General features: G+C 72.2%; 47 protein-coding genes and 2 pseudogenes (2 of these 49 only partly in view). 35 read left to right on the top strand and 14 right to left on the bottom strand.

What is annotated here, in order from left to right; translation table 11 throughout:
- Position 1 carries a 1-nt sliver of a hypothetical protein gene (locus tag AC07DU_RS14040; RefSeq protein WP_479111612.1) on the top strand. Its footprint begins 179 nt before the window's first position, so just 1 of its 180 coding nucleotides falls inside the window; the start codon falls outside the window, past its left edge; its stop codon straddles the left edge of the window (only 1 of its three bases is visible, at position 1).
- 19 nt (positions 2–20) lie between these two features.
- Here AC07DU_RS14040 and AC07DU_RS14045 read toward each other — a convergent pair whose 3' ends face one another.
- Positions 21–965 (bottom strand): DMT family transporter, encoded by a 945-nt coding sequence (locus tag AC07DU_RS14045; RefSeq protein WP_479111496.1) that lies wholly within the window; start codon positions 963–965, stop codon positions 21–23.
- A gap of 29 nt (positions 966–994) precedes the next feature.
- Here AC07DU_RS14045 and pdxR point away from each other — a divergent pair, with 29 nt between their 5' ends.
- From pdxR to AC07DU_RS14070, 5 genes are all read left to right on the top strand, one after another.
- Positions 995–2512, top strand: a complete 1518-nt coding sequence (gene pdxR, locus AC07DU_RS14050) for a MocR-like pyridoxine biosynthesis transcription factor PdxR (RefSeq protein WP_479037306.1) — start codon at positions 995–997, stop codon at positions 2510–2512.
- 43 nt (positions 2513–2555) lie between these two features.
- Positions 2556–3011, top strand: coding sequence for an LPXTG cell wall anchor domain-containing protein (locus tag AC07DU_RS14055; RefSeq protein WP_479111498.1), 456 nt, complete (start codon positions 2556–2558; stop codon positions 3009–3011).
- Between the two features lie 8 nt (positions 3012–3019).
- Positions 3020–3706, top strand: a complete 687-nt coding sequence (locus tag AC07DU_RS14060; protein WP_479111500.1) for an RNA polymerase sigma factor — start codon at positions 3020–3022, stop codon at positions 3704–3706.
- On the top strand, positions 3703–4236 hold the full coding sequence (locus AC07DU_RS14065) for a hypothetical protein (protein WP_479111502.1): 534 nt from the start codon (positions 3703–3705) through the stop codon (positions 4234–4236). The genes AC07DU_RS14060 and AC07DU_RS14065 overlap by 4 nt, the downstream gene beginning before the upstream one ends.
- A 136-nt stretch (positions 4237–4372) precedes the next feature.
- Positions 4373–6028: a beta-N-acetylhexosaminidase gene (locus tag AC07DU_RS14070; protein WP_479111504.1), complete on the top strand. Its 1656-nt coding sequence runs from the start codon at positions 4373–4375 to the stop codon at positions 6026–6028.
- 85 nt (positions 6029–6113) lie between these two features.
- Here AC07DU_RS14070 and AC07DU_RS14075 read toward each other — a convergent pair whose 3' ends face one another.
- Positions 6114–6944, bottom strand: a complete 831-nt coding sequence (locus AC07DU_RS14075; protein ID WP_360904009.1) for an endonuclease I family protein — start codon at positions 6942–6944, stop codon at positions 6114–6116.
- A 363-nt stretch (positions 6945–7307) separates the two neighbouring features.
- Positions 7308–8120, bottom strand: coding sequence for a glutamate ABC transporter substrate-binding protein (locus AC07DU_RS14080; RefSeq protein ID WP_479037289.1), 813 nt, complete (start codon positions 8118–8120; stop codon positions 7308–7310).
- A 217-nt stretch (positions 8121–8337) separates the two neighbouring features.
- Here AC07DU_RS14080 and AC07DU_RS14085 point away from each other — a divergent pair, with 217 nt between their 5' ends.
- Positions 8338–9444 (top strand): hypothetical protein, encoded by a 1107-nt coding sequence (locus AC07DU_RS14085; protein ID WP_479111506.1) that lies wholly within the window; start codon positions 8338–8340, stop codon positions 9442–9444.
- Between the two features lie 145 nt (positions 9445–9589).
- Positions 9590–10150: a TerD family protein gene (locus AC07DU_RS14090; RefSeq protein WP_479111508.1), complete on the top strand. Its 561-nt coding sequence runs from the start codon at positions 9590–9592 to the stop codon at positions 10148–10150.
- Positions 10151–10341: 191 nt separating this feature from the next.
- Here AC07DU_RS14090 and AC07DU_RS14095 read toward each other — a convergent pair whose 3' ends face one another.
- The gene (locus AC07DU_RS14095) at positions 10342–10977 is read right to left on the bottom strand and encodes a TetR/AcrR family transcriptional regulator (RefSeq protein ID WP_360904021.1); all 636 of its coding nucleotides are present in this window, start codon (positions 10975–10977) and stop codon (positions 10342–10344) included.
- Positions 10978–11129: 152 nt separating this feature from the next.
- Here AC07DU_RS14095 and AC07DU_RS14100 point away from each other — a divergent pair, with 152 nt between their 5' ends.
- The 5 genes from AC07DU_RS14100 to AC07DU_RS14120 all read left to right on the top strand — a co-directional run bounded on the left by AC07DU_RS14100 (position 11130) and on the right by AC07DU_RS14120 (position 17596).
- Positions 11130–11993, top strand: a complete 864-nt coding sequence (locus AC07DU_RS14100) for a phosphatase PAP2 family protein (RefSeq protein WP_479111511.1) — start codon at positions 11130–11132, stop codon at positions 11991–11993.
- Positions 11990–12919, top strand: coding sequence for a hypothetical protein (locus AC07DU_RS14105; RefSeq protein WP_479111513.1), 930 nt, complete (start codon positions 11990–11992; stop codon positions 12917–12919). Before AC07DU_RS14100 ends, AC07DU_RS14105 begins: the two co-directional genes overlap by 4 nt.
- A 313-nt stretch (positions 12920–13232) precedes the next feature.
- Positions 13233–14858 (top strand): peptide-N4-asparagine amidase, encoded by a 1626-nt coding sequence (locus AC07DU_RS14110; RefSeq protein ID WP_479111515.1) that lies wholly within the window; start codon positions 13233–13235, stop codon positions 14856–14858.
- A 27-nt stretch (positions 14859–14885) separates the two neighbouring features.
- Positions 14886–16574, top strand: coding sequence for a serine/threonine-protein kinase (locus tag AC07DU_RS14115; protein WP_479111517.1), 1689 nt, complete (start codon positions 14886–14888; stop codon positions 16572–16574).
- A gap of 53 nt (positions 16575–16627) precedes the next feature.
- A complete protein-coding gene (locus AC07DU_RS14120; protein WP_479111519.1) occupies positions 16628–17596 on the top strand; it encodes a phytoene/squalene synthase family protein in 969 nt (322 codons plus the stop codon).
- Positions 17597–17876: 280 nt separating this feature from the next.
- Here the strand turns inward: AC07DU_RS14120 and AC07DU_RS14125 are convergent, their stop codons facing one another.
- Complete coding sequence (locus AC07DU_RS14125) at positions 17877–19193, bottom strand: ice-binding family protein (protein WP_479111521.1); 1317 nt, start codon at positions 19191–19193, stop codon at positions 17877–17879.
- Between the two features lie 673 nt (positions 19194–19866).
- On the opposite strand from AC07DU_RS14125, the gene AC07DU_RS14130 reads away from it, so the two are divergent.
- From AC07DU_RS14130 to AC07DU_RS14160, 7 genes and pseudogenes are all read left to right on the top strand, one after another.
- Positions 19867–20610, top strand: a complete 744-nt coding sequence (locus tag AC07DU_RS14130) for an IPT/TIG domain-containing protein (RefSeq protein WP_479111523.1) — start codon at positions 19867–19869, stop codon at positions 20608–20610.
- A 219-nt stretch (positions 20611–20829) separates the two neighbouring features.
- Complete coding sequence (locus tag AC07DU_RS14135; protein WP_479111525.1) at positions 20830–21885, top strand: IPT/TIG domain-containing protein; 1056 nt, start codon at positions 20830–20832, stop codon at positions 21883–21885.
- Between the two features lie 329 nt (positions 21886–22214).
- Positions 22215–22685 (top strand): Ig-like domain repeat protein, encoded by a 471-nt coding sequence (locus AC07DU_RS14140; protein ID WP_479111527.1) that lies wholly within the window; start codon positions 22215–22217, stop codon positions 22683–22685.
- Positions 22686–22942: 257 nt separating this feature from the next.
- Positions 22943–24325, top strand: a pseudogene (locus tag AC07DU_RS14145) (IS1380 family transposase).
- A gap of 558 nt (positions 24326–24883) precedes the next feature.
- Positions 24884–28249: a PLL family lectin gene (locus AC07DU_RS14150; protein ID WP_479111529.1), complete on the top strand. Its 3366-nt coding sequence runs from the start codon at positions 24884–24886 to the stop codon at positions 28247–28249.
- Positions 28250–28347: 98 nt separating this feature from the next.
- Entirely contained in the window at positions 28348–30513 is a 2166-nt protein-coding gene (locus AC07DU_RS14155) for a hypothetical protein (protein ID WP_479111531.1), read from the top strand.
- A gap of 182 nt (positions 30514–30695) precedes the next feature.
- A pseudogene (locus AC07DU_RS14160) lies at positions 30696–32069 on the top strand (IS1380 family transposase).
- Between the two features lie 160 nt (positions 32070–32229).
- Here the strand turns inward: AC07DU_RS14160 and AC07DU_RS14165 are convergent.
- Together AC07DU_RS14165 and AC07DU_RS14170 are read right to left on the bottom strand one after the other, a co-directional pair.
- Positions 32230–32943 (bottom strand): LysM peptidoglycan-binding domain-containing protein, encoded by a 714-nt coding sequence (locus AC07DU_RS14165; RefSeq protein WP_479037267.1) that lies wholly within the window; start codon positions 32941–32943, stop codon positions 32230–32232.
- A 375-nt stretch (positions 32944–33318) separates the two neighbouring features.
- Positions 33319–34254, bottom strand: coding sequence for a dihydrodipicolinate synthase family protein (locus tag AC07DU_RS14170; RefSeq protein ID WP_479111533.1), 936 nt, complete (start codon positions 34252–34254; stop codon positions 33319–33321).
- A 70-nt stretch (positions 34255–34324) separates the two neighbouring features.
- Between AC07DU_RS14170 and AC07DU_RS14175 the strand changes: the two genes are divergently transcribed.
- From AC07DU_RS14175 to AC07DU_RS14195, 5 genes are all read left to right on the top strand, one after another.
- Positions 34325–35374, top strand: coding sequence for a LysR family transcriptional regulator (locus tag AC07DU_RS14175; RefSeq protein WP_479111535.1), 1050 nt, complete (start codon positions 34325–34327; stop codon positions 35372–35374).
- A 73-nt stretch (positions 35375–35447) separates the two neighbouring features.
- Positions 35448–36533 carry an S-(hydroxymethyl)mycothiol dehydrogenase gene (locus tag AC07DU_RS14180; protein WP_479037259.1) on the top strand — a complete coding sequence of 362 codons (1086 nt, stop codon included), beginning with the start codon at positions 35448–35450 and terminating at the stop codon, positions 36531–36533.
- A gap of 123 nt (positions 36534–36656) precedes the next feature.
- Positions 36657–37967, top strand: coding sequence for an alpha/beta fold hydrolase (locus AC07DU_RS14185; RefSeq protein WP_479037256.1), 1311 nt, complete (start codon positions 36657–36659; stop codon positions 37965–37967).
- Between the two features lie 116 nt (positions 37968–38083).
- Positions 38084–39883: a DNRLRE domain-containing protein gene (locus AC07DU_RS14190; protein ID WP_479111537.1), complete on the top strand. Its 1800-nt coding sequence runs from the start codon at positions 38084–38086 to the stop codon at positions 39881–39883.
- A 200-nt stretch (positions 39884–40083) separates the two neighbouring features.
- A complete protein-coding gene (locus AC07DU_RS14195; RefSeq protein WP_479111539.1) occupies positions 40084–40863 on the top strand; it encodes a hypothetical protein in 780 nt (259 codons plus the stop codon).
- Positions 40864–41059: 196 nt separating this feature from the next.
- On the opposite strand, the gene AC07DU_RS14200 is transcribed toward AC07DU_RS14195, so the two are convergent.
- Positions 41060–42568, bottom strand: coding sequence for a non-reducing end alpha-L-arabinofuranosidase family hydrolase (locus AC07DU_RS14200; RefSeq protein WP_479111541.1), 1509 nt, complete (start codon positions 42566–42568; stop codon positions 41060–41062).
- A 500-nt stretch (positions 42569–43068) separates the two neighbouring features.
- Here AC07DU_RS14200 and AC07DU_RS14205 point away from each other — a divergent pair, with 500 nt between their 5' ends.
- Positions 43069–43833, top strand: a complete 765-nt coding sequence (locus tag AC07DU_RS14205; protein ID WP_479111543.1) for a PIG-L deacetylase family protein — start codon at positions 43069–43071, stop codon at positions 43831–43833.
- A 55-nt stretch (positions 43834–43888) separates the two neighbouring features.
- Entirely contained in the window at positions 43889–44722 is an 834-nt protein-coding gene (locus AC07DU_RS14210) for an enoyl-CoA hydratase/isomerase family protein (RefSeq protein ID WP_479111545.1), read from the top strand.
- A 25-nt stretch (positions 44723–44747) separates the two neighbouring features.
- Here the strand turns inward: AC07DU_RS14210 and AC07DU_RS14215 are convergent, their stop codons facing one another.
- Positions 44748–45644, bottom strand: coding sequence for an SDR family oxidoreductase (locus AC07DU_RS14215; RefSeq protein ID WP_479111547.1), 897 nt, complete (start codon positions 45642–45644; stop codon positions 44748–44750).
- Positions 45645–45694: 50 nt separating this feature from the next.
- Positions 45695–46846, bottom strand: a complete 1152-nt coding sequence (locus AC07DU_RS14220; RefSeq protein WP_479111549.1) for a hypothetical protein — start codon at positions 46844–46846, stop codon at positions 45695–45697.
- 359 nt (positions 46847–47205) lie between these two features.
- On the opposite strand from AC07DU_RS14220, the gene AC07DU_RS14225 reads away from it, so the two are divergent.
- The 6 genes from AC07DU_RS14225 to AC07DU_RS14250 all read left to right on the top strand — a co-directional run bounded on the left by AC07DU_RS14225 (position 47206) and on the right by AC07DU_RS14250 (position 52487).
- The gene (locus tag AC07DU_RS14225; RefSeq protein WP_479111551.1) at positions 47206–48180 is read left to right on the top strand and encodes an NADPH:quinone oxidoreductase family protein; all 975 of its coding nucleotides are present in this window, start codon (positions 47206–47208) and stop codon (positions 48178–48180) included.
- The gene (locus tag AC07DU_RS14230) at positions 48177–49385 is read left to right on the top strand and encodes an acyl-CoA dehydrogenase family protein (protein WP_479111553.1); all 1209 of its coding nucleotides are present in this window, start codon (positions 48177–48179) and stop codon (positions 49383–49385) included. The genes AC07DU_RS14225 and AC07DU_RS14230 overlap by 4 nt, the downstream gene beginning before the upstream one ends.
- Positions 49382–50497: an acyl-CoA dehydrogenase family protein gene (locus tag AC07DU_RS14235; RefSeq protein WP_479111555.1), complete on the top strand. Its 1116-nt coding sequence runs from the start codon at positions 49382–49384 to the stop codon at positions 50495–50497. The genes AC07DU_RS14230 and AC07DU_RS14235 overlap by 4 nt, the downstream gene beginning before the upstream one ends.
- A gap of 131 nt (positions 50498–50628) precedes the next feature.
- Complete coding sequence (locus AC07DU_RS14240) at positions 50629–51162, top strand: GNAT family N-acetyltransferase (RefSeq protein ID WP_479111557.1); 534 nt, start codon at positions 50629–50631, stop codon at positions 51160–51162.
- 59 nt (positions 51163–51221) lie between these two features.
- Positions 51222–51593 (top strand): tyrosinase family oxidase copper chaperone, encoded by a 372-nt coding sequence (locus tag AC07DU_RS14245; RefSeq protein WP_479111558.1) that lies wholly within the window; start codon positions 51222–51224, stop codon positions 51591–51593.
- Positions 51594–51623: 30 nt separating this feature from the next.
- A complete protein-coding gene (locus AC07DU_RS14250) occupies positions 51624–52487 on the top strand; it encodes a tyrosinase family protein (protein WP_453370921.1) in 864 nt (287 codons plus the stop codon).
- A 124-nt stretch (positions 52488–52611) separates the two neighbouring features.
- Here the strand turns inward: AC07DU_RS14250 and AC07DU_RS14255 are convergent, their stop codons facing one another.
- Together AC07DU_RS14255 and AC07DU_RS14260 are read right to left on the bottom strand one after the other, a co-directional pair.
- On the bottom strand, positions 52612–52902 hold the full coding sequence (locus AC07DU_RS14255) for a chaplin (RefSeq protein WP_360905256.1): 291 nt from the start codon (positions 52900–52902) through the stop codon (positions 52612–52614).
- A 95-nt stretch (positions 52903–52997) separates the two neighbouring features.
- On the bottom strand, positions 52998–53321 hold the full coding sequence (locus AC07DU_RS14260; RefSeq protein WP_479111560.1) for a hypothetical protein: 324 nt from the start codon (positions 53319–53321) through the stop codon (positions 52998–53000).
- A 96-nt stretch (positions 53322–53417) separates the two neighbouring features.
- Between AC07DU_RS14260 and AC07DU_RS14265 the strand changes: the two genes are divergently transcribed.
- On the top strand, positions 53418–54902 hold the full coding sequence (locus AC07DU_RS14265) for a carboxylesterase/lipase family protein (RefSeq protein WP_479111562.1): 1485 nt from the start codon (positions 53418–53420) through the stop codon (positions 54900–54902).
- Here the strand turns inward: AC07DU_RS14265 and AC07DU_RS14270 are convergent.
- Positions 54880–56172, bottom strand: coding sequence for an alpha/beta hydrolase (locus tag AC07DU_RS14270; protein ID WP_479111564.1), 1293 nt, complete (start codon positions 56170–56172; stop codon positions 54880–54882). The two genes, AC07DU_RS14265 and AC07DU_RS14270, sit on opposite strands and share 23 nt — an antisense overlap.
- Before the next feature lie 283 nt (positions 56173–56455).
- Here AC07DU_RS14270 and AC07DU_RS14275 point away from each other — a divergent pair, with 283 nt between their 5' ends.
- Complete coding sequence (locus AC07DU_RS14275; RefSeq protein ID WP_479111566.1) at positions 56456–57496, top strand: TolB family protein; 1041 nt, start codon at positions 56456–56458, stop codon at positions 57494–57496.
- A gap of 40 nt (positions 57497–57536) precedes the next feature.
- Here the strand turns inward: AC07DU_RS14275 and AC07DU_RS14280 are convergent, their stop codons facing one another.
- On the bottom strand, positions 57537–57671 hold the final stretch of the coding sequence (locus AC07DU_RS14280; protein WP_360905025.1) for a GNAT family N-acetyltransferase. Its footprint extends 552 nt past the window's final position; the window shows 135 of its 687 coding nt (coding positions 553–687); its start codon lies off the right edge, out of view — the gene reads right to left on this strand; the stop codon is at positions 57537–57539.

The raw sequence follows: 57671 nt of genomic DNA on the forward strand, positions 1-57671 counted from the left end.
ATCCGAGAGGCCGGGCGGGCTCACGAGGCGGCCGCCCGGCGGTCGGTACGGGGCGCGGGGCCGGGCGCCGGCCGCGGTGCTGCGGTTGCGGACTCCCGCCCCGGACGCAGCCCCAGCGCCAGCCCCGCGATGACCACCGCCAGGCCCAGCCACACCGCCGGCCCCGGCACCCCGCCGCCCGTGAGGACCCCCGCGGCGGCCGCGGCCAGCGGCGCGACGCCCGTCAGCAGTCCCGCCCGGCCCGAGCCCACCTTCGCCACCGTGCGGTACCAGAGGAGGAAGGCCACGGCCGTCACCATGACGGCGAGGTACCCGGCCGCCGCCCACTGGGTGCCGTCGAGCGACCCCAGCTCGGCGGGACGCTCGAAGACGGCCGTGAGCCCCGCGAGCATCAGCGCCCCCAGCCATACCGCGTGCACGGACACCCCCCACGCGCCGTGCCGCCGCAGCACCGGCACGGCCAGGAGCGTGAACGCGGCCTCGCAGCCCAGCGCGAGCACCGCCCATCCCACGCCCGCCGCGTCCGTCCGGCCCGTCCCCTCGACCAGCACCGCCCCGGCCACCACGACCGGAGCCGCCAGCATGACCTGACGGCTGGGCCGGCGCCCCTCCAGGAACGGGCCGATCAGCCCCAGCAGGATCGGTACGGAGGCCACCGCGACCGCGATCACGGCCGGTTCGGCATGCGCGACCCCGCGGACGACGGCCACGTTGAACAGAACCAGCCCGGTCGCCGCGATCCCGGCCAGCCACAGCCACTCCCGTCCGCGCGGCCGCAGCACCGGGACCCGTGCGGCCCGGGCCAGGGCGAGCAGGAGCAGCGCCGCGGCCGCGTACCGGACGGCCTGCACGGCGAACAGGGGGGCGTCGACGAGGGACCGGGACACGGTGACGCTGCTGCCGACCAGTGCCATCCCGGCGATACCGGGCGCCAGGTCCCGCAAGGCGGTGGGGGTTGTCTTCATACCGATCAGCCTGGGACCACAATGGTCCCATGAGCAGGTCCAAAGAAGACGGCATCGAGGAGTCCAAAAGCCCGGGGGGCTCGGACTTCCTCCAGCTCGACATCGGCGCGGCCCCGGCCGGCGGCCGCACCGACTGGCTGGCCGCGCGGCTGCGCGACGCGATCACCGACGGCCGGCTTCCCGTCGGCAGCCGGCTTCCGGCCAGCCGCGTCCTCGCCGCCGAACTGCGCGTCTCCCGGGGGCTCGTCACCGAGGCCTACCAGCGGCTGGCGGAGACCGGCCAGGTCTGCGGCCGGGGCCGCGGCGGCACCGTCGTCGTCGCCGCGCCGCCCCCGACGGCCGCGCCCACGCCCGCCCCCGCGCGCGGAGGACTCGTGGACGCGCTGCGCGCCGAGCCCTGCCGGATCGACCTCTCGCCCGGGGTGCCCGACCTCACCGCCTTCCCGCGCACCGCCTGGCTGCAGGCCGAACGCCGGGTCCTCGCCGCACTCACCCCGGCGGACTTCGGCTACGGCAACCCGCAGGGCGCGCCCGCGCTGCGGGAGGCGGTCGTCGGCTGGCTGGCCCGCAACCGGGGCATCCGCGCCGACCCCGACGAGGTGGTGATCGTCGCGGGCGTGGCCCAGGCCCTGGGGCTGCTGGCGCAGGTCCTGCGCGAGGAGGGCGTCCACCGGGTGGCGGTGGAGGACCCCGGCTCGCTCGGGGCCCGGCAGCAGCTGGAGTACGGGCGGCTGGAGACCGTTCCCGTACGGGTGGACGGGGCCGGGCTGGACGTGGCCGAGCTGCGGGCGAGCGGGGCCGGCGCCGTGCTGCTCACGCCGGCGCACCAGTTCCCCACCGGGGTCGTGCTCGACGGTGAGCGCCGCCGTGACCTGCTCGGCTGGGCGGACGCCGGGGGACTGGTCATCGAGGACGACTACGACGCCGAGCACCGCTACGACCGGGCCCCCGTGCCCGCCCTGCGCGCCCTGCTGCCCGAGGGGGTCTGCTACGCCGGGAGCGTGTCCAAGCTCCTCGCCCCCGCCCTGCGGCTGGGCTGGCTGCTGGTCCCGCCGCGGCTGCGCGACCGCGTGATCACCGCCAAGCGCTACGCCGACCTCGGCAATCCGGTCCTCGCCCAGCTGGTCCTCGCCCGGCTGATGGACTCCGGAGAACTGGAGCGTCACCTGCGCTTCGTCCGCCGACGCCACCGGCGCCGCCGCGACGCCATGCTCCGGGCCGTCGCGGACCGGCTGCCGGGAGCGCGGGTGCACGGGGCGGCCGCCGGACTGCACCTGATGGTCACCTTCGACGGCGCCGGCTTCGACGACACGGCCCTGGCCTCGGCCGCCCTGGCCCTGGGGGTCAAGACCCATCCGCTGTCCTGGCACCGCCTGCGGCCGGGCCCTCCCGGCCTGATCCTCGGCTACGCGGCGGGCTCGGCCGGTGAGATCGAAGAGGGCGTCGCCGCCCTCGGCACGGCCCTGAACGGGCTGCCCGCCACCGGACGGAAAGTTTTTCGCGAACGGCGGCAACCTCCCGGGGGGTCGCGCGTCGTGCGGGGGTGAAGGGCGTGGTACCGCGCCCTCGACCCGACCGTGGAGAACCACCGTGAAGAACCTCAAGCGTGTCCCCCTGGCCGTTCGCCGCGCGGCCGTCACCGCTGCCGCCGCGGGAGCGGCCCTGGCCGTCGCCGGCCCGGCCTGGGCCGCGGGCGGCAGCCCGGCCGCGCCCTCCCCCTCGGTCAGCGTCCCCGCGAGCGCCCCCGCGTCCCCGTCGGCCAGCGCCCCGGGGGGCTCCGCGCCCTCTCCGTCCGTGAGCCTCCCCCCTCAGGCCGCCGCTCCCAGCGTGTCCCCGGCCCCGGGAACCGGCACCCAGCCGGCCGCGGCACCCTCCCCCGTCACCTCCGCGACTCCCTCCACCGCCCCCTCCACCCCCGGCGAAGCGCCCGAGCTCGCGCATACTGGCTCCTCCGCGACCACCATGGCCCTGGGAGCGGGGGCCACCGGCCTGGTCCTCGCCGGCGCCGCAGCCCTGTACACCGTGCGGCGCCGCACCAACAGCTGAGGAACCCAGTGCTCCACCTCGCACCACCCATCGGCCCCCTCACGCCCGGCTTCGGCCGGGCGTGGCGGGGCCTGCGGTCGTTGCTGCGCCGGGACCGGTCCGCCCCGCCGGGCCCCCCGCCGCTCCTCCCGCGGCCGCACGGCTCCTCGTACCGGACGCCGTACGGGTCCCCGTACGCCTACGATCCCGCCGGGCAGGGCGAGCCGCCGCCGCCCACCGTCACCGAGCTCTACCACGCGCACCGGCTGCGGATGGTCCGGCTGGCGGTGCTGCTCGTCGACGACCTCGCCACGGCCGAGGACGTGGTCCAGGACGCCTTCACCGCCCTGTACCGCCGCCACGGGGAGCACATCACCGAGGTCGACAACGCCCTCGGCTACCTGCGCACGGCGGTCGTCAACACCTCGCGCTCCGTGCTGCGCCGCAGGCGCACCGTACGGGCCTGGACCCCGCCGGCGCAGGCCGACGTACCGTCCGCGGAGGACCACGTCGTCCTGGACGAGGCGCACCGCGAGGTGCTCGTCGCGCTCGGCCGGCTGACGCCGCGCAGGCGGCAGGTCCTGGTGCTGCGGTACTGGGCCGACCTCAGCGAGGCGGAGATAGCGACCACCCTGGGGATCAGCCGGGGAGCCGTGAAGTCCAACGCGAGCCGCGCCCTGGACGCGCTGGAACGGATTCTGGAGGGACGGATATGACGCGTGACGGCGAACGCCTCGCCGGGCGCACGGCCGAGCGCCCCGTCGAGCGCCGGCTGCGGCAGGCCCTCGACGCGCGCGCGGACGGCATCGACATCCGTCAGCTGCGCCCCGCGGATCCGCCGCGGCCGCCCGTGCGGCGGCTGCCCGTGACGAGGCTCCGGCGGGTCGCGCTGCCGCTGGCGGCCCTGGCGGCGGCTGCCGCCGCCGGCGTCGGCTACCTGCTGCTCGCCCCGGCCCCGCAGACCGGGCCCGTACCGCCGGCCACTCCGCCGAGGATCACGGCTCCCGCCGCCTCTCCGGACGCCACGCCCTCAACCGCTCCACCGCGGCCCACGCCGGGCGCGGACACCCCGGGGACCCCGGAAGTGTCCTCGCCCCCCTCCAGGTCGGCGCCCCCGTCCCCGACGGCCTCGCCGAAGCCGTCGCGGCCGGTGACGCCTTCGGCGTCCGTGCCACCGTCGGCGGGTCCGCCCGGTGGGCCGGGGGGCGCCACGACCTCCTCACCGTCGGCGTCGACGCCGCACTAGGCCGTCTCTTTCGGATCTTGTCGGCCCGGCAAGATCCGGAAGAGACGGCCTAGGCACCTGGGTCCTCGCGAGGAACACCGGTCCCGGGTCGCGCGTCCGTGCCCCCCGTGCCACGTTGGTACGGGGGAAAGGGTGCATGATGCGACGCGATCCCAGGCAGCACAGGAGAGTCCACGTCATCGCGACGACCACGGTCGCCGCGCTGGTCACCCTCGCCGTCCCCGCCTGCACGGCCGCCTCCGACCAGGCCCGCGGCCCCGAATCCCCCGGCACCTCCACCTCAAACCCCGCCCGTAGCGCCGTGACGGGGACCGACCCGGCCGGGGCCGCCCCTTCGCCCACCCCCGCCCCCACGCCGTCCTATCCGCTGTCCACCGCTCCGCGCACCATCCCCGCCGTACGGGAACACGTGCCGGCGCGCGGGCCCGGCTGGAAGCCGGCCCCCGGCGCCCGGGTGGTCGTCGCGCAGGGCGACGCGGCCGCGCTGTCCGACGAGGCCCGGCTGCTCGCCGGCGAACTGGCCATCGGATACGGCGAGTCGGCCGCCCCGCGCCCCGGCGACGTCGAACTGTCCCTGGGCGCCGCGGGCTCCGGTCCGCCAGAGTCGTACACCCTCACGGTCAAGGACGGCCGGGTACGGATAGACGGCCCCGACCAGGCCGGGGTCTTCTACGGCACCCGCACGCTCAAACAGGCTGTGCGCAGCGGCGGTTCTGCCCCCGAGGGCACCGTGCGCGACGGGCCGGCCAAGCCGCAGCGGGGCCTCAACCTCGACATCGCGCGCAAGCACTTCACCCCCGACTGGATCGAGGACCGGCTGCGCGAGATGGCGGACATGAAACTGAACCAGCTCGGCCTGCACTTCTCCGACGACCAGGCCTTCCGGATCCAGTCCGACAGCCATCCGGAGATCGTCTCCACCCCGCACCTCACCAAGGCGCAGGTGCGCGCCATCACCACGCTCGCCGCCCGGCTGCACATCACCGTGGTCCCGGAGATCGACTCGCCCGGACACCTCGGAGCGGTGCTGCGCGCTCACCCCGACCTGCAACTGCGCGACGTACAGGGCCGGGCCGTGCAGGGCGCGGTGGACATATCGAACCCGGCGTCCGCCAAGCTCATCGACGAACTGCTGCGCGAGTACCTGCCGTTGTTCCCCGGCGGGGCCTGGCACCTGGGGGCCGACGAGTACCAGGCCCTGGTGGTCCGCGACCCGCAGGCCTCCTTCCCGCAGCTCGCGCGGGCGGCGCAGCAGCGGTACGGGCCCGCGGGACGCGTCCAGGACCTGGCGACCGGCTGGCTCGACGACCGCGCCGGCGTGATCCGTCCGTCGGGCAAGGCGCTCAAGGCGTGGAACGACGGTTTCTTCACCGGCGGGGTGGCGAGCGCGGCCAAGGACCTCCAGGTGGAGTACTGGACCGGCAAGGAGATCGGTGCCCGTCCGCCGCTGGAGTACCTGCGCGAGGGCCGCAAGCTCGTGAACCTCAACGACGAGTACCTGTACTACGTGCTCGGCGAGCCGAACCAGTTCACCTATCCGACGGGCCGGCGGATCTACGAGCAGTGGACGCCTCTGGTCCTGCGCGGCACCACGCCCGTCCCGGCGGCGTACGGGAAGCAGATCCTCGGCGCGCGCCTCGCCGTCTGGTGCGACCTGTCCGGCGCCCAGACCCAGGCGCAGGTGGCGCAGGGCATCCGGCTGCCGCTGGCAGCGCTGTCGCAGAAGGTGTGGGACTCCCGTCCGCCCGCGCTGCCCTGGTCCGGCTTCCAGGCCCTCGCCGGCCGGCTCTGACGGGGCCCCCTTCCTGTCCCCAGCGGTCCGCCTCCCGTAGCGGCCGCCTCCCACAGGGGCGTCCAACCACGGGAGGCAGGCGCGTCTACCAGATGGAGTTGACCCACTCCGGGTGGTCGATGAACGGGTTGCGGTTGTGCTGGTAGGTGTCGAATATGACCTGGTTGCGGCGCTGCTCGAAGGCGTCCGGCGGGTCCATCTGGTTCCACTGCTTCAGCAGGCTGATCCGGCCGAAGAGCGGCGCGGAGCCGTTGTTGACTCGGTCGTTCATCTCCAGGTCCGCGAAGCCGTCGTCGCCCTCGTAGCGGACGGCCATGTAGAGCAGCATCCGCGCCACGTCGCCCTTCACCGCGTCGCGCGGCTCGAAGGAGTCGGCGTCGGTCAGGCTGCCGGGGGCCTCGCTGACGGGGCTGCCGCCCAGGTCGAAGTCCTTGTTGCCCCGGGTGCTGTTGACGGTGACGTCCTCGGGGCGCAGGTGGTGCAGGTCGGTGCCCGGGCCGGTGGAGGTGCCGAAGTCCCCGTGGCTCTTGGCCCAGACGTGCTCGCGGTTCCAGTCGTTGGGGTCGCCGCCGTTGCTGGACTTGGACTGGGAGCGGCCGGAGTAGACCAGGATGACGTTGTTGGGGTTCGCCGGGTCCTGGTCGGTCACCTTGAGGGCGTTCCACACGCCGTCGTAGGACACCTTGGACTGGGTCTTGATGATGTTGTGGAGCGCGGTCTTGAGCTCGGCCCCGGTCTTGCCCTCGGCGGCGGCGTAGTACGAGTCCACCGTGGAGGCGGTCGTGACGGCGGTGGCAGCCGCGGCGGCCCCCGAGGCCGCCGCCGTCTGCTGGCCGGCGGAGGCGGCCGCCGGTACGGCGAACAGGGCGACGGCGGCGAGGCCGGCTGCCCAAGGAGTCAGGCGCGAGATTCTCATCAGGGTGGGGGTACCTCTCCATACGCACCGTCCCCACCTGGGGAATTGGCGGGGTGTCAGTGGAGCGAGGCTCACATTGTCATGTGCCGGACAGGTAAAATCCATGTGTCGGGGAGCACACCTCGCGGCGGAGTGATGCGAAGAGGAAGGCCGCCATCCCCTTGGGGACTCCCAGATCCGGGGGAGGGGCGCGACGCATGGAACGGGCCGACGGGTGATGCGCAACTGACGCTGTACGCAAGGTACTTGAAAGAGCGCACGCCGACGAGCCGACGCCCGCGACGGTGTGCGGGGGCCGGCTCTACGTCGTCAGCGCACGCCTCGGCTCCGGCCGGTCGGGACCGGCCGGAGCCGAGGCGGTCGTCAGCTGCCCGTGGTGACCTGTGGGGCCGGCTCGTTCTTGTAGTGCGACCCGAAGTTCTTCTTCACGGCCGCTTCCCAGGAGCCGTCCGCGACCATCTTCTTCAGGGCTTCGTTGATCTTGCCCTGGAGTTCCTTGTCGCCCTTCTTGAGGCCGATGCCGTAGTTCTCGTTGCTCAGGTTCTGGCCCAGCAGCTTGAACTTGCCCTCGTTGCCCTTGCGGGCGGCGTACCCGGCCAGGATGGCGTTGTCCGTGGTCATGGCGTCGACCAGGTTGTCCTGGAGGGCGACGATGCACTCCGAGTACCCGCCGAGCTCCAGCGTGGCCGCCTTGGGGGCGAGGTTCTTCTTGAGGTTCTCCGCCGAGGTGGACCCGGTCACCGAGCACAGCTGCTTCGAGTTGAGGTCCTCGGGCTTGTTGATGGAGCTGTCGCCGGCGCGGGTCAGCACGTCCTGGTGCGCGAGGAAGTACGGACCGGCGAAGTCGACCTTCTCCTTGCGCTTCTCGTTGATCGAGTAGCTCGCGACGACGAACTTGACCTCGTTGTACTGGAGCAGCAGCTCGCGGTCGTTGCTGAAGACCTGCTTGAACTCGATCCGGTCCGGCTTGTAGCCGAGCTCCTTGGCCACGTACGTGGCGACGTCCACGTCGAAGCCGGTGAAGGTGCCGTCGCTCTCCCGCATCCCGATGCCGGGCTGGTCGAACTTGATGCCGATGGAAAGGGTCCCCTTGTCCTCGTCGTCACCAACGCACCCGGAGGCCGTCAGGGCGAGGGCGATCACTACGGCGACCGCACCGGCCTGGGGAACCTTCATTCTGCAACTCTTTCCTGGGGGGACGCGGGCCGCGTACCGGGATCGCCGGGGCGTGTGGAACCGCGGAAACACGGGGGACGTCGAGACATGTGTACGAGGAAGCTAGGAAGAGGGTGGGCGCAGCGTCACTAGATTTGAGCAAAACTTGAGCATAACGATCTGGGTCGGCCGTAGATTCTGTGGCGGATCAAGGGTGGGGCAGAGAAAAGGGGCGGGCGTGGGGACAGGTTCGGTACGGGTGGACGGGAATGCGCTGCTACTGGGTGAAGGGGTGCAGATCCGGTTCATCCGGACACTCCGGTTGCCCGAGTCGGGTACGCACGCGCTGCCGCCGAGGCTCGGGGAGTTCCCGCTGAGGCGGGTGGAGGACTATCCGGACACCGTGCCGCCGGAGTGGCTGGCGAAGGGCGGCGTGATGCTGCCCGTGTACCTGCGCGAGGCGATGTGGCTGAGCTTCGGCGGGACCCGGGAGCCGGCCGCGCTCCAGGTCGGCGTCGGAAAGGTGTGCGCCGTCTCCGGCAAGCGCTGGACGGGCGGCCTGGGCCGCGGTCCGCAGAACTACGTGGTGCTGCCCCGGCAGCCGTGGCTGGACGGAATCAACTCGGGGGACGGCACGGTGCGCCAGTTCGTCGCCGTCCCGCTGGGGCTCGGAGCCACCGTCGAGGGTCAGGTCACCGGCGAGGAGACCACCGGCGGCGTGCAGCTCCAGGCGTTTCCGCTGGGGGCGCTGGCGCTGGCGCAGTGGCGGCGGGAGCAGCAGGCCCGACCCACGCCGCCCAGGGCCCCCGGCGGCGGCGCCGTGTACGGGGCCGCGCCCGCCCCCGGAGGCTTCGGCGGCGCGGTTCCCCCGCCGATGATGGCCGCGCCGAGTGCGCCCGCCGCGCCCTCGGGCGTCACGCGGGGCGCGGCGGGCCCCCAGTCGGCCCCGCCCGCGACCGCGGCGATGGGGCTGGGCGTCGGCGGCGCGATGCACCAGGAGGTGTACCGGGACGACCGCCCGCTGTCCGACTGGGCCGCGGAACCGGCCGCACGGGTCTTCGTCCACCTGGTGCCGCCGCCCGCGTGGCGCCGTATCACCGGGGAGGAAGCCCCGCCCTCGCCGATCGACCGGGCCGCCTACACCCGGGCCGGGCTGCCCTGGTTCGACTACTACGACGAGTCGGCGGCCGATCTCGCACCGGCCGACGCCCTGGGCCGGGTGAAACCGGTGGGGGAGTGGCTCGGCGACGACCACACTCCGTGGGTGGAGCCGGCCCCCGGGCAGGTCAAGCCGCTCGGGAACGCCCCGAGGCCGGGCAAACCCGTACAGGACGGCGACTGGTAGCCCGGGCCGGCGGCCCGCGGTATGCCCCCTTCCTCCCGTGGCGCTCCGGCGCCGGACTGGCTGGGAACGTACGGTCGTCCAGGGCGGGGCGGGGGCCGCGTGGGATCATGAACGGTCAATTGCTGGCGCGCGAAGGGGGAGTTCGGTGACTGGTGTACGAAAGGGCCTGGCGAAAGTGGAGGTCGCGCTGCGCTGGGACCCCAGTCGGGCCGGTACGCCCGCGAACGACCTCGATGTCGTCGCGGCGGTGTACGGCGCCGCGGACCCGCACGGGACCCCCCTCCAGCTGGTTCACTTCGGCAGCCGGTCACCCGACGGAACCATCACCCTGAACCGGGACAGCCACACCGGTCAGGGCTTCGGCTTCGACGAGGTGATGACCCTCGAACTGGACCGGATGGGACCGCAGTCGTGCCGCGTGGTGGTCGGCGTGGTCATCCAGCAGGCCGGCGCGGGCGTGAACGCGGGGGCGGGCGCGGACGGTACGAAGACCTTCGCCGACATCGGCGGGACGGGGTTCCGGATCCGCGAGGGCCACACGGACCTCGCCCAGGGCGACTTCGGGCCGGTGTCCACCGCCACCGCGGCCACCATCGCGGAGTTCTCCCGCGCGGGCTCCTCCGGTGCCTGGTCGTTCGACTTGCGGTTGCGGGGCTTCGACGCCGATCCCGAGGAGTTCGCCCGGACCATGGGCGGGGTCGACTGACGGCGGTCGCCCGAGGGCGCTCGCCCGAAGGCGGTCGGCCGGGTCGTCGGTGACGCCGGGCCGCACAGACCGGACGGCGGCCACTGACTTGACGCAGTGGCCGCCGCCCGGTCCGGGTGGCGCGCTGCCGCCGTCCCCACGAGGCAGCGCGGGCGGGCCGCCGTCCGGTCATCGGGACGGGACCCGCCGGTTCAGGGGGTCTGGCCGCCGGGCGGCCGGGGGGTGGGGTGGGCGGGTGCGAGGCCCAGGGCGGGGAGGATCACCGCGTCGACGAACCTGACCAGGTAGGCGGCGTCGGCGTACTGCCCCTCCAGGAGCGGCCGGATGCGGAGCACGCCCATCAGCTGGGCCGGCAGGAACTCCACGGCCGGGTGGTCCGCGGCGATCTCGCCGCGTGCCACCGCCCGCCCCACCATCACGTCGAAGGCGGCCAGCTCCGGCTCGACCAGCGCCTCGCGCAGGGCGGCCTGGAGTTCCTCGTCGCTGAGCACGGCGTGCCCCAGGGCCTGGGTCAGCCGGGTGTCCCGTCCCGAGGTGCCGGCCGCGATCCGGGCCGCCTCGCGCAGATCGCCCGCCAGGGTCCCGGTGTCCACCGCGGCGAGGGTGCCCCGGCGGTCGGCGCGCAGGGCGGCGGCGACGAGCTGGGGCTTGGTCCGCCACTGCCGGTAGAGCGTCGACTTGCCGCAGCTGGCACGCGCCGCGATGCCCTCCATGGTCAGCGCTTCGTAGCCCTGCTCGCGCAGCTGCTCCAGGACGGCGTCGTAGAACTCCTGTTCCCGCTCCGGGGTGATCTTGGAGCGGCGCGCGGGGGGCGGCGTCGACGTCATGGGTGTGCGGCTCTCCTCGGAGGCGGGGCGGTGGATTCCGCTTCAAAAGTGTACGGGAACGCAACCGTATCGGTACAGCAGCGTATCGATACGCCAATGTATCGATACACTGGCGTGTCGCTGTGCGCGTAAACAGGAAGAGAGACCGGGGGATGACCTCCCACACCACACCTGCCGGGCCGGCAGGCGGACCGAGGGCCGCGCGCCGTCGTCTCATACGTGAGCTGCTGCTCGTCGCGGGCTTCTTCACCGTCTACAAGGCGGGCCGGCTGCTCTCGACCGACCGCACGGGCGAGGCCTTCCGCAACGCCGACTGGATATGGGACGCCGAGCGCGCCCTGCACCTGCCCGGCGAGGGTGCGATACAGAGGCTGGTGCTCCACGGGGACGCCGTCGTGCAGAGCGCGAACACCTACTACGCGGGTGTCCACTTCCCCGCCACCGCGGCCTTCCTGATCTGGCTCTACCTCCGCCGCCCCGGCCACTACCTGTGGACGCGCCGCGTGCTCGCCGTGCTGACCGGAGCCGCCCTGGTCCTGCACCTCGCCTACCCGCTCGCGCCCCCGCGGATGCTCGCCGACACGGGGCTCATCGACACCGGCCAGGTCTACGGGCCCACGGTCTACCGGGCCGCACCGGACGCCGACACCCTGGCCAACCAGTTCGCCGCGATGCCCTCCCTGCACTTCGGCTGGGCGCTGATGCTCGCGATCGGAATGATCGCCGCCACCCGTTCCCGATGGCGCGCGCTGTGGCTGCTGCACCCGCTGCTGACCCTGCTCGTGATAGTCGGCACGGCCAACCACTACTGGTTCGACGCGCTCGTGGCCGCTGCCCTGCTGGGCGTGGCCCTGCTGCTGGTCCCGCGGCCGCGCACGAGCGAGCCGGACCTGGAGGCGGACTCGGACTCGGACGCGGATCCCGGGGCGCCCGCGGGTGCGGACATCGACTCGGACGCCGTACGCAGCCTTCCGCGCCAGCAGGGCGCCGACGTGGTCGTAGGGGCCCGACCATGAACGACACCGCCCTCGCCATCGGGCTGTGCCTCGCCTCGGCCGTGGCCTACGCGGCCGCCGCGGTGGCCCAGGAGCGGCTCGCCCGTGCCGCCGTCGCGCGCAGCGCCAGGGCCCTGCTGGGCTCCGGCGCGTGGTGGTGGTCGGCCGGTCTGAACGCGGCCGCGGCGCTGCTGCACGCGGCGGCCCTGCGGTACGGGCCACTCACGCTCGTCCAGCCGTTCGGCGCGCTCACCCTCGTCGCCGCCGTGCCGCTGGGGGCCCGACGGGCCGGGCGCCGCGTGGCGGCCACCGAATGGCGCGGCACCCTGGCCACCGTCGCGGGGCTCGGGCTGCTGCTCCTCCCGGCCTCCGGGCCGGCCCCCGACGACACCCTCACGCTGGCCGAGGCACTGGCCGTCTCCGGGGCGACGGCCGCCGTGATCCTGCTGCTGACGGCGGTCAAGGACCCCCGCTCCGGGCTCAGGCACGCGACGGCGTCCGGTCTGGCCTCAGCGGCCGCCTCCGCCCTGACGCAGACCGTGGCCGTGGCCGCGGGCCGCGGCGGCGCCCTGCTCAGCGTCCGCGTCGGCGCGGTGGCCCTGCTCGTCATGGTCTTCGCGGTGGGCGGGCTGTTCCTGTCGCAGCGCGCCTACCGGGGAGGCCTCGGCGCGCCGCTCGCCGTGGTGAACCTGGCCAATCCGCTCGCCGCGGCAGCCATCGGCATGGTCCTGCTCGGCGAACGCCTCCAGGGCGGTCTGACGGGGGTGCTGCTGGCGGGGGCCGGCGCCGTCGTGGCGGCGCGGGGGGTCGTGCTGCTGACCCGGACACCGGCCGCCGAGGCGGGTCCCCCGGCGCTCGCGGCGCCCGGTGCGGGTGCGGGCGCCGCCCCCGCCCCTGGTTCCGCTTCTGCCACCGAGCCCACCGTGCCGGTCGGCCGGGCGGCTTGAGGCGCTATCGGAGAATCGTTTCAGCCACGGCCACCTCCTCCCTTGGTCCTGCTGACCGAATACCGGATCCTGTTCGGTAATTCCCGGGACTGACCGTCAGTTTCCAGCCGTTGTCCGGCCCCGCCCCGCGACCGCACCCCGCGCCGCACCGGGCACCGGCCCGGACAGCCCCTCACCCGGCCGCAGGACGACGTACGAGCACGACCCGCCGGGAGCACGCGTCGCCCTCGTCGGCGGCCTGGGGCGAAAACACGCCAAGGCCGGTGCACCGTCCCTGGCACCGCCCCCGCGGGCCGCGTTTCACTGCGGGCCCATGAGACGACACAGGATCATGGGCCTGCTCGGCGCGATCGCGCTGTCCGCGGGCACCCTCGCCGCGGCGGGACCCGCCCACGGCGCGACGGCGGCCGATCCGCCGTCCGTCGAGTTCGGCACCGACTGGCACGACCCCCTCACCGCGGCCCCGCCCGTCGACCGGCCCGCCACCCGGTCCTGCCAGGTGACCCTCGCCGAGGCCCAGTTCCGCGACTTCACCCCCTACCGGGGAAGCTACGCACCGCCCGAGGCCTGCGGGACGAGCGACTGGGCCAAGGTCGTGCTCCGCCTCGACGGCAAGGTGAAGGGCCGCCAGTACGACCGCCTCGGTCACCTCTCCCTCGGCGGGGTGGAGATCCTGCGCACCTCCACCCCGCAGCCCTCGCCCGACGGCATCACCTGGTCCGTCGAGAAGGACGTCTCCCGCTACCGCGACACCCTCAGCCGTCCCCAGCCCGTCGAGATGCTCATCGGCAACGTCGTCAACGACACCTACACCGGTGTGATCGACGTCAAGGTCACCCTCACGTTCTACGCCGCCGAGGGCACCGCCCCGCCCGCCTCCGACACCCCGGACCGTGTGCTGCCCCTCACCACCCCCTCGGTCACCGTCCCGCGCAACACAGAACGCCTCCTCGCCGAGGTGTACGCCACGGGCTCGGGCGGTGGCTGCGAGGAGTACTGGTACATGACCACCCCGGACGCGGCCCCGTACTCCTGCAAGGCGGAGGGGGGTCCCTACCGCGAGGTCCGCGTCCAGGTCGACGGGCGGCTCGCAGGCATCGCGGCCCCCTTCCCGACGGTCTGGACCGGCGGCTGGTCCAATCCGTTCCTCTGGTACGTCACCCCGGGCCCCCGCGCCTTCGACGTCCAGCCGATCCGCTACGACCTCACGCCCTACGCCGCCATCCTCAACGACGGCCGTGCGCACCGGATCGAGGTGTCCGTGGCCGGGGTCCCGGCCGGGCAGAGCGGCTGGAGCACGCCCACCAACCTGCTGCTCTGGCAGGACGAGGCCCGCGAGGTCGTCACCGGGGCCCTGACCCGGCACGAGCAGAGCGACCCGGCGGGCCACTCCCGCTGGACACCGGCCGCGCCCGGCGGCGAACACCGCCTGGACACCGAGGGCGGGCACCGGCTGAGCGTCTCCGGATACCTGGACACCTCCCACGGACGGGTCGCCACCACGGTCACCCGCGCCGTCCACAACACCTCCGTGCACCGCTGGACCGACGGGGAGAACCGCGACGCGCTCACCGCGGACTGGACCGACGAGGAGAGCGTGACGCACGGGCCGACCACCACGCGCACCGACCGCACCTACACGGTGGACGGCGAGACCACGCTCGGCGCCGGTGACCGGCTGCGCACCGTCCTCTCGCTCGGCGACCGCGCGCACACGGTCACCCTGCGCGGCGGCCGCAGCGTCGACGTCACCCGGCTCGACGACCGGTACACGGGCGACGCCACCTACACCGCCAACGTCCCGCGCGACCAGCGGCACGCGGTCGCGACCACCTCGGCCCGCTACCGCTTGTACGGGTCCCGGGCACCCGGCGGGTGCTACGACCGCACGGTGGCCACGGCGCAGGGCGCCGTCACGGTGGACCGCCGCCGCTGCTGACACCGGCGGCGCCTACGATGATCCGCCATGGACACTGGTGAGGCCGGCAGACAGCTGATCGACGGGCGCTTCGAACTCGTCGCGCCCCTGGGCAGCGGCGGCATGGGTACGGTGTGGCGGGCCCGCGACATCGCCCTGCACCGCGAGGTCGCGCTCAAGGAGGTGCGCCCGCCGGACCCGGCCACCGCCGCCGCCCAGCCCGGTCTCGTCGACCAGCTGCGCGAACGGGCCGTCCGCGAGGCACGCGCCCTCGCCCGGCTCGCCCACCCCCACGTGGTGACGATCCACCACATCGTCGAACCGGCCGACGGCACCGACGGCCACCCGTGGATCGTCATGGAGCTGGTCAAGGGCGGTTCCCTGCACGAGCGTCTGGCGTCCGGTCCGCTGCCGCTCGCCGACGTGCTGCGGCTGGGCCTCGACCTCCTCTCCGCGCTGCGCGCCGCACACGCCGAGGGGGTCCTGCACCGTGACGTGAAACCCGCCAACGTGCTGCTGCGCCCCGACGGGTCGGCGGTGCTCACGGACTTCGGCATCGCGGCCCTGCACGGGTCGGACGGGCTCACCTCGACCGGGGTGCTGATCGGATCTCCGGAGTACATCGCGCCCGAACGGGTCCGCGGGGAGGAGGGCCTGGCCGCCTCCGACCTGTGGTCGCTGGGGATGCTGCTGTACGTGGCCGCCGAGGGCGTCCATCCGCTGCGCCGGGCCACGAGCCTGGCCACGGTGGTCGCCGTGCTGGACGAGCCGATCCCCGCGCCGGTGCGCTCCGGTCCGCTGGCGCCCGTACTGGAACAGCTGCTCGTCCGCGACCCGGCCGCGCGGCCGGACGGAGCCCGACTGGAACTGCTGCTCCGCGACGCGAGCACCGCTCTCGGCGCCGCCTCGGCGGGCTCCGCCGCCCCGGCCGCCCACGCCGCCCCGGCCGCGTCCGCAGTCCCGGGTCCCTACGGGCCCTACGGCCAGTACGGGCCGTACGGGCCGCCCGCCGCGCCGCCGTCGGGCCCGGGCACCACCCCCTACGTGACCACCGTCTCGCCCGTTCCCGCGACGGGCGCTCCCCGCAAGCGCCCGGCCCTGATCGGCGCGGCCCTCGCGGCGGTCCTGGCAGCCGGAGCCGTCGGGATCGTCCAGTGGCTCCCGGACGGGACCTCCGGCGACGACCACGACGCGAAGGGCGCCTCTCCCACGCGTACCACCGCCACCGCCCCGCCCGCCTCCGCAGGCGGCACACCCGCCTCCAAAGCGAGCACGCCCAAGGCGAGTGCGCCCCGGGGCGGCATGCTCACCCCGGAGAACATCCGGACGGCACTGGAGGCGTTCAAGCAGCAGACCGGCACGACCACCTTCGTGGACCTGCGGATCTACGACGGCTACGTCCTGGCCTCCATCCCCACGGCCCCCGGTGCCCAGACCGTCGACTCCTGGCAGTACCGCGACGGCACGGCCAAGCGCACGGGCCCCAAGGGCACGGTCGAGGACGGTAAGCCGCTGATCGACATGGCCACCGTCAGCTGGGACGCCCTGCCCGGCCTGCTGGAGCAGTCCAAGAAGGATCTCAACGTCCCGAACCCGACCTCGCGTTACGTCATCGTCGAGCCCTGGATGATGGACCAGGTCCCGTGCATGCGCCCCTACCTCAGCGACGAGTACGGCCGGGGCGGATACGTCCTGGCCGGCATCGACGGCAAGGTCAAGAAGGTCGTGTCCTCCTGACACCGGGTACCCGCCCGCGTGATCCCCGACCGGTTCAAAGGAGCAAGACCGTCATGCCCAGCTGGCGCACCACACTCACGGCTGCCGGGATATCCGGCGCCCGGCTGCGGGAGGACTACACGCACGCCGCCCGCCGGGTACGGCGGCGCGAGCCCGCACCGTACCTCGCGCTGCGCCTGCTCGCGGCGCCGCACCTGGTGCCCAGCCTCGCCGCCGGTCTGGCCTTCATGAACCTGGTCGACGACGTGGCGGAGTCCGGCACCCCGCGGGAACGGGCCGCCGGACTCGCCGCGCTGACTGGGCGCGTGGAGGCGGCCCTGACGTCCGGGGACAGCCCCGACCCCCTCCTGCGCGCCTACGTCCACGCGGTGCACACCCGCGGCCTGCCGACGCACTGGATAGCCCGCTTCCTCGATGGCGCGGCCACCGCCGAGGCCGCCTTCGACGGCTTCGCCACCGAGGCGGACTTCCAGGCCTACCTCGACGCCTACGCCTGGCCCGGGGTGCTGGTCTTCACCGGGCTCCAGTACCAGGGCGGCCCCGACCCCGAACAGGCCGCGGTCTGGCGGCGGTTCGTCGACGCCGCCCAGCGCGTCGACTTCCTCGCCGACCTCTGCGGGGACCTCGCGGACGGCCGGCTCTGCATTCCGCGAGCCGGTCTCGCCGCGTACGAGGTGACCCGCGCCGACCTCGAACAGGCCCGCGACACCCCGGCCGTACGGGCCCTCCTCGCCGCCGAATGCCGGCGTGCCCGTACCGCCCTCGACGCCACCCAGGGCGTCCTCGGCCTCTGCGAACCCGGGCTGCGCCCCGTGATCGCGGCGATGGCCGATCTGATGGCGCACCAGCTGACCGCCGTGGAGCGCGCGGGCGTCGGCGCCCTGAGCCGGGACGTCGGCTACGGCGTGGCGGCGCCCCTGCGCATCCTCGTGCGCGCCGCCCGCCGTGGCCCGGGGGCCGGGGCCGGGGCCCCGACCGGGACTAGCCTCGGGCTTTCACGAGGGCTGCCGTCCAGCAGGTGATCGAGAGAGCGTAAAATGCCTCTGAGCTGCAAGGATAGGACTTGCTGAGGGCCCAGTACGTGGTAGCGAAAGAGACACTTCCCAGGTGAAGTGAGGAGCCGGCCCTACCCGCCTGTCCGTGTCGAGAGCGGCTGTCGCGCGTGGTTGCCCAGGCTGCTCAGCCGACTGCGAAGCCGTGACGTGTTTCCTGGCACAGCATCCGCCTGCTCCAGCCTCAGTGGGGCAGTGGCGCAGCCCGAGAGTGACGTGCCTGCGGCGGGCACCCGGACAGGCGTGGTCATTACCAGGGGCGGGTGATGGTGTTGGTGTCGAGGGTGACCGAGCCGTTGATGGCCAGGGCCTGTCCCTGGATGGTTACGCCGGCGTTCACGGTGATGGATGTCAGGGCAAGGATCCTTCCCGCGAAGGCGGTGTCGGTGCCAAGAGTGGCTGAGCTTCCGATTTGCCAGATCACGTTCCTGGCCGTGGCGCCGTTGATGAGGAGCACGCGGCTGGCCGTTGCCGTGGTCAACGTGGATCCGATCTGGAAAACCCATTCGGCGTTGCGGTCGCCCTGGGCGTCCAGGGTGAGCGTGCCGGTGAGAGCGAGGGACGTGGGGGCGTTGTAGACGCCGGGAGTCAGCGTCAGGCCGCCGAGGTCTCCGGAAAGGCCGGCGTCCGGGAGCTGGGCGACGGCAGTGTCGTAGGTGGCAATGACATCGGCGTGAGCCTGAAGGGCGTCAGCGTCAGCGATGTGGATGGAACCGTGAACCTGACCGGGCGGGAATCCGGTGACGGACGTTCCCGGACTCACCCCGAGATCCCCGGTGACTTCGGAGGGACCGGTGTTGGTGACCGACGCGCCGCCCAGCACCGCGAAGCGTCCCAGATAGGTGTACGCGTCCGAAGCGGTCACGGTGCCGCCGAGAGTGACCACGGAGACGTCGGCCGGGCCGAGTTCTCCCGCTGGGAGCAGGGCGTGGATCTCCGTGTCGGAGGCGATCCGCCAGGACAGGGCGGGCGTGCCACCGAAGGTGACGCCAGTGGTGTAGGAGAACGCGGTTCCGGTGAGGACGACGAGATTGCCACCGTCCACCGGCCCTTTGTCCGGGGTGATGGCAGTGACGGACGGCGAGTCGAGATAGGTGTAGACGACCCCACCGGCGGTTCCGCCCCTGGTTCGTACAGTGATCGTCACCGGACCTGCAGATGCAGCTGCAGGGACGGTGGCGGTGAGTTGACCGTCGGAGTCGACGGTGAAGGCGGCGGCCTGCGCACCCAAGAGGACCTCGTACGTGGTGTAGAGGCCGAGTCCTGTGAGGGTCGCCGTGTTGCCGCCGGCCAAGGGGCCGGCGGGGGGCGGAAGGAGGCGGAGGGAGGGTGGCGGCAGGTAGTAGAAGCTTCCGACGACGCCCGTTCCGCCAGCGGTGGTGACCGAGACCGGAAGGGCGCCGTGGCCGGAGGGGGTGACGGTGGCGGTGGTGGAGTCGCTGAGGACCGTGAAACTCGCAGCCCGGCGGGAGTCGTAGAGCACGCTGGTGGTGCCGGTGAAATGGCTGCCGGTGAGCGTCACCGCGTCGCCCCCACCCGTGGATCCCTGGTTCGGTATGACCGCCATGGGGCGCTCCTGAGTCTGTCGGCCGATCGGGCGGGCTGCGTCGTCGGCCGGTCCCCGCACCGGTGGCCGCAGTGGTTCTCCCCTTCGGAGTAGCCCACTGGCCCACGCACATGACAAGAGTTGAGGGCATATGTCACCCGAATGAGGTACGTGTTCGCAGGTGCGTATCCAGCCGACACCGCGTGCCGCGCGGCGACTGCTTCCTTGGCAGAGCGCGACGTTCCCCGGGCCCGCGGTTTCGGCACCGCAACAATCTCGGATGTTGCAGCGAATTAGCATATAAGCAGATCATCGGCAATACGCCGCCGATGTGCCCCTTTTTCACGCCGTGACGCTCACCTGAACGGCTGATTCTGCGCCGAAAGCCTTGTCGGCCTGTCACTCTGCTGGGTTGATTCTCGTGTCAGTATCAGCGGCATTCGAGTCCGCAAACAGACACGGGCAAGCCCCCTGATCAGGCGGCAACTGACGTCTGACGGGCTGTACTTCTCGACAGGCCCTGCGCACAGCGCCGACGGCTGCAGACCGTCGACCGGGCATCGGCGCAAGGCCATCGAGATGCCACTTGGCCAGTGGACACGAGAGCAGGCTCGCCCTCATCCGGGACGTAAGCGGACCGAACGCCCCGTCACTGCTCGGCAATGTACCGCATTCCGAGCGAGGAGGAACACTCATGCCTATCAGCCCGAACCAGGGATCCAGCGGCGGCGGCACACCAGTCACGATCACCGGCAGCAACCTCACCGGCACCACAGCCGTGCGCTTCGGTACGCGACTCGCCACCTCCGTCACCAACGTCTCGCCCACCCAGGTCACCGCCGTCTCCCCCTCCGGCACCGGAGCGGTCGGCGTCACCGTGACCACCCCGGGAGGGACGAGCAACCCGCTCCCGTTCTACTACGTCGGGGCGCCGTTCAAGCAGTCCCTCAGCCCGTCCTTCGGGTCGACCGCGGGCGGCGGCGTCATCACCATCAACGGCACCGGATTCTCCAGTGCCACCAGCGTCTCCTTCGGTGCCAACACCGCGGTGCCGACGGTGGTGTCCGACAGCCAGCTCACGGTCGTCGCACCGGCCGGCGCGGCCGGCTCGGTCGGCGTCAGCGTCACCACGGCCGGCGGCACCAACAACGGGCTCTCGTACACCTACGTCCCCGCCCCGACGGTGACGTCGGTCGTCCCGGCGCAGGGACCGGAGTCCGGCGGCACCGCGGTGACCCTGACCGGCACCGGCTTCACCAGCACCAACCAGGTCACCTTCGACGGCAACCCGGCACCCTTCACCGTGATCTCCGACACCTCGCTGTCGGCCGTCACGCCTCCCGGCACCGGCGGTCCCGTCGACGTCGTCGTGACCAACGACGCAGGCAGCGCCATCCTCGCGGACGCGTTCACCTACATCGCCGGCCCCGGCATCTGACCGCCCCTCAGCGGCCGGCCCCTCAGCGGCCGGCCCGTCTGGAGCGGACGCGATAGCCCATCAGGGCCCGTCCGCCCCCAGGCCCCCGACCCGGAAACCCCACCCGGGCCGGGGGCCTGACCGCCCCCCGCCCGCCAAGAAGCAGAGGCAGAGGCAGGGCATACCCGTCAGCTCTCTCCGCTGCCCTCCCGGGCCCGCCCGACACTCTACGGAGACACCGTGAAAGACAGCGCCCCCGCGGCGGGAGCGGTCCGGCCCACCGCCGTCATCGCCGCCGTACCCGTTCTCACCGCGGCCGTACCCAGCACGGGCCCTGCGGCAGGCAACAACAACGTCGTCCTGAACGGCAGCGGCTTCGTCGGAATCACCGCCGTCATGTTCGGCACCAAAGCGGCCCTCGGCTACACGGTCAACTCCCCCACGCAGATCACCGCAGTAGCCCCGTCCGGAACCGGCACCGTTGCCGTGACCGTCAAAACGCCCGGCGGAACCAGCAACTCGGTCCCCTATACCTACGCGGCACAACCCTCCCTGACCGCTGCTTCACCGAGCCAGGGACCGTCCTCGGGCGGCACCACCGTCATCCTCACCGGGACCGGCCTCACCGGGGCCACCGCAGTCACCTTCGGCAGCACACCCGCCACCAACTACACCGTCAACTCACCCACCCAGATCACCGCCGTCACCCCCGCAGGAACAAGCGCCGTACCCATCACCGTCACCACGCCCGGCGGTACGACCGGTCCCGTCTACTTCTTCTACCTCAACGCGCCCACCCTCACCACCGTCTCGCCGAGCCAGGGACCGTCTTCAGGCGGCACCACCGTCATCCTCACCGGGGCCGACCTCACCGGGACCACGGCAGTCACCTTCGGCAGCACACCCGCCACCAACTACACCGTCAACTCACCCACCCAGATCACCGCCGTCACCCCCGCAGGAGCGGGCTCCGTAGCCGTGACCGTCACCGGCCCGGGCGGCATCAGCAACTCCGTCATCTACACCTACGTAACTCCACCGGCCCTCGGCTCCCTCACCCCCACACAGGGGCCCACCGACGCCGGAGCCGGCGTCACTCTCACCGGCAGCGGTCTGACCACCACGACCGCCGTCCACTTCGGTGCCGCACCCGCAGCCTTCAACGTGCTGTCCGACACCACCGTTGCAGCGACCGCCCCAGCGGGGGCACCCGGCCCCGTCTCCGTCAACGTGACCACGATCGGCGGCACCAGCAACTCCCTCACCTACACACGTGTCGCCTCTCCCCTGATCTAGATCGGCGCTCCAGACCGCTTGGACGACACGGGTGCCGACCCTTTTCCCGGAGGCTCTTTGCCGGTTTTCGTTTCTGGTTTGGGCGCGAATGCTTCGACGCCGGGCGAGTCTGCAGACAAACAAGGGACCGTTGCGCATCACCGTCCGTGAATCTGCGAAACCGTGCTCCCCGCCCCGCCAGCCTCTGGCCCAAGCGGGTTGACTAGGCCCAAGCCTCCCAGGAGTGCGAGAACCTACGGCGTAACGTGACGCTCCCCGACCAGTCATGGCGGACCTCCGCCCGGATCGATCAAGGAGCCGAAACCGTGAGACGTTGGCAAGGCCGAAGAATGTGGAAGACCGGCACCATCCTGGCGCTGGCCGCCGTAGTGGGCCTCGCTTCACCGGCAGAGGCAGCAGCTGTCAACTCGACGACGACGGTCACAGCGTCACCCCCAGCAGCAAACGTCGGGGTACCCGTGACACTGGCCGCGACCGTCACCTGTGCGGCCGACCCCACTGGAGGTCTCGGCGTGACCTTCTTCGACGGCGGCGACATCCTGAACACCGTGCCCCTCGGCGCGGACGGACAAGCGGAGCACACGACCTCCTTCACGACCACCGGCACTCACACAATCACGGCCGCATACAACGGGAACGAAAACTGCTTCGCTTCGAGCAACACGACCGCCGTCATGGTCTCAGCGGCGCCCGCACCCGTCCCCCCCACGCCACCTGCGAACGGGTTCTGCCTACTCGCCTGCGGCGGCCTGATCAATTTCACGGTCGGTGACATCAACAACAACATCGAAGTGCACTGACTTCCCTGACGGCTCAGCGGCACTGCCCCGGCACGGTCACGCGTTCTCTCCTGCTACGCAGGACGCTACGCCGGACACCTTCCCACCTGAGCGAGCACAGCAACATGACGTCCACCCCACGGCCACCCAGGCAAGGGCCAACCTTGCGCTTTCATGAGCGTCCATGCCTTGATCAAATAAACGGAGAGTGCTTCTGACCTGCAACGATGGGACTTGTCTAGGGTCCCGTTGGCTGCACGGAAAGAAGCACTCTCCAGGTGAGTAAGCGTATCGGGTTGTACCCGCGTGTCCGCGTCGAGGGCGGCGGCCACGGGGCGGTCTCCCAGGCCGGGGCGGTGCTGCTGGTCGAGACGGTCCGCAAGGTGGGCCTGGACACCTCGATATCGGCGGCACTGGCGCCGTGGCGCAAGCCGCGGACAGTGCACGACCCGGGCAAGGTCCTGCTGGATGTCGCGCTCGCAACAGCGCTGGGTGGCGACTGCCTCGCCGACGTTGCCATGCTGCGGGCCGAGCCCGACGTGTTCGGTCCGGTGGCATCCGACCCCACGGTCTCCCGGCTCATCGACGCCCTCGCCGCAGCCGGACCGTAGGCCCTCACCGCGATCCGCACGGCCCGAGCCGAAGTACGCGCGCGGGTCTGGGAACTGGCCGGGACGAACGGCCCGGCCGCCGACGGCAGCGTGATCGTGGACATCGACGGCGTGCTCGTCCTCACACACTCCGAGAAGCAGGACGCCACCGCAACTTGGAAGAAGACCTTCGGCCATCACCCGCTCGTCGCATTCGTCGACCACGGCCAAGCCGGCTCCGGAGAGCCGGTGGCTGCCCTGCTGCGGCCCGGCAACGCCGGCTCCAACACCGCCGCCGACCACATCGAAACCGCCCAACTCGCCCTGGCCCAACTCCCCAGACACCTGCGGCGGGGACACCAGACGCTGATCCGCACCGACTCCGCCGGCGGCACCCACGCCTTCCTCGACTGGCTCTCCAGGCCAGGCCGGTGGCTGTCGTATTCCGTCGGAATGACCATCACCGACGCCATCCACCAGGCCGTTCTGAAGATCCCGAAGAAGGCGTGGACGCCGGCCTACGACGCGGGCGGCACCGCGCGGCCCGGCGCCTGGGTCGCCGAGATCACCGACATGCCCGACCTGAGCACGTGGCCGAAGGGGATGCGGCTGATCGTCAGAAAGGAACACCCGCATCCCGGCGCCCAATTGCGGTTCACCGACCTCGACGGGCTGCGGCTGACCTGCTTCGCGACCAACACCAAAGGCGGCCAGCTCGCCGACCTTGAACTGCGTCACCGCAGACGGGCACGCTGCGAGGACCGCATCCGAAGCGCCCGCGACACCGGTCTGCGGAATCTGCCCCTGCACGACACCGCGCAGAACCGGATCTGGCTGGAGATCGTCTCCCTCGCACTCGACCTCCTCGCCTGGATGCCCATGCTCGCTCTGACCGGTAAGACCCGCCGCCGCTGGGAACCCAAAAAGCTCCGCCTGCGGCTGTTCTCCGCCGCCGCTCAGTTCGTGAACACCGGCCGCCGCCACTGGCTGCGCTTCACGGCCCGATGGCCCTGGACCGACGTCATCACTCACGCGATCGACAGGCTCCGCATCCTCCCGAACCCCGGCTGACCAGCCACTTCGACCATCAGAACAACCCCCACCACCACACCGGCGAAGTGGAACCCGGCGCCGACCCGACGCGAGAGCCGGGACCCCAGCCTGCTCCAGCCCCGAAAAGACCCACCGCACAGACACAAAGTCCCGTCAGCAAGCTGACGGGGACTCATGCAAGATCGAGGCTAACGCCCGAATCCCGTCACCGGACCGCGATGCCGCGGCTCAGCGTTTGCGAACACAGCGGCTCTGCGATACCACAGTGAGTAGGCCCCCCGTAGAGGTGTGCACCGACAGCAACGATGCAGCAGAACCGTGCCGACGGTGAACCGCGGAGCATGCCACTGCTGAGCCCGAGTCGCGGGCGCCCATCGGGTAGGCGATTCCATCCCGTAATCCGGTGGGAAACCGGTGAGGACCAAGCGTGGGATCGCCTCGCCTGCCGGACGAAGGGCCGCATCCTGACACGCTCCGATGATCCGGTGAATGTGAGGAGCCATGGTCACGACCACCACGGCACCCGAACGCAACACTCTGCAGAGAGCCGCCGGAGCGCCGGCGACGCCGTTACAGGTGAACATCTCGCAGGTGCTCAGCCACGATCTGGTCACCGCGGACACGATCCCGGTCGACACCACCAGCGCATCTCCGGTGGGGGTCTTCGTCAATCCCACAGGCAGTGGCGTACTGGGCAACAACCGGACCGAGGCACTGGCCGTCGTCGCCGTCGAGGACTCGCAGACACCGCAGTTCGCGCACATCGCCGGCGACCCTTCGACGGACACCGGCTGGACGATGCGGACACCGTTCGGCGGGCTCGAAGCGGCCGAGGTCGCCGCCGGGGTCGCCTACCCGGACAGCCCGCAGGCCGCGGTCTTCGGATTTCTCTCCGACGGCGCCACGCTCCACACCAGCCGACTGCAGTCGGACGGCCTCACCTGGAGCGATCCGCAACCGGTCGGCGGTTCGTCGGTGTCCAACCTGCACACCGCCTACACGCCTGCTGGCCGTCTCGTGCTGTACGGGGCAGACCCGGACGGCAACCTGGCCACCTGCTACCAGCCCACGCCCGGCGGCACGTTCACCACGACCGTGTGCACCCTTCCCAGCGGCCTGGCCGGGGACTTCCAGCTCGTCCTGAGCGACGAGTCCAGCTGGACCCTGGTCGCCGACCTCGGTGGCGAACCCATGCTGGTGGTCGGCGTGCTGGGAGACCCCGAGGCCCGCCAGTCCTCGCTGCCGGAGTACCAGGGCACGCTGAAGCAGGTCGTGGTCGGCTTCTGGAGCGCCGCGGTCAACACCGCCGTCTTCGCCCTCGTCGACACCGACGACACCCTGAACCTGTGGGCCCAGTCCCCGTCCGTCACCGTGGTGCAGCCGCTCGCCGGACCCGCCCTGTCCACCGCCTCGGCCGTCGGGCACGTCTCCACCGACGGCACGCTGCACATCTACGTGCAGGACACCTCGCTCAACCTCTGGGTACTCCACCAGGACCCGGAGGTACCGTGGAACGACGACGGCACGCCCAACTGGTCGCCGCCCATCCCCTTGGACAGCGGGATAGCCGGCGTGGCCAGTTCGGGCAGTCCCGCCGACGCACCGAGCCTGTTCGCCATCGACGCGGCCGTCGGGTCGCTGCGGCTGCACATGCAGGATCCGCAGACCCAGATGTGGCGCAGCGGCACGGTGCTGACCTCGTCCCCGAACGCCTACGAGGTCACCCGCTACCGCACCGAGGTCACCGTCATGGACGCCAACGGCGCGCCGGTGCCGCAGTACCCGGTGACCCTCGCGGCGGCGCAGGGCAGTTCGGCGTGCGAGCTGTCCTGTGGGGGCGTCACCGTGACCGTGGGCAGTGACCCGGTGGACCTGACCACCGACGCACTGGGCAAGGTCACCCTCGCCATGCTCACCACGGCCGGACTGGCCGCCCCCAGGTTGTCGCTGGCCGCCGAGGGACTCGCCGAGGCGGCCGTCGTGCAGCCCGGCTCGGGAGTGCTGACCTATCTGTCCGGGCAGGGCACGCTCAATCCGACGAATCCCGGCGGGCCGCTCCCGCAGTTCGACGCCGACGGGGCCACGCTGGCGGCGGCGCAGGTCGACGGTGCGCAACTGGCGCCGGGCGCCACTGGCAGCACAGCCGGGGCCGCGGCGGCGGCCATCCGGAACACCGCCATGAGCGGTCTGGGCACCACGCCCTCCGGGGTGGCGGGATACCGGCTGCAGACCACAAGCCCGGGCGGCGGGGACGCGGGGCCCCGATTCACCATGCTGCACACCCCGGAGGAACTCGCCCGGGCGCTGGCCGAGGAGGGCGGCAGGCCAGGCGGTTTCTGGAACGACATCGAACGGTGGACCGGAGACGTCTGGGAGGGCATCAAGAACGGCCTGATCAAGATCGCCGACGTCGTGGTGAGCGCCATCGACCAGGTCGCCCGGTTCACCCTGCAGATAGGCGAGGAGATCGCCGCGGGCATCACCCTGGCGGTGGCCGGGCTGGAACAGGCCGCGCACTTCATATCCGGCGTGTTCGCCTGGGTGGAGGCCGAGATCGACAAGGTGGTCAAGTGGCTCCGGGCACTGTTCGACTTCGGTGCCATCTGGCGCAGCAAGCTGGCGATCGAGAGCGCCATGAGTCAGATACCGTCCCTGGTGAAGCAGTTCACGGCGCACTACCAGAGCGCCGCCGACACATGGTTCGCCGAACAGAAGGAGGCGGTCGCGCAGGCGTTCGGCGCCGCCAAGGGCGCCGCGGGCCAGACGCCGTACGGCCAACTCCCTGCCTACCAGCAGCCGCCCCCGAGCACCACCACCGTCGTCGCGGGCGGAGCCACACCGGCCGACTTCTCCCAGAACGTCCATCACAACTGGCTCCAGGACAAAGTCGGGGCCCAGGCCCCTGATGACCCCGGCGTGGCCGCCTATCAGCCCGCGCAGGGCCCGTGGCAAGCCTTCGCAACGCAACTGTCGGACGCTCAGGGTGACTTCACCGGCGCGATGGCGGACCTCGCTGGCGCGCTGGAGACCCTGATCGAGCATCCGGAGCAGTTCGCCGGCCAAGGGATCGGCGACCTGCTGGCCGCGGTCGAGGGACTCGCCTTCACCGGGCTGGACCTCGCCGACGCGACGGCGGACGCCTTCGCCGGCCTCTGCGACGCCGCGATGGACGGGCTGAGCGATTTGCTCTCCCAGGAGCTGCGCTGGGGCCCGCTCAACACGCTGTGGCAGTGGATGGCCAAGGCCGCCGGGTACCCCGAGGACGGGCAGCTGACCGTCGGGGCGCTGACCGCGCTGCTCGCGGCGTTCCCCACGACCGTGCTGTACAAGCTGATCGAGGGCGTGGACACCGAACCCTTCCCGAGCGGCACCTTCTCCCCGGACGGCATCCTCGCCGGCACCGTGCCCCAGAGCTACCAGATCGCCGGGGGAATCCTCCAGGCCCTCTTCTTCCTCCCGTCCCTGGAGGCCGATCTGCTGGGACCCGACACCCCCTGGTGGCTCGGCCTGATCAGGATGACCTGGGCCGGCGCGATCTGGGCACTGTTCAACGGGCTGCCGTTCACCCAGATGTTGGAAGGCGGGGCGATCGCACTCGTCGCGCTGGTCCTCGTCATGCGGGCGGTGCCCATGGCCACGATCCAGCTGCTCCAGAAAGAGGTCGGGCCCAACGCCAGGGACATCGGTGCGGTCGTGATGACCCTGGTCGGCCTCGGGCGGCTGTGCGTCGGCGCGTACCAGATCCTCGAGGACGACCTCGACAGCGAGCAGATCGCCATCGTGGACCTCCTGCCGTTGCCCGGCATCTTCTCGTTCCTGAATTTCAGCGCCATTCGCAACAGTGCGATCGGACCGTACTGCGTGACCGCGAAATGCCTCATCGACTACGTGGGATACGTGGGCGGCGGATCACTAGAGATCCTGGAAGCGACGGGACCATGACTCAGACGGCGAAGCGGAAAGCTGCACGGCCGCGGCAACCCGGCCCGCGGGGCGACGGCGGGCAACCCGATCTGCTGGGCTGGGACGCGGTGTGCGCCATGAACGCGGTGCAGATCTCGGCCGTGTTCCGTCAGCAGTACCTCGCGGAGGGGCCGACGAGCCCCGTACGCCCGATCCGGGTGGCGTTCCCCGACGGCGACGACCTCATGGTCGTCGACACCGTCCTTGGGCCGCCGGACTTCTCCTTCTCCGACGACGGCGACGAGCCGCAGTGCGAGTTGTCGATGTTCCTGGTGACGGGCAGGGTCCTGCGCGTCGACCCCGCCGCAGGAGTGGTGCGCAACGTCCTGCCGCTCGAACCGAGATCCTCGTGGCTGAACGGCCCCGTCACGCTCACCGGCATGCAGGGCACCGTCGACGACTCACTCGGCCGAGTGGGGATCGACCTCGGCGCGGCCGCCTTCCAGCCCGTCATCGGTGGGATCGATCCCGAATCCGAAGTGCTCACCGAGATGAGTTCCGCCCTGCAGACCTACTTCAGGACCCAGAGCACCAGCTACCCCCTCGGCGAGATCCAGAAGGGCCCGGACGGGCTGTCCGGCTGCCTGGCACCGTCCGAGTTCGACTTCGTCGTCCAGCAGAACCCCGACCTGCCCGGCGACGGCGCCGTCCTGCTGCTCATCAGGACCACTGGCAGCGGCGGAACCGTCGGCCCCCTGTCCCCCTACCCCCTTCCCGAGGGCGACACCGCTGCGCTACTGGTGTCAGGAGACCTCCTGTTCACCTCGTTGATCGCCCCCACCCTCACCCAGGAATTCAAGAACATCGGCACGACGTTCACCGCCGAGCAGCAGAGCGACGGCAGCTACCGGATCAACGGCTCGGGAGGCACCCTGGACCTGGGCGGCTTCCCGAATCCCTGGCCCGGCCAGCCCGACATCCCCTACACCTCGAACGACAGCGCCGACTACGACGACGTCACCCTCCAGCCGGCAACCTTCACCCTGGTCAGCGACGGCACCGATCTCGTGTCGACCTTCACCTGCTCGTTCGAGCAGTACTTCTCCATGGCCCTGAACCCCCCGGCCCCGCCGAACGGGGACCCGGCCGAAGAGGTCGGCAAGATCGTGCCCGGATTCTCGGTCAACCACTGCGACCTCGACGGGACGGTCACGACGTCATACACCGCGAATGCCGACCCCACCACCGGCATCGTGAGCTTCGTCGGGCAGACCAAGTGCACGCTGGCGCCGGACAACACGGGAAGCGGGTGGAGCAGCTTCTGGAGCGGCACCACGGACTTCCTGCCCGACGACATCCAGAGTTCCCTGGGGTCGGCCCTGCAGTCCGTCCTCCAGCAGGTGACCCTGCCCGACGTCGGCACCTTCGCCCTGCAGAACCTTCTCTTCCCCTCCGAGCAGGTCCTGCAGCTCACGGCCGTGGCCGTCCCCGGTGACCTGACCCTGACCGGCCAGGTGGAGTCCGTCCTCACCGTCAGCCCGCCCACCGTCACCCTCACCCCGACCGGGCAGCAGCAGTTCGGCGCCACCGTCGCCGGATCGACCACCGCGGTCGACTGGGAGGTCCAGCCACCGCTCGGCGCGCTCGACCCGACCGGCTTGTACCAGGCACCCGACAGCGTGCAGCAGCCCGGCGTGGTGATCGTAACCGCGATCGACCAGGCGGACGGCTCTCGGGTGGGGCGCGCCATGGTGCTGCTGGCCCCGGCGCCGCCCTCATCAGACCGGATCGTCACGCCGACGGCGCTGACCCTCACCGCCGGACAGGGCTACGACTTCGTGGTCGTGGACTCCGACGGCAATCCGGTGGATGGCGCGGTCTGCACGCTCTCCCCGTCGGGCGTGGGCACCCTGGAGCAGGGCTGGGGCACCGGCCAGTGGATCTACACCGCGCCGGATTCCGTGACGCAGTCCCAGACGGTGACCATCAGCCCCGGCCCGTCCGGCGTGGCGGCGACCGTGCAGCTCGCCACCACGACGACCGTCACGGTCACGGCGTCAAGCACGACGGTGAGCGCCGGCGGCACCGTGACCCTCACCGCGGCCTCCGACGATCTCGACCGCTTCTCCTGGTGCGTCTACCCCACCGGCATGGGCACGGTCGCCTTCACCGAAGGCACCACCACGGCCGTCTACACCGCACCGGCGACCGTCCAGGACGACCAGTCGGTCACCCTCCTGGCCTGGGGATCGGACAACGCGGTCGGCTGCGGTTGGTGCAGACTGACCCTAACCTCCAGCTGAGTCCGGCGCCGGCTGCAAAGCGTTCAGCCGCCCAGGGCTGCTGGCTGCGACGGGCTAGCCTCGCGCTTTCACGAAAGCGGGCTGTCCGGCAGGGTGATCGGCTAAGCAGAAAGTGCCTCTGACCTGCGAGAATGAGGACTGTCTAGGCCCTTCTTCTCGCGCCCGTCGGAGGCACCTTCCAGGTGAGTAAGCGTATCGGGTCGTACCCGCGTGTGCGGGTGTCGGTGGCGGCAGCGGGGTGGTCTCCCAGGCCGGCGGGGTCGTGCTGGTGGAAACAGCGCGCCGCACGGGCCTGGCCGCCGGGCTGTCGGCGGCGCTCGCGCCGTGGCGCAAGCCCAGCGCGGTGCACGACCCGGGCAAGATCCTGCTGACCTCGCGCTCGCCGTGGCGCTGGGCGGTGACTGCCTGGCGGACATCGGCCTGCTGCGATCGGAGCCCGGCGTGTTCGGACCGGTGGCCTCGGATCCGACGGTCTCCCGACTGGTCGACGCTCTTGCCGCAGCCGACCCCCGCGCACTGGCGGCGATCCGGCGGGCACGGGCCGAAGTCCGCGAGCGGGTCTGGCGGTTGGCCGGCCAGGACGCACCGGACGCGGACGGCCACGTGGTCGTGGACATCGACGGCGTCCTGGTCCTGGCCCACTGCGAGAAGCAGGGCGCCGCCGCGACCTGGAAGAGGACGTTCGGCCACCATCCGCTGTTCGCGTTCGTCGACCACGGCCGTGAAGGGTCCGGAGAGCCGGTCGCCGGCCTGCTGCGACCGGGAAGCGCGGGCAGCAACACCGCCGCCGACCACATCGCCGCCGCCCGGCTGGCGCTGGCCCATCTGCCGAAGAAGCACCGGCGCGGTCGGCGGACCCTCATCCGCACCGACTCCGGCGGCGGCACCCATGATTTCCTCAACTGGCTGACAGCGCACGGCCGGTGGCTGTCCTATTCGATCGGGATGACCATCACGGAGGCAATCCACCAGGCCGTGCTGCTGGTGCCGGCCTCGGCTTGGACGCCCGCCGTCGAACCGGACGGCCAGGTCCGCGACGGCGCCTGGGTCGCCGAGCTCGGCGGCGACGTCCTCAAGGGCTGGCCGAGAGGCACGCGGCTGATCGTGCGCAAAGAACGCCCGCACCCCGAGCGCAGTTGCGCTTCACCGACGTCGACGGGATGCGGCTGACCTGCTTCGCCACCAGCACCACCACCGTCCCGATCGCCGCCCTGGAGCTGCGGCACCGCCAGCGCGCCCGCGCCGAGGACCGCATCCGCGCCGCCCGCGACACCGGCCTGCGCAACCTCCCCCTGCACGACGCCTCCCAGAACCAGGTCTGGCTGGAGATCGTCCAGCTCGCCCTCGACCTGCTCGCCTGGATGCCCATGCTCGCCCTGGACGGGCCCGCCCGCCGCTGGGAGCCCAAACGCCTGCGGATGCGGCTGTTCTCCGCCGCCGCCCAACTGGTGACCACCGGCCGCCGCCGCTGGCTCCGCCTGGCCCGCCACTGGCCCTGGACCGGGACGATCACCACCGCGTTCGAGCGCCTCCAAGCACTGCCGAACCTCGGCTGACCAGCAACAACGCCCTGTCCCGACGAGCCATCCTGCATCCGGAGCAGTGGAACCCGGTGCCACCCGACGCGACAGCCGGGCCGCAGGCATACCCGCCACCGGTCGGAAAAGCCGAAACGGCCCGCCGGATGAACCAACGGACCGTCACGAAAGATCGAGGCTAGTAAGGCCCGTTGACGTTGTCGATGGAGCCGTAACGGGCCGCCGCGTAGTTGCACGCGGCGGTGATGTTCGCGACCGGGTCGTACGAGTCCAGCGAAGTGCCGGGCACGTGATAGGTCTTGAACGTCGGGTCGATGACCTGGAGCAGACCCTTCGAAGGGATGCCGTTGCGGGCGTTGATGTCCCAGTTGTTGATCGCGAGGGGATTGCCCGAGGACTCCCGCATCACATTGCGGTGAATTCCGTTGTAGCTTCCGGGAATTCCGTGCTTGGCCATCACGGCGAGGGACTCGCGGATCCAGCCGTCGAGATTGTTCGCGTACAGGGTGGGACGGGCCGCGGACCGGCTCGCGCGGGCGGTCTCGGGCTGGGTGCCCAGCTTCAGTTTGATGCCGGGCCGGATGATCGACGGGTTGTCGCCGATGACGCTTCGGTTCGCCGCGTAGAGCTTCTTCCAGCCGCCGCTCACGGAATGCTCCGCGGCGATCTCGGAAAGGGTGTCGCCGGCGACCACGGAATAGGTCGCTGCAGCGGCGGTGCCGGCTGCGGGGGCTGCGGTCTGAGCCGTGGGAACGGTGGTCGTCTGGACCGCCCCGGCGGTGGTCGCGCTGATCAGGGGGAGGGTGAGGGCCGCGCCACCAGTACCGGCCAGGGCCAGCTTGCGGGTGATCGGGTGGTGCTTGGGCCGACGGTGCTTACCCTTTGCGGGCATGGCGGAATTCCTCACGTGGGGGGACGGGAGAGCCCGGGTGGCGGCCGGATTCGGCTACGTGTCACCAGGAACGAGGTGACCGTAGGCGAGGCCGCCGGGCGGGAACAAGACCCGAATTCCACCGGTAGATCGTCTTCCCCCGATAAGCCCGGGAAATGACCTTGAGGACGTGTCCGCGCAATAGCCGATTCCCTTTCCGTGAAAAGGGAATCGGCTCTGCGAAGGAAATGATGTTGGCGTATCCGGAGTGACTCACATCACGAATCCGCGGCCCCGCGGCCAATACGGGCAAGTCCGCTCTCCGTAGGGCTCATTCGGGCGACTCGCCTGTAGGCGGCAAATCGCCCATCAGGGACGGTTTCCGGCGTGCGGGCCTCAGATCGGCAGCTCCGCCAGGCGCTCCAGGGTCGCCGCCACCGCCTTCGCCGAGGCCGGCAGCAGGGGAAGCCGTACGCCGGGGCTCGGGATGCGCCCCTGCGCGTGCAGCACCCCCTTGACGACCGCCGGATTCGGCTCGGCGAAGGCCGCCGCCGACATCCGGGCCAGCGCGTGACCCAGGGGCCGGGCCCGCGCCACGTCGCCCGCCCGCCAGGCCACGACGAGCTCCGCGAACCGGGCCGTCGCCAGGTGCGCCGACGCCAGGATCCCGCCCGTCGCGCCCAGCGCCAGGAGCGCGGACGCGTACGCGTCGTCGCCCGCCAGCACCTCGAAACCGTCCGGTAGATCGCCCAGGAGCGCGACCGTGTCCTCGCCGATGCCGCCGCCCGCGTACTTCATCCCGGCCACCCCCGGGAGCGCCCCGAGCGCCCGCAGGGCGGCCGCGTCCAGCGGCTGTCCGGTGCGGTACGGAATGTGATACACGATCAGCGGTACCGGGCTCACCTCGGCCAGCCGCTCGAAATGCGCCAACACGCCCGCGGCCGAAGGCCGTACGAACGAGGGAACGGTCACCAGCGCCGCCCGCGCCTGCGGCCACCGGGTCAGCCGGGCCAGCGAGGCCTCCGCGGCCCGGGTGCCGTTCGCCCCCGCGCCGACGGTCAGCAGCGCACCCCGTTCCCCGCAGACCCGGGCGCACACGTCGGTGACGAGGTCGCGCTCCGCCTCGTCGAGGCCTGCCGCCTCGCCGGTGGTGCCGAGGGCGACGATCCCGGTGGCGCCCGCGTCGAGCACCTCGTGGGCGAGCGCCTCCAGGGCCTCGGCGGCGATGTCCCCGGTGGGGGTGAAGGGGGTGACGAGCGGTACGTGGATCCCGCCGAGCGGGAGGAATTCTGCGATGTCCTGTGCCCTGTGCTGTGCGATGTCCTGTGCCATGCCACGAGCCTCACCCGTCCCGAGGATCAAATCCAGTTCGCGTTTCTTACGCGACCCGTAAGCTGAGCCGATGCTCGATGTACGGCGCCTGCGCCTGCTGCGCGAACTCGCCCGCCGCGGAACCATCGCCGCCGTGGCCGAGGCGCTCGCCTTCAGCCCTTCGGCGGTCTCCCAGCAACTCGGCGTCCTGGAACGGGAAGCCGGCCTGCCCCTGCTGGAGCGCACCGGCCGCGGGGTGCGGCTGACCCCGGCCGGGCAGCACCTGGTCGGGCACGCGGAGGCGGTCCTGGAGCGGCTGGAACAGGCGGAAGCGGACCTCGCCGAGGCCCGCGGCGGCCTGGCGGGAGCCCTGCGGATCGGCGCCTTCCCCACCGCCACACGGGCCATAGTCCCGGCCGCCCTGGTCGCCCTCGCCCGGCGGCACCCGGGGCTGGAGCCGATGGTCTCGGAGACCGACCCGGCCGCGGTGGCGCACGCCCTGCGGGCCGGCGACCTGGACGTGGCCCTGGTGCACGCGTACGACTTCGTTCCCGCCGCCCAGGAGCCGGGACTCGTCACCGAGCCGCTGTACGGCGAGGCGATGTACCTGGCCGCGCCCGCCGGGCAAGCGCCGGAGCCGTCGCCGGGACCCGATTCGTCCCCAGGACCCGAGCCGTCCCCGGGATCCGAGCCGTCCCCGGGATCCGAGCCGTCCCCGGGATCCGAGCCGTCCCCGGAGCCCGACCAAGGCGCGGTCCTGCGGACCCACGCGGATGCGCCGTGGATCACCGCCACCTCGGGCACCCTCTGCCACGCCATGACGGTACGGGCCTGCCAGGCCGCCGGTTTCACGCCCCGGATCCGCCACCAGGTGGACGAGTTCGCCACCGTGCTCGCGCTGGTCGCGGCGGGCCAGGGCGTGGCCGTCGTACCGCAGCTCGGCGTCCACGGCGCCGCCGGTCCGGCCGTGCACCTCACCCGGCTCCTCATGCAGCGCCGCACCAACCTCGCCTTCCGCAGCGGGGCCGGCGCGCACCCGGCCGTGGCCGCCTTCGGCGCGGCCCTCCGGGACGCCGTACCACCGGAGCTGGCCGGGGGCGCGGCCCGGGACCGGCCGGGGGAGCTCGCGCGCCGGGCGTGACACAACTCCCCTGCCGGGCGCCGTCCGTGTACGTTCGGAGATCCAGGCCGAATCGAGCAGAGCGGGGTACGACGTGACGCATCGCGTACGAGGGGTCATCGCCCGGAGCAAGGGCGCACCGGTGGAGACGACGACGATCCTCGTGCCCGACCCGGGACCCGGCGAGGCGCTCGTCAGGGTCCAGGCCTGCGGGGTCTGCCACACCGACCTGCACTACCGCGAGGGCGGCATCAACGACGCGTTCCCCTTCCTGCTCGGCCACGAGGCCGCCGGGATCGTCGAATCGGTCGGCCCGGACGTCACGTCGGTGACCCCCGGCGACTTCGTGGTCCTCAACTGGCGTGCGGTCTGCGGCACGTGCCGGGCCTGCAAGCGCGGACGGCCCTGGTACTGCTTCGCCACGCACAACGCCATCCAGTCCATGACCCTGGAGGACGGCACCCCGCTCTCCCCGGCGCTCGGGATCGGAGCCTTCGCCGAGAAGACCCTGGTCGCCGCCGGCCAGTGCACCAAGGTGGACCCGGCCGCCGCCCCCGCCGCGGCCGGACTGCTCGGATGCGGAGTGATGGCGGGCCTGGGCGCGGCCCTGAACACCGGCGACGTCGGGCGGGGCGACAGCGTCGCCGTCATCGGCTGCGGGGGAGTGGGCAACGCGGCCGTGGCCGGGGCCAGGCTGGCGGGCGCCTCGAAGATCATCGCGGTGGACCTGGACGACCGGAAGCTGGAGTGGGCCCGGGGCCTGGGCGCCACCCACACCGTCAACGGCCGCACCCAGGACGTGGTCAAGGCCATCCAGGACCTGACCGGAGGCAACGGCGCCGACGTGGTCATCGAGGCCGTCGGTCGCCCCGAGACCTACCTTCAGGCCTTCTACGCCCGCGACCTCGCGGGCACCGTGGTCCTGGTCGGCGTGCCGACGCCCGAGATGAAGCTCGAACTCCCGCTCCTGGACGTCTTCGGACGCGGCGGCGCCCTGAAGTCCTCCTGGTACGGGGACTGTCTGCCCGAGCGTGACTTCCCGCTGCTCATCGACCTCTACCTGCAGGGCCGGCTCGACCTGGACGCCTTCGTCTCCGAGACCATCCCGCTCGACGGGGTCGAGGAGGCCTTCGCCCGGATGGAACGCGGCGAGGTGCTCCGCTCGGTCGTCGAGTTCTGACAGGAAGGCAAAGGCGCCCCCTAGTGACAGCGCCTAGACTCGGGCGGACCACCACACCCGCGCCCCGCCGTCACCCGGCCGGGGCGCGGGCCTGTCCGTACCTCGTACCCCAGGGGGCCGCCCGTGACCACCGCCCGCAGCTACCGCCAGCCCGGCACGGTCCTCACCGACCACCGGTTCTCCGTCGCCCTGGACCACGCGCGGCCGGACGGGGAGCGGATCGAGCTGTACGGCCGCGAGGTCGTCGCCTCGGACAAGGATCCGGAGAAGCTGCCGTGGCTGCTGTACCTGGAGGGCGGTCCGGGCAACGGCGCCCGCCGGTTCATCGGCAGGCAGGCCTGGCTGGAGCGGGCCCTCACCGAGTACCGGGTCCTGCTGCTCGACCAGCGCGGCACCGGTCGCTCCACTCCGCTGAACCGGCAGACCCTGCCCCTGCTCGGCACCCCCCGGCAACAGGCCGAACACCTGGCCCACTTCCGCGCCGACTCCATCGTGCGCGACGCCGAGGCCATCCGCCCCGGCCTGACCGGCGGCGCCCCCTGGACCGTGCTCGGCCAGAGCTTCGGCGGGTTCTGCACCACCACCTACCTGTCCACGGCGCCCGAGGGCCTCAGCGCCGCGCTGATCACCGGTGGCCTTCCGTCCCTGACCGCCACCGCCGACGAGGTGTACGAGGCCGCGTACCCCCGCATCGAGCGCAAGAACCGGGCCCACTACGCCCGTTACCCGATGGACGTCGAGCGCGCCCGCGACATCGCCGCCCACCTCATGGAGCAGCCGGCCGAACTCCCCGGCGGACACCGCCTGACCGTCGAGGCCTTCCAGTCCCTCGGCATCCTCCTCGGCGTGGGAGACGGCAGCCACCAGCTGCACTACCTGCTGGAGGACGCCTTCGTCCCGACCGCCGCCGGCCCGGCCCTGTCCGACGCCTTCCTGGAGGGCGTCCGCTCGCTGCTCTCCTTCGCCGGGCACCCCCTGTACGCGCTGATCCACGAGTCGATCTACGCCCAGGACCCGGCCACGCCCACCGCGTGGGCCGCCGAGCGGGTCCGCGCCGGCCACCCGGGCTTCGACGCCGCCAAGTCCCTCGCGGGCGACGAACCGCTGCTCTTCACCGGCGAGACCATCCACCCCTGGCACTTCACCACCGACCCCAGCCTCGCCCCGCTCCGCGAGACCGCCGAGCACCTCGCCGCCCGTACCGGCTGGCAGCCGCTCTACGACCCGGCGCGCCTGGCGGCCAACGAGGTGCCGGTGGCCGCCGCCGTCTACCACGACGACATGTACGTGGACACGGCGGACTCGCTGCGCACGGCCCGGGCCGTCCGCGGCCTGCGGACCTGGGTGACCGACGAGTTCGAGCACGACGGCGTCCGCGCGGGCGGCACCCGGGTCCTGGACCGGCTGCTCTCCCTCGTGCGCGACGAAGCGTAGGCGTCCGCGCTGGTCACGGCCGTGCCGGGGCTCCGGATAAACGTTTCTGCGGAAGTCGATCACGCGGTTAGGGTCGGTCCGTACCCCGACGACACCGACCGATGTGTGGAGCGTGCATGCTGAGAACGATTTCGAGGGCCGTCTCACTGGCCCTGGCCGGCGGACTGGCCGGCGGGCTGGCCGTGACCGGCGTGGTGGCAGGGGCGGCGCCGGCCGCCGCCGCGCCCGCCGTCAGCGCCGCGGGGGCGGGGGAGACCTCCGTCGGCGCGCAGGCCTGGACGCGCGTGTCCAAGCAGAGCCCGAACCGCTCCTTCTGGAACGCCGCCGGCGACCTGCGCGTCGGCGACGAGGGCGGCGCCCAGGGGCTCTCCCGCTCCTACCTCCGGCTGGACACCACCGCGCTCAAGGGCGCCACGGTCGACCGGGCGACCTTCCGGATCACCAACACGGGGGCGGCGTCCTGCACGGCCCGGCCGGTCGAGCTGTGGAGCGTCGGCGCCGTCTCGGACCGGACCACCTGGAAGAGCCAGCCCGCCAAGGGCGTCCGGCTGGCCTCCGTGACGGCGGCCAAGGGGCCCGAGGGCTGCGCCGCGGGCGCGCTGGAGTTCGACGCGACCGCGCTGGTCAAGGACGCGGCGGCCAGGAAACTGGGGTCCGTCAGCGTGGGCCTGTTCGCCGCGGACGAGTCCGATGCCTCGGCCTGGAAGCGCTTCGCCCCGGCGAGCGCGACGCTGGAGACCACCGTGAGCCGCCCCGTGCCGCCGGTGATCAGCTCGGTCGAGTTCCCCGACGCCTCGAACGGCGTTCCCGAGAACACCGGCAAGGCCCGTACCCCGGGCACCTTCACCTTCGGCACCGGCGGCGCCACCAACCTGGAGAAGATCGTCTACTGGTCGGACTTCGACGCCCGTCAGGTCACCGTGGCTCCCGGCGCCTCGGCCGTGATCACGCCCTACGGCTCCGGTCCCCACACGATCTTCGCCTACAGCGTCGACACCGCCGGATACCGTTCCGACCAGGCGACTTACCGCTTCTGGGCGCTCGGTAACGGAGGGGTCCGCGACGCCGCCGGGGACCTCAACGGCGACGGCGTGCGGGACCTGTGGACCCTGGACCCGAACGGCAGGCTCCGCTTCTCGGCCGGCCGGGCGGACGGCACCTTCGGCGCACCCGTCGACGGCGGAGCGTCCTTCGCCCCGGGAACCCGGATCACCGCGAGCGGGGACTGGGGCGAGGACGGCTACAACGACCTGCTGGTGCTCGAATACAACGACGTGCTCAAGGCCAAGCAGCTCAAGGTCCTCCCCAGCAACGGGCTCGGCAGCGTCCGTCCGCAGGACGCCATGATACTGAGCGTCTTCTGCCCGGTCGCGGACCCGGACGCCGGCTGCGTCAAGGACGACCCGGCGTGGACGGGCGACGACCACTGGTTCGACGCCGAGGACATCACCGACGCCGGTGACTTCAACGGCGACGGCGAGCCCGACCTGCTGGTGAAGCAGGGCACGAAGCTCTGGGCGTACCCCGGCAGCCGCTCCGGCTACCTGGACATCACCGCCAGCCCGGTCCTCGTCGGCGACGGCGGCTGGGACACGGTCTCGGTGCTCGTGCCGGGTGACACGGACGGCGACGGCACCACCGACCTGTGGGTGCGCGACGACGCCTCGGGCGACCTGTTCTCCGTGAAGGGGGCCAAGGACGCCGCCGGGAACCTCGACCCCAGGAGCTGGGGCACGACGCAGCGCGTGAAGATCGGCTCGGGCTTCGGCCGGACGGCCTACCCGACGCTGGTCTCGGCGGGCGACTTCGAGCGCGACGGCCTGGCCGACCTGGCCGCCGTCGGCGCCGACGGCAAGGCCGTCTGGTTCCGGTCGACCGCCACCGGGGTCGACGCGACTCCCCGGCCCGTCGGCTGATCCTGGGCCAACTCACGGGACCGGCGCCCCCGCCCGGGGGCGCCGGTCCCGCCGCCGCGTCCCGTCGCGGCTCCACCGGGCTCCAGTCCAGCGGGTCCTCGTCTGTGACTGATTCCCCAACGTGAGGGCGTCGGGAACGTGGTGGAGCCCGGGAAAGTGATCCCGGCGCTCGTGGCTGCGGCGGGTGGGATCCTGAACGGATGCACGAGACATCCGCTGTTCTGGCGACCGCCCGGTGGCCGCTGACCACGGCTGGGGAGACTGATTGGCTGCGGGACCTGGCCGACGATGACGGGCTCACCGGCTTCATGCCGCCGGCACTGCCCGACGCCGTCTGGGTGCTCCACTCCATGTACGAACACGAACTCGGTCCCACCGACATGTCCTACGTCGCGTATCAACGAGCCGTGCTGAATGGCGGCGGGCCCGAGATCATCCCGGGCCTCGACCCCGCGGACGTGTTCGAGGGGACGCCGGGCGAGCCCCGCGGCCCCCGTTGGCGCCGGCTGCGCTGGGCGGAGCTCTCGCGGCGGACCGGTGATCCAGTGGCGCCCGAGGGTCAGCTGCCCTGCTACCGCTCGTTCCCCTCGCTCCGGGAGCCGGGGGGCTGGCCTGTCGGCATCGACGCGCCGTCCGAGGGCAGGCTGGACCGGACCGACTGGAACCGCCTGGTCGACATCCTCACCGAGCACAGCCCGCAGGGTGCTGAGACCCGCTGCCTGGCCTACTACAACCCGCTGTTGCAGAGGGCTGAGGACTTCGACGACCTGCACGTCCGGGCCGGCACGCTCGCGGATGCCAAGGCGCTGTACGACCACCCGGAGGAGGACGGTTGGACCCCGTCCAACCTCTGGGCCCAGGACCGGTCCTGGGTCCTCTGCACGGATTACGACCTCTGGGCCACCAAGGTGGCGGGCCCTGCCCCGCTCGTCGAGGCCCTCCTGAACGACACGGAAATCGAGGCCCTCCGACTGCCCTGAGCCCCGGCGGCTCGATCGCCGGGCGGCCGGGCCGCGAGCTGCGCACCGGACGAGCACGCCACCGCGGGCGGGCTCGGCCTTGCACCGAGCCCGCCGCTCCGACTCCACCCGTTCCTGATCGCTCGCTGTGACGCTCACCCGGTTCGGCGTACGTCGTTGCCCGCGAACGTCAGGAACACCGGAGCCGGACCTGCGCCTAGCGCTGCCGTGTCAGTACCCCCGGTCGGTACGGCAGGAGGCCGTAGTCCATGCCGTCGGTGCTGGGGTCGCGCCCCTGGTAGAGGAACTGCAGGTTGCAGGGGTCAATGGTCTTGGTCTGGTCGGGGTTGGTGCGAACCAGATCGCCGTGGCTGATGTCGTTGGTCCAGGTCGCACCGCTGTTGGCCTTGCCGGCGAAGGGGTTGCTCAGGGTGTCGGCCTGCGGTGTCCAGGTGCCGCCGAGGCTGGTGGCCGTGAACGAGCGGAAGTAGCGACCGCTCCCTGTGTAATTCTGGGCCTCGACGATCATGAGGTACTGGTTCTGACCCTGGACCTTGTAGACCTCAACCGCCTCGAACAGGTTGAGCGGCGTGTCACTCATGATCTTCGTGGACGACGAACCGAAGCTGCCCGGGAAGTTGCCGATGGGCATGCTGGACCGGTAGATGCCGCCTTCGTCGTCGGCGAAGAACATGTACATGTTCGTGTCGTCGCCGATGAGGGTCACGTCGAGGGGGCCACCCTTCGGGAGGGTGCCCGTGAACAGCTCGTGCTGCGCGGACCAGCCGTTGGGGTTGGTGGGGTCGCTCGAGGTGCGGTAGGAGAAGGTGGAGGGCCAACCCCCGTTGTAGGCGAGCACCCAGAGGTTCTTCGGGGCGAAGTAGAACAGCGTCGGCGCGAAGCCGTCGAAGGGCATCGTGTTCTGGGTGGCGGTGGCCATGTCGGACCAGTTCGTGAAGGGGCTGAAGCTCATCAGTCCCCAGCGCCCGTCGTTACCGGCGAGGGTGTTGTGCGACGTGGCGTAGACGATGTGCTTGCCGTTGTAGACGACGCTGGTGAAGTCCTTGAGCGAGGCCCACCCCGACTTCGGCTGCGCCAGCGGGCCGGTCGATGTCCAGCGGTACGTCGACGGGAGAGCGCACGTGCCGTTGCCCACGTCGGCGACGGGGACGAGTTGCCACTGCTGGTTGCCGCCACCCCAGTCGGCGTACTGGACGATCTTGCCGCCGTCGGCGGTGGAGGCGCCCTGGACCTCAAGGGCCTTGCTGCTGTGGCGGTTCAGGAGGCGGACGTAGCCGTCGGCGGAGTCGGCGAGGCGGAACTGCTGGTTGGTCGCGTTGAGGTCGCTCCACTGGACGACGTCGGCGCCGTCGGCCGAGGACCAGCCGTAGTCGTCCAGGACCTTGCCAGAGTTACGGTTCTGCAGCCGGTAGTAGCCGCTGCCGGAGTCCAGGAAGCGCCACTGCTGGGCTTCGTTGTTGGACCGGGTCCACTGGACGACGGGCGAACCGTCGGCGGTGGCGAAGTTGTAGTCGTCCAGCGCCTTGCCGCTGTTGCGGTTCACCAGCACGTACCACTTGCCGGAGTCGACCGAGGCCGCTGAGGCCGCCGACGGGTTCACCATGGCCAGGAAGCCGGCCACGAAGACCATCGAGAGCAGGGCGGCCACCCGTGGCCGCCATCCTGGCCGTTTTGCGGTTCGTTGAGCTGTACCGAGAGCGTTCATCTGCACCCTCCTGGGGGCGACTTGGGCAGGGGTCGGTCCTTCTCGGTGCGTGCGGACCGGGCACGGCGCGTCCGAGGCGGCGGCAAGACGTGACCCCTGCGGGGCGGGGGCACCGGATCTCCGGCGCATTGTTAGCGCTAACAACTTGAAAGTCGAACATCCGGCGTGCTGCAGGGAGAAGACCATGGGGCGTGAGGGGTCGTCAAGTGCCATGTCGCAACCCGTTCCGCTACTGAGGCATCATCAGAAACTCGTCGTGTGAGCGTCGTTGACGCGATTGATGTGAGCGCTCACACTCTTCGACGCGGGCCGCGGTGGCGAGCCGGACGGGCCGGGCGAGGCCCCGGATCGGCTTGTCGATGAACGGTCGTGGCCGCGGCCGCGCTCCAGGCATCGGCAGCGGGCCGTTGGGGAAGCTGAAAGGTGCTCTCGCGGCGTGGTGCGGTGCCGGACACCGCAGGCCGGGCGGGACTCTGACGACAGGGCCTAGGGTTTGACGCATGACCGAACAACGTGATCAGCAGCCTCCGCTGCCTGCGATGCCCACCGACTGGAAGCGCGCCCTCGCGGTCGTGGCCCACCCCGACGACCTGGAGTACGGGGCCGCCGCCGCCATCGCGGACTGGACGGACGGTGGCCGCGAGGTCGTGTACCTCCTCGCCACGCGGGGCGAGGCCGGCATCGACACCATCGCACCCGCCGACTGCGCCCCCCTGCGCGAGGCGGAGCAGCGCGCGAGCGCGGCCGTCGTCGGCGTGTCCCGGGTGGAGTTCCTCGACCACCGCGACGGCGTCGTCGAGTACGGGCTGGACCTGCGCCGGGACATCGCCGCGGCGATCCGCCGCCACCGCCCCGAACTGGTCATCACGATGAACCACCGCGACACGTGGGGCGGAGCGGAGGGCGGCGGCTTCTGGAACACCCCCGACCACAAGGCCGTCGGCCGCGCCACGCTGGACGCGGCCGGCGACGCGGGCAACCGGTGGATCTTCCCCGAGCTCCTCTCCGAGCAGGGTCTGGAACCGTGGAACGGGGTGCGCTGGGTCGCGGTCACCGGTACGACCACCCCGACGCACGCGGCCGACGCCGGCCCGGGCATGGAGCGGGCGGTGAAGTCCCTCATGGAGCACAAGGCGTACATCGAGGTGCTGACGGACCAGGACCCCGAACAGTACGTGCGCGGCTTCCTCACCGGGCACGCCGAGCACGCGGCGGCCCGTTTCGGCGGCCGCCCGGCGGTGCTGTTCGAGGTCTTCCCCCGTTGAGCCGCCACCCCTAGTCTGACGGTTCGTCAGATTGCGGCAGGGGGTGCGGAGCACGGTGATCGACACCATCTCCACGGAGATCGCGGAGGGTGAGGAGCGGATCCGTCTGGAGGTCGCGGACGGCATCGCGGTCCTCACCCTCTGCCGCCCCGACCAGCTCAACGGCTGGAGCTGGGAGTCCACCCGCCAGCTGGGGCTGCTCGCGGACCGCATCCGCTTCGACCCCTCCGTGCGGGTGGTGCTGCTGCGGGCCGAGGGCCGGGCCTTCTGCGCGGGCATCGACGTGACCGCCCCCGGCGGCTCCATCGCGGGCCGGTCCGCCGCCGAGCGCACCCGCAACTACTACGAGGGCATCCGCTGGGTCCACGAGCGGTTCGCGGTCCTCGCCGGGCTCGCGCAGCCGGTGGTGGCCGCGGTCCAGGGCTACTGCCTGGGCTTCGGCTTCGAGCTGGCGCTGATGGCCGATGTCCGCGTGGCGGCGCAGGACGCCGTCTTCGCCCTGCCTGAGGCGCAGTTGGGCGTGGCGGTGGACGCGGGCGGCGACCTGCGGATAGCGCGGGAGGCGGGCGCGGGCTGGGCCAAGTACCTGGCCCTGACGGGCCGCCGTATCGACGCGGCGACGGCGCAGCGCCTGAATCTCGTCCAACTGGTCTTTCCCGTAGAGGAGTTGGAGGCCGCCGCCCGCTCACTGGCCGGGGAGATCGCCGCGAACGCCCCGCTCGCCGTCCAGGGCATCAAGCGGGCGGTCGACTCCTACGCCGACGCCGCCCTCCCCGCGGCCCTGGACCGCGTCGCGATGACCGCCGCCCTCACCCTCACCTCGGAGGACGTCCGCGAGGGCTACGGGGCCAAGGCGGCCCGCCGGCCCCCGCACTTCACCGGAGGATGAGGGTCACGGAACCGCAGGATGGCGGTCACGCGCCGAACCGGCCCCGCCCCAGCTGCTCCCGGACCGTGACGGTCAGCGGGGCGACCACGGACCGGCGCTGCCAGTTCGCCCCGTCGACCACCAGCGTGTGCCCGGTGACGAACCGGGCGTAGGGCGAGGCCAGGAAGGTGGCGGCCCAGCCCACTTCCCGCGGCGCGCCCACCCGCAGGGCGGGCTGCCGGTCGTCCGTGGCGGCGGGTGCGGCGTGCTCCAGGCCGCCCCGGACGTCCTCGGTCATGTCGGCGTGCGGGAACAGCCCGGGGACGAGCCCGTTGATCTGGATGCCGTACGGGCCCCACTCGACGGCGAGCGTCTCCACCAGGTTCTTCGTGCCCGCCTTGGCGGCGGCGCTGTGGGCGAAGCCCGGCCCGCCCGTCCAGGCGTACGAGGCGCCGATGTTCACGATGGACCCGGGGGTGTCCGCGGCGAGGTGGCGGCGGCCGAACTCTCGGGTCACGAACCAGGTGCCCGTCAGGGTGATGTCCACGACCGCCCGCCAGGCGTTCGGCGACAGGTCCTCGGCCGGGCAGGGGAAATTGGCGGCCGCGTTGTTGACCAGCACGTCCGGCAGCCCGAGCACGGCCTCGGCCGCGTCGAAGAGCTCCGCGACCCCCTCGGGGTCCCGGATGTCGCAGACCGCGTACGTGACACGGCCCGCTCCGGGCACGGCCGCCAGCTCCCCGCACGCCGCCTTCAGCTGCTCGGGCCGCCGGCTCGCGATCACCACATCGGCGCCGAGCCGCGCGAACTCGGTGGCGATGGCCTTGCCCAGCCCGGTGCCGCCGCCGGTCACGAGGACCACCTGCCCGGCGTAGGTGCCGGGAGGCAGGGCGGCGGCGCCGAGGGGCGGCGGCGCGGGCAGGCCGCGCAGGGGGGTCTCCATGCGCCCATCGATAGCGTGCGGGCGCTCAGATCACCATGCCGCGGCGGGAATCACTTCTGGGGCGCGTACGCCTGCTTGCTCGCGCAGTTCCAGATCACGGCGGTGCTCGCCTGGGTGTTCCGGTCGACGAGGGCGCCGCCGACGCGGTCGTCGTCCGTGGCGGCGAAGGCGCGGCTGAGGGTGTGGCCCGTGGAGCCCGCGGGGTGCGGCAGCGCGAGCGGAGCCCCCTTGCCGGGCCAGTAGACGGCCTGGAAGTAGCTGGGCCAGCTCTCCTCGAAGGTGGTCGCGGTACCGACGGCCACGTTCGTGGTCGCGCTGCTGCCCGACAGCTCCAGGTCGCGGTGGGCGCCCAGCCGGCCCGGATCGGTGGGCAGGGCGTCGTACGGCTTCTGCCAGACGGCCGGGGTCCGCTTCGGGTCGTTGCGGTAGTGGTAGTGCTCCAGGCCGACCACCCGGCCGCGGTCGTCGATGTCCCTGCCGACGGTGCTGAAGGAGTAGTGGTAGCCGTTCCACACCTGGAGGCTGTACGGCGGGTAGCCGCCGCCCGCGGGCCACACGACCGGGAAGGTCTTGGTGACCTCGATGTCGTTCTCGGCGTCGAAGTAGGAACCGGTGGCCGTTCCGACGATGTCCCCGCGCTTGTTGATGCCGGTCAGCGAGACGATCCTGGTGCCGGGGATCGCGTCGGCGGGAACGGGCAGTTCGCGCACGGCCTCACCGTTCACCCACTCCTTGGCGACGCCGTCGTCCACGGCGACGACCCGGCCCGACGCGTTGACGTCCACGTCCACCTCGTAGTGCCCGGCGGCGGGCGCCGTGAGCGCCTCGGAGGTCGCGGAACCCATCTGGTGGGTGAAGGCGACCGCCGCGCGGTCCGCGGTGCGCGTGGCGCTGCCCACCATCAGGCCGTTGGCGCTGACGGCCTTGACGCTGCCCTCGTCGAAGCCGGCGGGCAGCGGGACGGCGTGGACCGTGTGCTCGGGGCCGGTCCAGTAGGCGGGCAGGCTTCCGCTCCCGCCCACCGCGAGTCCGCCCGCGCCGAAGCCCGCCACCGAGCCCCCGCTCGTCCCGGGCAGTGCGGGCAGCAGGTCGACGGACGGGGCGCACGGGGTCGTGCCCGCCGCGGCGGCGGCCGGTCCGGCGGCCGTGATCAGCCCCGCGAGGAGGAGGGCGGCTGCGGCGGCGGACGTGGTGCGTCTCATGCGGCTGGTGTTCATCGGGCGGTTCCCCCTGGTCGAGCAGGTCATGTGCCGTACGGCAGCTGCTCGTTGATGCTATCTCCGCCGGTCCGGAAAGATCACGTGGTTGTCCGCGCGCGTCCCTAGGCCGTCTCTTCCGGATCTTGCCGGGGCCCGCGTCGCCCGGCACCGCACCTCGCCGCGTTGTCGGGGCGCCCGAGTACGTCCAGTACACGGGCGCCCCTCCGCCTTGCGATGCACGGCACCGGACGACGCGGGCTCAACCGACAAGATCCGAAAGAGACGACCTGTTCCCAGATGGGCAAGCGACCGCTTAGTATGCCCGCGGAGCGTGATTCCTCGACGGCGGCTGGAGGCCCCGGATGCAGGCATGGCGAGTACATACCCCCGGCGAGCCCCGCGAGGCCATGCGCCTCGAAGAGGTTCCAGAACCCGTCCCCGGCGAAGGCGAGGTGAGGCTGAAGGTACTCGCCGCCAACGTCAACTTCCCCGACGCGCTGCTCGCCCGCGGGCAGTACCAGATCCGGCCGCCGCTGCCCTTCACCCCGGGCGTCGAGATCTGCGGCGAAACCGAGGACGGCCGCCGCGTCATCGCCAACCCGAGCCTGCCGCACGGCGGTTTCGCCGAATACGTCACCGCTCCCGCGCACGCCCTGCTCCCCGCCCCGGACGCCCTCGACGACGCACAGGCGGCAGCCCTCCACATCGGCTACCAGACCGGCTGGTTCGGACTGCACCGCCGCGCCCGGCTCCAGAGCGGCGAGACCCTCCTCGTACACGCCGCCGCCGGCGGGGTCGGCAGTGCCGCCGTCCAGCTCGGCAAGGCCGCCGGCGCGACCGTCATCGGCGTCGTCGGGGGCAAGGCCAAGGCCCGCACCGCCGAGGAACTCGGCTGCGACCTCGTGATCGACCGCACGGCGGAGGACCTCGTCGCCCGCGTCAAGGAGTTCACCGGCGGGCGCGGCGCCGACGTCGTCTACGACCCGGTCGGCGGAGACGCCTACACCGCCTCCGCCAAGTGCGTGGCCTTCGAGGGCCGGATCGTCGTCGTCGGCTTCGCGAGCGGCACCATCCCGGCCCCCGCCCTCAACCACGCGCTCGTGAAGAACTACGCCGTCCTCGGACTGCACTGGGGGCTGTACGCGGCCAAGGAGCCGGCCGCCATCCTCGGCTGCCACGCCGAACTGACCCGGCTCGCCGCCGAGGGCGTCATCACACCACTGGTCAGCGAACGCGTGCCGCTCGCCGGGGCGGCCGACGCCGTCCAGCGCGTCGCCGACGGGACCACCACCGGCCGGCTGGTCGTCGTACCGGCCATGGACGGAGAGCGCCGATGACCGCCACGACCGGCCACACCGCCACCCCCGAGACGCTGCGCGCCCGCGTGCGGGAACTGCTCGCCGCGCACCCGCCTGCACACGCCACCCGCAGCGATTTCCTCCGCGCCCGCTTCGACGCCGGACTCGCCTGGGTCCACTACCCCGAAGGACTCGGCGGACTCGGCGCGCCCCGCTCCCTCCAGGCCGTCGTCGACGCCGAACTGGAAGCCGCCGGAGCCCCCGACAACGACCCCCGCCGGATCGGCATCGGCCTCGGCATGGCCGCGCCCACGATCCTGGCGTACGGCACCGAGGAGCAGAAGCGGCGCTTCCTGCGTCCCCTGTGGACCGGCGAGGAGGTGTGGTGCCAGCTCTTCAGCGAGCCCGGCGCCGGCTCCGACCTCGCCGCGCTCGCCACCCGCGCCGTCCTCGACGAGGCCACCGGCACCTGGGTGGTCGACGGCCAGAAGGTGTGGACCTCCAGCGCCCACAACGCCCGCTGGGCGATTCTCATCGCCCGCACCGACCCGGCGCTCCCCAAGCACCAGGGCATCACCTACTTCCTCTGCGACATGCACGCCCCCGGCGTCGAGGTCAGGCCCCTGCGCCAGATCACCGGAGAGGCCGAGTTCAACGAGGTCTTCCTCACCGGCGTCCGCATCCCCGACACCCACCGCCTCGGCGCCGTCGGCGAAGGCTGGGCGGTCGCCCGCACCACCCTGATGAACGAACGGGTCTCCATCGGCGGCATGCGCATCCCCCGCGAGGGCGGCATGATCGCGCCGGTCGCCGCTGCCTGGCGCGAACGCCCCGCACTGCGCACGCACGCCCTGCACCAGAGGCTGCTGGAGCTGTGGGTCGAGGCCGAGGTCGCCCGCCTCACCGGTGAACGGCTGCGCCAGCAGCTCGTCGCCGGGCAGCCCGGCCCCGAAGGATCGGGCATGAAGCTCACCTTCGCCCGGCTCAACCAGGAGATCAGCGGCCTGGAGGTGGAACTCCTCGGCGAGGAGGGCCTCCTGTACGAGGAGTGGACCATGCGCCGCCCCGAACTGGTCGACTTCACCGGCCGCGACGCCGGCTACCGCTATCTGCGCGCCAAGGGCAACAGCATCGAGGGCGGCACCAGCGAAATCCTCCTCAACATCGTCGCCGAGCGGGTCCTCGGCCTGCCTTCCGAGCCGCGCGACGACAAGGACCTCGCATGGAAGGACCTCTCCCGATGACGGCATCCACGGCGCCGGCCGACCTGCTCTACTCCGAAACCGAGGAGGAGCTCCGCTGCGCCGTGCGCGCGCTCCTCGCCGACCGCTGCGGCCCCAAGAGCGTCCTCGACCGGATCGAGACGGACCAGCCGCACGACCCCGCCCTGTGGCACACCCTCGCCGTCGAGATCGGCGCAGCCGGACTCCTCGTACCCGAGAAGCTCGGCGGCCAGGGCGCGAGCCACCGGGAGGCGGCCGTGGTCCTGGAGGAGCTGGGCCGGGCCGTGGCGCCCGTGCCGTACCTGACGAGCTCCATCCTCGCGACGGAGATCCTGCTGGGCTGCGACACGGCCGAAGCCGCCCCGCTGCTGGGGGAACTGGCCCGCGGCCGCACCGTGTGCACACCGGCCCTGCCGCTGACCCTCGCCCCCGGCGCCCCCTTCCCGGCGCCCGTACGGGACGGTGGCGGCGGGATCCTGAGCGGCACGGTCACCTCCGTCGCGGACGCGGTGGCCGCCGACGTCCTGCTGGTGCTCGCCGACACCGGGCTGTACGCCGTCCCGGCCGCCTCGGCCGAGCTGACCGTGACGGTCGCCCTGGACCTGACCCGCCCGCTCGCCACCGTCACCCTGCGGGAGGCCGCCGGCACCCGTCTCGCCGACCCCGCCACGGCCCGGGCGGCCGTCGCGGGAGCGCTGCTCTCCGGGGCCGGGCTCCTCGCCTCCGAGCAGCTCGGGGTCGCCGAGTGGTGCCTGACCGAGACCGTCGCGTACGTCCGCGGCCGCCACCAGTTCAACCGGCCCGTCGGTTCCTTCCAGGCCCTCAAGCACCGCCTCGCCCGCCTCTGGCTCGACGTGGCCTCCGCGCGCGCGGCGGCCCGGGCCGCGGCCGACGCCCTGGCCACCGGGGCCCCCGACGCCCCCCTGACGGTCGCGGTGGCCCAGGCCTACTGCTCGGGCGTCGCCGTCCGGGCGGCCGAGGAGTGCGTACAGCTGCACGGCGGCATCGGCATGACCTGGGAACACCCGGCCCACCTCTACCTCAAGCGGGCCAAGGCCGACTCCCTCGCCCTGGGCACCGCCGGCCACCACCGCGGCCTGGTGGCGGACTTCGCGGAACTCCCGGCGCCGTAGGCCCCGGCCGGCCGGCCCCGACCCCGTCCTCTCCCCGGCGCACGGGGAGGGGGGCGGGCACGGCTCCCCCCCCCCGAGCGTTCCGCGCCCCACCTCCCGCACCCCTCCGGCCGATCCTTATGCTCGGCCGCATGACGGCCACGATCCCCCCGCTCGACGCCACCGGACTGCGCGCCCACCGCGACGAACTCGCCGCCCTGCTGCTCGCCGTGGTCGAGGAGGGCTCCTCGCTCGGCTTCCTCGCCGGTCTCGACCACGAAGGCGCCGCCGCCTGGTGGGATTCCCTGCTGCCCGCGGTCGAGGAGGGCTCCCTCGCGCTGTGGGTGTCCCGCACCGGCGGCGCGCACGACCGCATCGACGGCACCGTCAGCTGGTACCGGGAGTCCAAGCCCAACGGCCGCCACCGGGCCGAGCTGCGCAAGCTCATGGTCCATCCGGCGGCCCGCGGCCGCGGCACCGCCCGCGCCCTGCTCGCCGAGGCCGAGGCGGGCGCGGCGCGCGCCGGCGTGGTGCTGCTGTTCCTCGACACCGAGACCGGCAGCGGCGCCGAGAACGTCTACCTCCGGGCCGGCTGGACCGAGGTCGGCACCATCCCCGACTACGCCACCGACCCGCAGGGCCGCCTGCACCCCACCACCCTCTTCTACAAGCACCCCAAGGGGTGACCTCGCACGCCGCGCGGCGTTAGACCCGTAGCCGCCGGCCACCGAGCGAGGGAGACCGTATGTCGTCCGCAGCATCCGCCGCCGCACCACTGACGCGCCGTGCGCTTCTCCGCGCGGCCTTCACCGCGGCCGTGCTCGCGGGCACGGCCGCGGCCCTCGCCCCGGTGCTGCGGGCCCGGGGGCCGCGGCAGACCCTCACGCCGGCCCCGCTGGCCGAGGAGGAGACGTACCGCGGCCGGCACATCGCCGTCGACGACGTCGGAGTGCGCATCGACGGCCGGCCCCTGCACGTCATGCGCCGGGCCGACGGCAGCTATCTGAGCGGGATCAACCACTTCCAGTCCTTTCCGACGCGCCTGGAACTGGCCCGTGCGGCGGTCGACGAACTGGGCACGGCGCAGCTGGCGTTCGCGGCCCCGCACCACCGCTGACACACCCACGGGAACGGGAGGAGCCCCGCGTTGTACACCCGGCAGAACCAGAAGAACCTCACCAGCGCCCAGAAGAAGCGGTTCACGGCCGCCGTACTGGAGCTCAAGCGCAGCGGCGCCTACGACGCACTGGTGCGCACCCACGACAAGTACTTCGTGCCCGACCGCGACCGCAAGCTGCGCGTCGGGCACATGTCCCCGTCCTTCTTCCCCTGGCACCGGCGCTATCTGCTGGAGTTCGAGAGGCAGTTGCAGGAGATCGACCCGGGTGTGTCCGTGCCGTACTGGGACTGGACCACCGACAACAGCCCGGTCTCCTCCCTGTGGGCCGACGACTTCCTGGGAGGCACCGGCCGGGCGAGCGACCGCAAGGTGATGACGGGGCCGTTCGCCTACGACAAGGGGAACTGGACGGTGACCGTGGGCATCACGGAGTCCGCCTTCCTCACCCGCAACCTCGGCCGTCCGCAGAACCCGATCACCCTGCCCACCCGGGCCGAACTCCAGGGAGCCATCGACGACCCCACCTACGACGTCTCGCCCTGGGACTCCACGGCCACCGCAGGCGGCTTCCGCAACAAGCTGGAGGGCTGGGCCGCGCCCAAGAGCGAGCGCTGGCGCAACCACAACAAGGTCCACCAGTGGATCGGCGGCCACATGACGGGCGGCACGGCGCCCAACGACCCGGCGTTCTGGCTGCACCACGCCTTCGTCGACCTGATCTGGGACCGCTGGCAGCTCAAGCACCCGGGATCCGGCTACCTGCCGGCCGCCCCCCTCGCCCGGGGTGACCTCCAGCGCGGCCGGGTGATCTCCCTCGACGAACCGATGCCCCCCTGGAACGTCACCCCGCGGGAGATGCTCAGCCATCAGGGCCTCTACCGCTACGAATGAAGCTCCGCACGACGCCGCGAAGCCACCGAAGCCACGCAGCACGGGGAAAGGGCCCCCGCCGACCGGCGGGGGCCCTTCCGTGGATCACGCGATCAGCAGATCAGGAGATCAGCGGGTCAGCGGATCAGTGGCCGTAGCCCTCACCCTCACCCTCGGTGTGGTGCGCGCCGTCGCCCGAGGCGTTGACGCAGGTGTTGCCGAACGCGGGGTTCAGGAGGGCGATCACGTTCACAGTGTTGCCGCAGACGTTGATCGGGACGTGCACCGGGACCTGGACCAGGTTGCCCGACAGGACACCGGGGGAGCCGACCGCCGCACCGTGCGCTCCGGCATCGGCGACGGCCAGACCCGCACCGGCGACCACGGCGCTACCGGTGACAGCGGTGATGGCGAATGCCTTCGCGATACGCGACATCAAGATCTCCTCATGGGATATGGGGCGCCACAGAATCTGCGGCATTTGACATGGCGTACAACGCCGGGGCGGCCGAGGGGTCACGGGCGCTGGGCCTACCTGGTGACGGAAAACCGCACGGAGGCGAAGGAGGGCCGCACCTGGGTGACCTCGCCGGGCCGCAGGACCCCGACCGCCCGGCCCGAGCAGCCCGGCTCCTGGTAGAGGGTCGCCGTGGTACGGGTCCCGTTCGTGACCGTCCGGCCCCCGCCGCCCTCCGCGCTGACGCAGCCCCTCGGGGCGGTGAGCCCCTTGACCTGGTCGTTCTGGCCGACGTACTGGAAGTCAGGCCCCTCGGCGGCCTGGGCCGAGCCGCCGAGGAGCGCGGTGGCCGCCAGCAGCAGGGCGGGCCCGGTGTGGTGGAGACGCAGCATTCGCATGCCCGGTCCAACCGCGCCGGGCCCCGGCCCGGTCACGCCTTGTCACCCGCGGGACGGCTGTGCGACCGTGCGGGCAACGGTATGCGGGAGGAAGAGATGAGCGCGGACGTCGAGGACATCGGCGCCGGCAGCGGCGGCCGACCACGGGTCCGGACCACGGCCGGCGTCGTCGAGGGCCGGACCGGGTCCGACGGGACCGCCGTCTTCCGCGGCATCCCGTACGCCGCCCCGCCCGTCGGCGCCCTGCGGTTCGCGGAGCCCGCGCCTCCGCCACCCTGGGACGGCGTACGGCAGGCCACCGCGTTCGGTCCCACCGCGCCCAAGGTGCCCTACGCCGCGCCGTTCGCGGCCCTGCTGGCCGACCCGGAGATCCCTGGGGACGACTGCCTCAGCGTGAACGTGTGGACCCCCGATCCGGCGCCCGGGGCCCGGCTGCCCGTCATGGTGTGGATCCACGGCGGGGCGCTCACCCGCGGCTCCTCGGCCGTCCCCGTCTACGACGGCTCCGCCTTCGCCCGCGACGGGGTCGTGCTCGTCTCCCTCAACTACCGTCTCGGCGTGCTGGGCTACGGCCTGTTCCCCGACGCGCCCGCCAACCGCGGCCTGCTCGACCAGATCGCCGCCCTGCAATGGGTCCGCGACAACATCGAGGCCTTCGGCGGAGACCCCGCCCGCGTCACCGTCTTCGGGGAATCGGCCGGGGCCATCAGCATCGGCTCCCTGCTGGCCGCCCCGCGCGCGGCCGGGCTCTTCGCCCGGGCCGTCCTGCAGAGCGGAGCCCCCGAGGTCCTGCCACGCGAGAAGGTCCGCACCATGGTCCGGCGGATGGCCTCCCTCCTCAAGGTGGAGGCCACCGCCGAGGCCTTCACGGCCGTCGGCCTGCCCCACCTGCTCGCCGCCCAGGCGGCCGTCCTGCGCCGATCGGGCGCGCTCCTCGGTGGCCCCGCCTTCGGCCTGGTCAGCGACCCGGCCACGGTCCCCGGCGACCCACTCGACGCCCTGGCGGGTGCCGGGGTCAGCGGCGACGTGCCGCTGCTGCTCGGGTGGACCAGCGAGGAGTACCGGCTCTGGCTCGCCCCCACCGGCGCGATGCGCCTGCTCGACCGGCTGGGGCCGCTCGCCGTGACGCTGGTCCGCCTGCGCGCGGACAAGGACCGGGCCGCCGTACGGACCTTGCGCGCCGCCCTGCCCGGGGCGGGCGGGGCCGAGCTCGCCGGACACCTGCTGACCGACCGGCTGCTGCGCGATCCGCTGCGCCGGCTCGCGGGGGCCCGGCGCCCGGCGCCGAGCTTCCTGTACGAGTTCGGGTGGCCCTCCGGCGTACCGGGGCTCGGCGCCTGCCACGCCTTGGAGCTGGGCTTCGTGTTCGACACCCTCGACGTGCCGGAGACCTCCTGGCTGGCGGGGCCGGACGCCCCGCAGGCGCTGGCCGACGAGATGCACGCGGCGTGGGTGCGGTTCGCGGTGACGGGCGAGCCGGGCTGGGCGGCCTGGAACGGCGAAGGCCCGCCGAAGAGGTTCGGCGGGCCGTCGACCGGGCGGACACAAGCGGCGTGGGCTACTCGACCGGCCCTTCCATGACCTTGCTGATGAACTGGATCGGGCCCTCGCCCATGTTCGGGACGTAGGTCTTGGCGTTGTGCTGGCCGCCCTTGATGATCCTCAGGTCGGTGTGGACCGGCCCCTTGTTGCCGAAGGTGGCGATGAACTTCTGCACGTCCGGCAGGGTCTTCTTGTTGTTCTCGCTGTCGCCGACCTGGAAGGCGAGATAGACGTCCGGACCCTTGCGGTCGATGAGCTGCTTCGCCAGCAGCTCCGGGTTGTTCTCGGCCTTCTCCTTGTCGTAGCCCTTCCACAGGGAGGAGTCCGGGACGATGTCCGGGCCGGAGGCGATCACGGCCTTGAACTTGTCCGGGTGCTTCAGCACGGCCTTCAGGCCGGCGAACCCACCGGTGGAGGAGCCCATGAAGGCCCAGCCGTCACGGGACTTGACGGTGCGGAAGTTGGCCTTCATCAGGTCCGGGACGTCCTCGGTCAGCCAGGTGCCCATCTTGGGCTGGCCGGGGATGTCGGAGCCGTCCCAGTAGACGCCCTTGTCGTCCGGCGCCGGGTTGAGCACCGGCATGGCCAGGATGAAGGGCTTGCTCTTCCCCTCGGCGTACCACTTGCTGATGCTCGACTGGAGACCGAGGTCGGTGCCCATCCAGTAGTTGCTCGGGAAACCGGCGCCGCCCGGGAGGGCGATCATGACCGGGAAGCCGCTCTTGGCGAACTTCGGGTCGTTGTACTCCTTGGGCGCCCAGACCCAGACCTTGCCCTTGAAGCCGGACTTCTTGCCGTCCAGCGTGGTGACCGCCACGTGTGTGCCGTCGGGCAGGGTCATCGAGTTCTTGAACTCGGCGGCCGGACCGGTCGGCATGAGCATCTTGGAGCTCGCCGGCTGCTGGGTCGCGGCGCCGCCGGCCTTTCCGGCCCCACCCGCGGGCGGCTGCCCGAAGGACACCGCGGCGCCCTTGTCGGTGAAGGGGGGTATCTCGTAGTGGTTCATGACCAGAGCGGCTATGCCCGCGAGCGCGAGGACGCCGGCACCCGCGATCAGCCAGCGCCGGCCGCGGGACCTGCGGGGAGCGGGCTCGTACTGCTCCAGGTGGTCCTGTGGGCCGTACTGGTCCTGGTGGCCGTACTGCTCCTGCTGCCCGTGCCGGTCCTGCTGACCGTACGGAGGCTGCTGCTGTCCGTACGTCTGCTGCTGTCCGTACGGCTGGCCGTACTGGTCGCCGTGCGGCGGCTGCGGGCGCTGCCCTTCCGGCCGGTACGGCTGGTACTGCTGCCCGTCGGGTGCGTACGACATGTGCGGTGGCTCTCCGGCTGGTGCTGCCCCAGAGGGGCGGGGTGATCTGGCGGCGGGGTGGTCTGGCTGCTGGTCCTTCCGTTCGAAGGATGAACGAAAGCACGTCAGGGTTCCGCATTTTTCCTTCTCTTGGGATTTTTTGGGGGATGCCATTGCCTGGCGCCGTCCCGGGCCGACGCGTACCCCGAATCCCGCGCCGCACATCCCTGGCCCCCGCACATGCCGCTGGGTAGGGTGCCCCCGCGCCGCCCCCGGACCCCCCACCCCCGCCCGGAGTCACTCCATGACCTTCCAGCGCCGGCTCCTGATCTTCGTCACCGCCGTGGTCCTGCTCGCCGTGGTGGGGGTGCTCGCCGTGCTGCGGGCCTCCTCGCGGGCCGACGAGAAGGACCGGGCCCGGGAGGGCGGTCCGGGGATCGTCGCGGGCCCGGTCGTGCTGGCCCCGGGCGAGGGTGCGCGGCGGATCGTGTTCCGGAACATGGCCTGGGGCCCGCACCGCGACGAGCTCGCCACCGTCCGGGCCGACGCCCCGGAGGGGACCCGTACCGCGTCGGGGGTGAGCTGCCTGCGCTTCCACGCGGCCGCCGGCACCGGGATCTGCCTGCGGGCCGACAAGGGCGCGGTCCCGGGCGCGGTCCAGGGCGGCTACCGGGCCGTCGTCCTCGACGCCCGGCTGAAGGAGGTGTCGGCGCACACCCTGGCCGGCCTGCCCACCCGCGCCCGGATCTCGCCCGGCGGACACCTCGCCGCATGGACCGTCTTCGTCGGCGGGGACTCGTACGCGGGGGCGGACTTCTCGACGCGGACCTCGGTGCTCGACCTGCGCACCGGCAGGCTCGACGCCTCGTTGGAGGACTTCACCGTCCTCAAGGACGGCCACCCGTACCGCAGCGCCGACGTGAACTTCTGGGGCGTGACCTTCGCCGCCGACGAGCGCACCTTCTACGCGACCATGGCCACCGGCGGCCGGACCCACCTGGTCCGCGGGGACCTGGCCGCGCGCAGCGTGACCACACTCCACGAGAACGTCGAGTGCCCGTCGCTGTCGCCCGACGGGACCCGGCTGGTGTTCAAGAAGCGCGTGCCGGGCCTGCCGGCCGAGGCGCCGTGGCGGCTGTACGCCATGGACCTGGCCTCGGGAGCACAGACCCCGCTCGGCGAGGAGCGCAGCGTCGACGACCAGGTGATGTGGACGGACGACCGGACCGTCGTCTATTCCCTGCCCGGCGACTTCGGCGCCGATTTGTACGCAGTGGCGGCCGACGGGAGCGGGAGTCCCCGCCGGCTCATGGCATCGGCCCTCGCCCCGGCCTTCCTCGGCTGAGACCGGGCAGGGCGGGACGAGGGCCGTCGGCGCAGGACCGTTACGCCGGAACGAGCGTCTTGCGGCGCCGTTTGCGCTGTGCGCCCGGCGACAGCCTCAGCTCGATGACCGACCGTACGGCCGGCCACTCCTCGTCGAGGACCGAGTAGAAGGCGGTACTGCGGACCGCCCCGTC

The sequence above is a fragment of the Streptomyces sp. NPDC045695 genome (genome assembly GCF_056432025.1).

Bases quoted from the DNA above. Each gene is read 5' to 3' on its own strand.
- AC07DU_RS14195 (WP_479111539.1), top strand. From the start codon at position 40,084: ATGCACGAGACATCCGCTGTTCTGGCGACCGCCCGGTGGCCGCTGACC.
- AC07DU_RS14255 (WP_360905256.1), bottom strand. From the start codon at position 52,902: ATGTCGCGTATCGCGAAGGCATTCGCCATCACCGCTGTCACCGGTAGC.
- AC07DU_RS14270 (WP_479111564.1), bottom strand. From the start codon at position 56,172: ATGTCGTACGCACCCGACGGGCAGCAGTACCAGCCGTACCGGCCGGAA.
- AC07DU_RS14110 (WP_479111515.1), top strand. From the start codon at position 13,233: ATGAGACGACACAGGATCATGGGCCTGCTCGGCGCGATCGCGCTGTCC.
- AC07DU_RS14215 (WP_479111547.1), bottom strand. From the start codon at position 45,644: ATGGAGACCCCCCTGCGCGGCCTGCCCGCGCCGCCGCCCCTCGGCGCC.
- AC07DU_RS14235 (WP_479111555.1), top strand. From the start codon at position 49,382: ATGACGGCATCCACGGCGCCGGCCGACCTGCTCTACTCCGAAACCGAG.
- AC07DU_RS14120 (WP_479111519.1), top strand. From the start codon at position 16,628: ATGCCCAGCTGGCGCACCACACTCACGGCTGCCGGGATATCCGGCGCC.
- AC07DU_RS14265 (WP_479111562.1), top strand. From the start codon at position 53,418: ATGAGCGCGGACGTCGAGGACATCGGCGCCGGCAGCGGCGGCCGACCA.
- AC07DU_RS14190 (WP_479111537.1), top strand. From the start codon at position 38,084: ATGCTGAGAACGATTTCGAGGGCCGTCTCACTGGCCCTGGCCGGCGGA.
- AC07DU_RS14220 (WP_479111549.1), bottom strand. From the start codon at position 46,846: ATGAGACGCACCACGTCCGCCGCCGCAGCCGCCCTCCTCCTCGCGGGG.
- AC07DU_RS14260 (WP_479111560.1), bottom strand. From the start codon at position 53,321: ATGCGAATGCTGCGTCTCCACCACACCGGGCCCGCCCTGCTGCTGGCG.
- AC07DU_RS14225 (WP_479111551.1), top strand. From the start codon at position 47,206: ATGCAGGCATGGCGAGTACATACCCCCGGCGAGCCCCGCGAGGCCATG.
- AC07DU_RS14075 (WP_360904009.1), bottom strand. From the start codon at position 6,944: ATGAGAATCTCGCGCCTGACTCCTTGGGCAGCCGGCCTCGCCGCCGTC.
- AC07DU_RS14170 (WP_479111533.1), bottom strand. From the start codon at position 34,254: ATGGCACAGGACATCGCACAGCACAGGGCACAGGACATCGCAGAATTC.
- AC07DU_RS14045 (WP_479111496.1), bottom strand. From the start codon at position 965: ATGAAGACAACCCCCACCGCCTTGCGGGACCTGGCGCCCGGTATCGCC.
- pdxR (WP_479037306.1), top strand. From the start codon at position 995: ATGAGCAGGTCCAAAGAAGACGGCATCGAGGAGTCCAAAAGCCCGGGG.
- AC07DU_RS14095 (WP_360904021.1), bottom strand. From the start codon at position 10,977: ATGACGTCGACGCCGCCCCCCGCGCGCCGCTCCAAGATCACCCCGGAG.
- AC07DU_RS14175 (WP_479111535.1), top strand. From the start codon at position 34,325: ATGCTCGATGTACGGCGCCTGCGCCTGCTGCGCGAACTCGCCCGCCGC.
- AC07DU_RS14165 (WP_479037267.1), bottom strand. From the start codon at position 32,943: ATGCCCGCAAAGGGTAAGCACCGTCGGCCCAAGCACCACCCGATCACC.
- AC07DU_RS14245 (WP_479111558.1), top strand. From the start codon at position 51,222: ATGTCGTCCGCAGCATCCGCCGCCGCACCACTGACGCGCCGTGCGCTT.
- AC07DU_RS14115 (WP_479111517.1), top strand. From the start codon at position 14,886: ATGGACACTGGTGAGGCCGGCAGACAGCTGATCGACGGGCGCTTCGAA.
- AC07DU_RS14065 (WP_479111502.1), top strand. From the start codon at position 3,703: ATGACGCGTGACGGCGAACGCCTCGCCGGGCGCACGGCCGAGCGCCCC.
- AC07DU_RS14080 (WP_479037289.1), bottom strand. From the start codon at position 8,120: ATGAAGGTTCCCCAGGCCGGTGCGGTCGCCGTAGTGATCGCCCTCGCC.
- AC07DU_RS14200 (WP_479111541.1), bottom strand. From the start codon at position 42,568: ATGAACGCTCTCGGTACAGCTCAACGAACCGCAAAACGGCCAGGATGG.
- AC07DU_RS14205 (WP_479111543.1), top strand. From the start codon at position 43,069: ATGACCGAACAACGTGATCAGCAGCCTCCGCTGCCTGCGATGCCCACC.
- AC07DU_RS14275 (WP_479111566.1), top strand. From the start codon at position 56,456: ATGACCTTCCAGCGCCGGCTCCTGATCTTCGTCACCGCCGTGGTCCTG.
- AC07DU_RS14125 (WP_479111521.1), bottom strand. From the start codon at position 19,193: ATGGCGGTCATACCGAACCAGGGATCCACGGGTGGGGGCGACGCGGTG.
- AC07DU_RS14230 (WP_479111553.1), top strand. From the start codon at position 48,177: ATGACCGCCACGACCGGCCACACCGCCACCCCCGAGACGCTGCGCGCC.
- AC07DU_RS14105 (WP_479111513.1), top strand. From the start codon at position 11,990: ATGAACGACACCGCCCTCGCCATCGGGCTGTGCCTCGCCTCGGCCGTG.
- AC07DU_RS14140 (WP_479111527.1), top strand. From the start codon at position 22,215: ATGTGGAAGACCGGCACCATCCTGGCGCTGGCCGCCGTAGTGGGCCTC.
- AC07DU_RS14100 (WP_479111511.1), top strand. From the start codon at position 11,130: ATGACCTCCCACACCACACCTGCCGGGCCGGCAGGCGGACCGAGGGCC.
- AC07DU_RS14240 (WP_479111557.1), top strand. From the start codon at position 50,629: ATGACGGCCACGATCCCCCCGCTCGACGCCACCGGACTGCGCGCCCAC.
- AC07DU_RS14155 (WP_479111531.1), top strand. From the start codon at position 28,348: ATGAACGCGGTGCAGATCTCGGCCGTGTTCCGTCAGCAGTACCTCGCG.
- AC07DU_RS14070 (WP_479111504.1), top strand. From the start codon at position 4,373: ATGATGCGACGCGATCCCAGGCAGCACAGGAGAGTCCACGTCATCGCG.
- AC07DU_RS14130 (WP_479111523.1), top strand. From the start codon at position 19,867: ATGCCTATCAGCCCGAACCAGGGATCCAGCGGCGGCGGCACACCAGTC.